General features: G+C 72.5%; 47 protein-coding genes, 1 tRNA gene and 1 pseudogene (2 of these 49 running past the window's edge). 21 read left to right on the top strand and 28 right to left on the bottom strand.

Going from position 1 to position 57,671, the window contains the following annotated elements; genetic code table 11:
* The 4 genes from glpX to xseA form a co-directional block, all read right to left on the bottom strand.
* Positions 1-65: the 5' portion of a class II fructose-bisphosphatase gene (glpX, locus tag BBK14_RS00700; RefSeq protein ID WP_241831014.1), read on the bottom strand. It extends 955 nt beyond the left edge of the window; 65 of the gene's 1,020 nt are visible here — the first part of the coding sequence; it begins with the start codon at positions 63-65; its stop codon lies beyond the left edge, outside the window.
* 498 nt (positions 66-563) lie between these two features.
* A complete protein-coding gene (locus tag BBK14_RS00695) occupies positions 564-1,163 on the bottom strand; it encodes a DUF4245 domain-containing protein (RefSeq protein WP_083390613.1) in 600 nt (199 codons plus the stop codon).
* Positions 1,164-1,891: 728 nt separating this feature from the next.
* Complete coding sequence (locus tag BBK14_RS00690) at positions 1,892-2,224, bottom strand: exodeoxyribonuclease VII small subunit (RefSeq protein WP_071059282.1); 333 nt, start codon at positions 2,222-2,224, stop codon at positions 1,892-1,894.
* A gap of 137 nt (positions 2,225-2,361) precedes the next feature.
* Positions 2,362-3,567 carry an exodeoxyribonuclease VII large subunit gene (gene xseA, locus BBK14_RS00685; RefSeq protein WP_020458495.1) on the bottom strand — a complete coding sequence of 402 codons (1,206 nt, stop codon included), beginning with the start codon at positions 3,565-3,567 and terminating at the stop codon, positions 2,362-2,364.
* A 124-nt stretch (positions 3,568-3,691) separates the two neighbouring features.
* Between xseA and BBK14_RS00680 the strand changes: the two genes are divergently transcribed.
* The 3 genes from BBK14_RS00680 (at position 3,692) to sthA (ending at position 8,768) form a co-directional block, all read left to right on the top strand.
* Complete coding sequence (locus BBK14_RS00680) at positions 3,692-4,654, top strand: 4-hydroxy-3-methylbut-2-enyl diphosphate reductase (protein ID WP_071059280.1); 963 nt, start codon at positions 3,692-3,694, stop codon at positions 4,652-4,654.
* A gap of 650 nt (positions 4,655-5,304) precedes the next feature.
* Positions 5,305-6,696 carry a class II fumarate hydratase gene (locus BBK14_RS00675; RefSeq protein ID WP_071059278.1) on the top strand — a complete coding sequence of 464 codons (1,392 nt, stop codon included), beginning with the start codon at positions 5,305-5,307 and terminating at the stop codon, positions 6,694-6,696.
* 653 nt (positions 6,697-7,349) lie between these two features.
* The gene (gene sthA, locus BBK14_RS00670; protein ID WP_071059276.1) at positions 7,350-8,768 is read left to right on the top strand and encodes a Si-specific NAD(P)(+) transhydrogenase; all 1,419 of its coding nucleotides are present in this window, start codon (positions 7,350-7,352) and stop codon (positions 8,766-8,768) included.
* 7 nt (positions 8,769-8,775) lie between these two features.
* On the opposite strand, the gene BBK14_RS00665 is transcribed toward sthA, so the two are convergent.
* Positions 8,776-9,870: a DUF3616 domain-containing protein gene (locus BBK14_RS00665; RefSeq protein ID WP_241831013.1), complete on the bottom strand. Its 1,095-nt coding sequence runs from the start codon at positions 9,868-9,870 to the stop codon at positions 8,776-8,778.
* A 925-nt stretch (positions 9,871-10,795) separates the two neighbouring features.
* The gene (locus BBK14_RS00660; protein ID WP_071059275.1) at positions 10,796-11,347 is read right to left on the bottom strand and encodes an NUDIX domain-containing protein; all 552 of its coding nucleotides are present in this window, start codon (positions 11,345-11,347) and stop codon (positions 10,796-10,798) included.
* A gap of 512 nt (positions 11,348-11,859) precedes the next feature.
* Here BBK14_RS00660 and BBK14_RS00655 point away from each other — a divergent pair.
* Entirely contained in the window at positions 11,860-12,441 is a 582-nt protein-coding gene (locus BBK14_RS00655) for a hypothetical protein (protein ID WP_071059273.1), read from the top strand.
* Positions 12,442-12,516: 75 nt separating this feature from the next.
* On the opposite strand, the gene BBK14_RS00650 is transcribed toward BBK14_RS00655, so the two are convergent.
* Positions 12,517-13,173 (bottom strand): adenylate kinase family protein, encoded by a 657-nt coding sequence (locus BBK14_RS00650; protein WP_018502151.1) that lies wholly within the window; start codon positions 13,171-13,173, stop codon positions 12,517-12,519.
* A 507-nt stretch (positions 13,174-13,680) separates the two neighbouring features.
* Between BBK14_RS00650 and BBK14_RS00645 the strand changes: the two genes are divergently transcribed.
* Positions 13,681-15,135: a hypothetical protein gene (locus BBK14_RS00645; RefSeq protein WP_071059271.1), complete on the top strand. Its 1,455-nt coding sequence runs from the start codon at positions 13,681-13,683 to the stop codon at positions 15,133-15,135.
* Positions 15,136-15,215: 80 nt separating this feature from the next.
* Here the strand turns inward: BBK14_RS00645 and BBK14_RS00640 are convergent, their stop codons facing one another.
* Together BBK14_RS00640 and BBK14_RS00635 are read right to left on the bottom strand one after the other, a co-directional pair.
* On the bottom strand, positions 15,216-15,953 hold the full coding sequence (locus tag BBK14_RS00640) for a maleylpyruvate isomerase N-terminal domain-containing protein (RefSeq protein ID WP_071059438.1): 738 nt from the start codon (positions 15,951-15,953) through the stop codon (positions 15,216-15,218).
* A 49-nt stretch (positions 15,954-16,002) separates the two neighbouring features.
* On the bottom strand, positions 16,003-16,563 hold the full coding sequence (locus BBK14_RS00635) for a hypothetical protein (RefSeq protein WP_071059270.1): 561 nt from the start codon (positions 16,561-16,563) through the stop codon (positions 16,003-16,005).
* A 165-nt stretch (positions 16,564-16,728) separates the two neighbouring features.
* On the opposite strand from BBK14_RS00635, the gene BBK14_RS00630 reads away from it, so the two are divergent.
* The 3 genes and pseudogenes from BBK14_RS00630 to BBK14_RS00620 all read left to right on the top strand — a co-directional run bounded on the left by BBK14_RS00630 (position 16,729) and on the right by BBK14_RS00620 (position 19,638).
* Positions 16,729-17,406, top strand: coding sequence for a JAB domain-containing protein (locus BBK14_RS00630; RefSeq protein WP_241831012.1), 678 nt, complete (start codon positions 16,729-16,731; stop codon positions 17,404-17,406).
* Between the two features lie 129 nt (positions 17,407-17,535).
* Positions 17,536-18,250, top strand: a pseudogene (locus tag BBK14_RS00625) (SigE family RNA polymerase sigma factor).
* On the top strand, positions 18,247-19,638 hold the full coding sequence (locus tag BBK14_RS00620) for a hypothetical protein (RefSeq protein ID WP_071059266.1): 1,392 nt from the start codon (positions 18,247-18,249) through the stop codon (positions 19,636-19,638). The pseudogene BBK14_RS00625 and the gene BBK14_RS00620 overlap by 4 nt, the downstream one beginning before the upstream one ends.
* On the opposite strand, the gene msrA is transcribed toward BBK14_RS00620, so the two are convergent.
* The 3 genes from msrA to BBK14_RS00605 form a co-directional block, all read right to left on the bottom strand.
* Complete coding sequence (gene msrA, locus BBK14_RS00615; protein ID WP_071059264.1) at positions 19,624-20,289, bottom strand: peptide-methionine (S)-S-oxide reductase MsrA; 666 nt, start codon at positions 20,287-20,289, stop codon at positions 19,624-19,626. The genes BBK14_RS00620 and msrA overlap by 15 nt on opposite strands.
* A gap of 413 nt (positions 20,290-20,702) precedes the next feature.
* Positions 20,703-21,995: a PhoH family protein gene (locus BBK14_RS00610; protein WP_071059262.1), complete on the bottom strand. Its 1,293-nt coding sequence runs from the start codon at positions 21,993-21,995 to the stop codon at positions 20,703-20,705.
* A gap of 694 nt (positions 21,996-22,689) precedes the next feature.
* A complete protein-coding gene (locus BBK14_RS00605; RefSeq protein ID WP_071059261.1) occupies positions 22,690-24,513 on the bottom strand; it encodes a phosphoenolpyruvate carboxykinase (GTP) in 1,824 nt (607 codons plus the stop codon).
* A 376-nt stretch (positions 24,514-24,889) separates the two neighbouring features.
* On the opposite strand from BBK14_RS00605, the gene trhA reads away from it, so the two are divergent.
* On the top strand, positions 24,890-25,507 hold the full coding sequence (trhA, locus tag BBK14_RS00600) for a PAQR family membrane homeostasis protein TrhA (RefSeq protein ID WP_071059437.1): 618 nt from the start codon (positions 24,890-24,892) through the stop codon (positions 25,505-25,507).
* A gap of 261 nt (positions 25,508-25,768) precedes the next feature.
* Here trhA and BBK14_RS00595 read toward each other — a convergent pair whose 3' ends face one another.
* Positions 25,769-26,299 carry a hypothetical protein gene (locus BBK14_RS00595; RefSeq protein WP_020458481.1) on the bottom strand — a complete coding sequence of 177 codons (531 nt, stop codon included), beginning with the start codon at positions 26,297-26,299 and terminating at the stop codon, positions 25,769-25,771.
* Positions 26,300-26,504: 205 nt separating this feature from the next.
* The gene (locus BBK14_RS00590) at positions 26,505-28,514 is read right to left on the bottom strand and encodes a thioredoxin domain-containing protein (RefSeq protein WP_071059259.1); all 2,010 of its coding nucleotides are present in this window, start codon (positions 28,512-28,514) and stop codon (positions 26,505-26,507) included.
* Between the two features lie 277 nt (positions 28,515-28,791).
* On the opposite strand from BBK14_RS00590, the gene BBK14_RS00585 reads away from it, so the two are divergent.
* Entirely contained in the window at positions 28,792-31,842 is a 3,051-nt protein-coding gene (locus tag BBK14_RS00585; RefSeq protein ID WP_071059436.1) for a leucine--tRNA ligase, read from the top strand.
* Positions 31,843-32,049: 207 nt separating this feature from the next.
* A complete protein-coding gene (gene arfB, locus BBK14_RS00580) occupies positions 32,050-32,481 on the top strand; it encodes an alternative ribosome rescue aminoacyl-tRNA hydrolase ArfB (protein WP_020458478.1) in 432 nt (143 codons plus the stop codon).
* Between the two features lie 71 nt (positions 32,482-32,552).
* Here arfB and BBK14_RS00575 read toward each other — a convergent pair whose 3' ends face one another.
* Positions 32,553-32,873, bottom strand: a complete 321-nt coding sequence (locus BBK14_RS00575) for a hypothetical protein (protein ID WP_071059257.1) — start codon at positions 32,871-32,873, stop codon at positions 32,553-32,555.
* 97 nt (positions 32,874-32,970) lie between these two features.
* Positions 32,971-33,867: a mycothiol conjugate amidase Mca gene (gene mca, locus BBK14_RS00570; RefSeq protein WP_071059255.1), complete on the bottom strand. Its 897-nt coding sequence runs from the start codon at positions 33,865-33,867 to the stop codon at positions 32,971-32,973.
* A 289-nt stretch (positions 33,868-34,156) separates the two neighbouring features.
* Here mca and BBK14_RS37970 point away from each other — a divergent pair, with 289 nt between their 5' ends.
* The 6 genes from BBK14_RS37970 (at position 34,157) to BBK14_RS00540 (ending at position 40,459) form a co-directional block, all read left to right on the top strand.
* Positions 34,157-34,378, top strand: a complete 222-nt coding sequence (locus tag BBK14_RS37970) for a hypothetical protein (RefSeq protein WP_157904188.1) — start codon at positions 34,157-34,159, stop codon at positions 34,376-34,378.
* 123 nt (positions 34,379-34,501) lie between these two features.
* Positions 34,502-34,987 carry a transcription elongation factor GreA gene (greA, locus tag BBK14_RS00560; protein WP_071059251.1) on the top strand — a complete coding sequence of 162 codons (486 nt, stop codon included), beginning with the start codon at positions 34,502-34,504 and terminating at the stop codon, positions 34,985-34,987.
* A gap of 114 nt (positions 34,988-35,101) precedes the next feature.
* Positions 35,102-36,613 carry a sigma 54-interacting transcriptional regulator gene (locus BBK14_RS00555; RefSeq protein WP_071059249.1) on the top strand — a complete coding sequence of 504 codons (1,512 nt, stop codon included), beginning with the start codon at positions 35,102-35,104 and terminating at the stop codon, positions 36,611-36,613.
* A gap of 103 nt (positions 36,614-36,716) precedes the next feature.
* The gene (locus tag BBK14_RS00550) at positions 36,717-38,714 is read left to right on the top strand and encodes a vWA domain-containing protein (RefSeq protein ID WP_071059247.1); all 1,998 of its coding nucleotides are present in this window, start codon (positions 36,717-36,719) and stop codon (positions 38,712-38,714) included.
* A gap of 77 nt (positions 38,715-38,791) precedes the next feature.
* Positions 38,792-39,907: a trypsin-like serine peptidase gene (locus tag BBK14_RS00545; protein ID WP_241831010.1), complete on the top strand. Its 1,116-nt coding sequence runs from the start codon at positions 38,792-38,794 to the stop codon at positions 39,905-39,907.
* Positions 39,908-39,949: 42 nt separating this feature from the next.
* The gene (locus tag BBK14_RS00540; RefSeq protein ID WP_241831009.1) at positions 39,950-40,459 is read left to right on the top strand and encodes a hypothetical protein; all 510 of its coding nucleotides are present in this window, start codon (positions 39,950-39,952) and stop codon (positions 40,457-40,459) included.
* On the opposite strand, the gene BBK14_RS00535 is transcribed toward BBK14_RS00540, so the two are convergent.
* Positions 40,434-41,372 carry an alpha/beta fold hydrolase gene (locus BBK14_RS00535; protein WP_071059239.1) on the bottom strand — a complete coding sequence of 313 codons (939 nt, stop codon included), beginning with the start codon at positions 41,370-41,372 and terminating at the stop codon, positions 40,434-40,436. The two genes, BBK14_RS00540 and BBK14_RS00535, sit on opposite strands and share 26 nt — an antisense overlap.
* A gap of 219 nt (positions 41,373-41,591) precedes the next feature.
* On the opposite strand from BBK14_RS00535, the gene BBK14_RS00530 reads away from it, so the two are divergent.
* Both BBK14_RS00530 and BBK14_RS00525 read left to right on the top strand, forming a co-directional pair.
* Positions 41,592-43,208 (top strand): MBOAT family O-acyltransferase, encoded by a 1,617-nt coding sequence (locus tag BBK14_RS00530; RefSeq protein ID WP_071059237.1) that lies wholly within the window; start codon positions 41,592-41,594, stop codon positions 43,206-43,208.
* A 276-nt stretch (positions 43,209-43,484) separates the two neighbouring features.
* The gene (locus BBK14_RS00525) at positions 43,485-44,618 is read left to right on the top strand and encodes an SGNH/GDSL hydrolase family protein (RefSeq protein ID WP_241831008.1); all 1,134 of its coding nucleotides are present in this window, start codon (positions 43,485-43,487) and stop codon (positions 44,616-44,618) included.
* A gap of 88 nt (positions 44,619-44,706) precedes the next feature.
* On the opposite strand, the gene BBK14_RS00520 is transcribed toward BBK14_RS00525, so the two are convergent.
* The gene (locus tag BBK14_RS00520) at positions 44,707-45,093 is read right to left on the bottom strand and encodes a hypothetical protein (protein WP_020458466.1); all 387 of its coding nucleotides are present in this window, start codon (positions 45,091-45,093) and stop codon (positions 44,707-44,709) included.
* Positions 45,094-45,202: 109 nt separating this feature from the next.
* Between BBK14_RS00520 and BBK14_RS00515 the strand changes: the two genes are divergently transcribed.
* Positions 45,203-45,430 (top strand): DUF4287 domain-containing protein, encoded by a 228-nt coding sequence (locus BBK14_RS00515; protein ID WP_071059233.1) that lies wholly within the window; start codon positions 45,203-45,205, stop codon positions 45,428-45,430.
* Between the two features lie 119 nt (positions 45,431-45,549).
* Entirely contained in the window at positions 45,550-45,957 is a 408-nt protein-coding gene (locus BBK14_RS00510; protein WP_071059231.1) for a PPOX class F420-dependent oxidoreductase, read from the top strand.
* A gap of 149 nt (positions 45,958-46,106) precedes the next feature.
* Here BBK14_RS00510 and BBK14_RS00505 read toward each other — a convergent pair whose 3' ends face one another.
* The 10 genes from BBK14_RS00505 to mazG all read right to left on the bottom strand — a co-directional run.
* Positions 46,107-46,904: a Bax inhibitor-1/YccA family protein gene (locus tag BBK14_RS00505; protein ID WP_071059229.1), complete on the bottom strand. Its 798-nt coding sequence runs from the start codon at positions 46,902-46,904 to the stop codon at positions 46,107-46,109.
* A gap of 354 nt (positions 46,905-47,258) precedes the next feature.
* A tRNA-Leu gene (locus tag BBK14_RS00500) sits at positions 47,259-47,333 on the bottom strand.
* Positions 47,334-49,117: 1,784 nt separating this feature from the next.
* The gene (locus BBK14_RS00495; protein WP_071059227.1) at positions 49,118-49,906 is read right to left on the bottom strand and encodes a uracil-DNA glycosylase; all 789 of its coding nucleotides are present in this window, start codon (positions 49,904-49,906) and stop codon (positions 49,118-49,120) included.
* Positions 49,903-50,859 carry a Ppx/GppA phosphatase family protein gene (locus BBK14_RS00490; RefSeq protein WP_071059225.1) on the bottom strand — a complete coding sequence of 319 codons (957 nt, stop codon included), beginning with the start codon at positions 50,857-50,859 and terminating at the stop codon, positions 49,903-49,905. Before BBK14_RS00490 ends, BBK14_RS00495 begins: the two co-directional genes overlap by 4 nt.
* Positions 50,856-51,485 carry a DUF501 domain-containing protein gene (locus BBK14_RS00485; protein WP_198541128.1) on the bottom strand — a complete coding sequence of 210 codons (630 nt, stop codon included), beginning with the start codon at positions 51,483-51,485 and terminating at the stop codon, positions 50,856-50,858. Before BBK14_RS00485 ends, BBK14_RS00490 begins: the two co-directional genes overlap by 4 nt.
* Positions 51,486-51,493: 8 nt before the next feature.
* Positions 51,494-51,898 carry an FtsB family cell division protein gene (locus BBK14_RS00480; RefSeq protein ID WP_071059223.1) on the bottom strand — a complete coding sequence of 135 codons (405 nt, stop codon included), beginning with the start codon at positions 51,896-51,898 and terminating at the stop codon, positions 51,494-51,496.
* Positions 51,899-51,905: 7 nt separating this feature from the next.
* Positions 51,906-53,189, bottom strand: coding sequence for a phosphopyruvate hydratase (eno, locus tag BBK14_RS00475; protein ID WP_071059434.1), 1,284 nt, complete (start codon positions 53,187-53,189; stop codon positions 51,906-51,908).
* Positions 53,190-53,504: 315 nt separating this feature from the next.
* Positions 53,505-55,460 carry a signal peptide peptidase SppA gene (gene sppA, locus BBK14_RS00470; RefSeq protein ID WP_071059221.1) on the bottom strand — a complete coding sequence of 652 codons (1,956 nt, stop codon included), beginning with the start codon at positions 55,458-55,460 and terminating at the stop codon, positions 53,505-53,507.
* 185 nt (positions 55,461-55,645) lie between these two features.
* A complete protein-coding gene (locus BBK14_RS00465; protein ID WP_071059219.1) occupies positions 55,646-56,005 on the bottom strand; it encodes an inorganic pyrophosphatase in 360 nt (119 codons plus the stop codon).
* A 454-nt stretch (positions 56,006-56,459) separates the two neighbouring features.
* Positions 56,460-57,671, bottom strand: partial view of a nucleoside triphosphate pyrophosphohydrolase gene (mazG, locus tag BBK14_RS00460; RefSeq protein ID WP_071059217.1) — the 3' portion only. It continues 108 nt past the right edge of the window; the window shows 1,212 of its 1,320 coding nt (coding positions 109-1,320); its start codon lies beyond the right edge, outside the window; its stop codon occupies positions 56,460-56,462.

Raw genomic sequence — 57,671 nt, 5'->3', positions numbered from 1 at the left:
GCGAGGTTCCTGTCGGGCGCCTGGCCCTGGACGGCGAGGGACTCGGGCACGGACGACTCGGGCACGGAAGGGGTCTCGGCAGCCACGGGAGGAGCGTAGTTCGACACGGCGTCACGCGCCGCCGGTAGCCGCCGAAGTACCAGCCCGCGACCGGGCCGCTACCGCCACGACCAGCCCTGCGACCAGCCTGTTTCCGGTCCGTGATGAGGCCGGCGGCTGGCTGCGGAGGCCGCGTCGCCGACGACCGGGCGGAAGCCCGGAAAATTCTTTGGACGGGCGCGCAACCTTCCCCGGAGGAACCGCGTCATACAGGTCGATACGGGTGGCCGTCACGCGGAGGGGGCGTGACGGCCACCCGAAGTCGTTTCTGTACCCGAGCCGTCCCAGCGCCCGGAGCCGTTCCAGGCCAGTGCATCCCGCCCGCGGGACGGCCGCGCCGGGAGCCCACCCCGAGCCGGCTCGCGATCGCGACATCGGCGGGGCCCGCAGCGGCTCGCCTGGCGTCGCAAACGCCGCCAATCCCCGTTCGGGTCCTGCTGGTGCCGCCCTGGTCCTGCTGCTGATCAGGCGGCGGGGCTGGCGACCGCGGCTGACGCTCCGGTGTCGAGCGGCCGGACGGCGGCGGCGAGCGTCTCGAGGTCGGCCCGGTCGGCTGCCCCGGGGCCGCCACCGTCGTCGACAATCGTCGTCACACCGTCGGCCACGCGCGTGATCGCCAGATGCCCGTCGCTGTCGCGTCGCTCGTCCCACTCCTCACCGGCGACGCTCACGGCCCCGGTGGTGGGTCGGTCACCGAGAATCGCCTGGACCGCGTCCGGGGCGTTGCTCTGGATGAACCGGGTGTAGGTCCGGTCGTCCGGCCGGTCGATGACGTACCCGATCGTGATCTGAGTGGTGTCTCCGTCGCTGGTCCCACCGGAGGGCAGCTTCATCCGGATCGACGTCGGCTTGAAGAAGTCGGGCAGGTCCTGGGGCGCCGAGGCCGGGTAGGGCGCCTGGCGCGCGTACGGCACCAGCGTGGACTCCGTGTCCACGACCTTCACCTCGGGATCCTCACCCCCGTGCGGCATCACGAAGACGTAGAACACCGCCACTCCCGCCAGCACCACGGCGAGGGAGAGCACCATGTCCCGGACTGTTTCCTGACCGCGTTGACGCGCCACGCCCTCATCTTCCGATCCGACGCCGCCCTGATCCGACGACGTCCGTACTCGACGTCCGCATGGGACGCCCACAGGGGACGTCCGTGACTCCATGTCCGCACTGGACGTCCGGGCCCGACGGCGTTCGGATCCGGCGGCCATCACCTGACGAACACCCGCTGGACACCCGCGGAACCGCAGAACCTCTGAACCGCGGAACCGCGGAACCCGACCCTACGGCCCCCCGAAGCCCTGGCGTCCCGCCCGGCCCCACCGAATGTGTGCCACCCACCGCACACCTGGCCCCCCTGAACGTGCTCAACCCCCACCACCGACGCACCCCCCACCAGAGTCCCGCTACCCAGCCCACCCCGAAGCCGCTCCCGCCCTCCGCCCCACCCAGCTCCCAACCGGGCTTCGGGGCCCGGGCCCCGAAGATGTGTGGCGGCTCGATCTTCAGGCCGCGAATGATTCGTGATGGTTTGGGGTTTTGGGGTTTTGGGGTTGGAGGTGCGGGCTGGGAGTCCCCGGTTCGTGGCCTGGCAGGCTCAGGCGCCCCGGGTCCCGGAGTCCGGGATCCCGGGGCAGGTGGAAGATCGACGATCTGGATGGCTCTGTGTCCTCCGCGCCCGGGAACGGGAGACCCGGCCCCGGGCTGACGGGGGTTCCGGGAAGACCACCGGCAGGTCGAGAACGACCAGCGAGGAGGAGCAGCGCGGCGCGATGCCAGGAGGTTCGGCCGGTGGGACTCAGGAAGGTTCGGCGGTCGGGGCGGGGGTGAGGCGGGCCCGGGCGCCGTCGAGGAGGCGCTGGCAGACGGCGGCGAGCTCCTCGCCGCGTTCCCAGAGCGCGAGGGACTCCTCCAGAGCGCATCCCCCGGCCTCCAACCTGCGGACGACGTCCTCCAGCTCCGCGCGAGCCGCCTCGAAGGTGAGACCRGGAGTGGTCCCCGGGGTGACACCCGTGGCGACCCCGGAGGTCGGTCCTGGCGCAGTACCCGCCGTAGTCCCTGGCGTGGTCTCCGGAACACCATCCGAACCGGGTCCGGTGGTGGGGCTCCGCTGACGGTCAAGATCGGTCATGTGCCTTCTCCTGTCCCGTTCGACGGCTGTCCCGCTCGACGGCCGTGAGCCCGCGCCCGGGCTCGAGAGCACCGAAAACGCTGAGAACACCGAGAGACGAGAACACTCGAGAGAACCGTTCGAGCGCCGCGTGGTGGTCACTCCGCCCTGGCGGCGAAGGTACCGCCCGCGACCCGGACGGTCAGCGGGTCGCCGGCCTCGATCTCGGCCGGTGAGCGGATCACCGCGCCGTCCGCGTTCTGGATCAGGGCGTAGCCGCGTTCCAGCGTGGCCGCCGGGGACAGCGCCCGCATGCGTGCCGCCGCGTGGACGAGGTCGCGCTCGGCGACGTCCACCGCGTGGGTGAGGCAGCGCAGCGAGCGCGAGCGCAGCGCCCCGACGGTCTGCTCGCGCCGGTCGATCTCGCGCAGCGGGGCTGCCAGGACGGGACGGGCCCGCAGGTCCGCCAGCCGGCGTCGTTCGAGGTCGAGGCGGTGCGCGAGGACCCTGCGGGCCCGGCTGCGCAGGGCCTCCACCAGCGCTGACTGCTCGGAGACGTCGGGGACCACACGCTTGGCGGCGTCGGTCGGCGTGGAGGCTCGGACGTCGGCCACAAAGTCGAGCAGGGGGGTGTCCTGCTCGTGTCCGATTGCCGACACGACAGGTGTCCGGGCGGCGACAACGGCGCGCAGCAGGGCCTCGTCCGAGAACGGTAGGAGATCTTCCAGGGAGCCCCCGCCGCGGGCGATGACGATCACCTCGACGGCGCGGTCGGCGTCCAGATCGGACAGCGCGTCGAGGATCTGGCTCACCGCGAGGGGACCCTGGACCGCCACTTCCCGTAGTTCGATGCGTACCGCGGGCCACCGGCGGCGGGCGTTCTCGATCACGTCGCGCTCGGCGGCGGATGCACGCCCGGTGATGAGGCCGACCGCCGTCGGGAGGAACGGGAGCCGCCGTTTGCGGCTCGCCGCGAAGAGTCCCTCGGCGGCGAGCGTGGCCTTCAGCCGCTCCAGCCGGGCCAGCAGCGCACCGGCCCCCAGAGGGCGAATCTCCACTACAGCAAGGGCCAACGTGCCCCGGCCGGGGTGGAAGCTGGGCTTGCCCCAGACCACCACCCGGGCCCCGTCGACGAGCCCGGGACCGACCGCGTCGCACACCGCCCGGGGGCAGGTGACCCGCAGGGAGACGTCCGCGACGGGGTCGCGCAGGGTGAGGAAGACCGTGTTCATGCCCGGCCGGCGGGAGATCTCGGTGACCTGACCTTCCACCCATACGCGACCGAGCCGGGAGATCCAGTCACCCAACGCCCGGGAGATCGTCCGCACCGGGAGCGGCTCATCCGGGGTCGAGGTCAGGGGCACCTGTCGAACCGTACGACCTCCCCCACGGGGGAAGGTCACCGGCGGGCCGGACGATGCTGCCCATCCGGTGATGCTCCGCTCGCCGCTCTTCCAGCCTCGCTGCTCCCGCGTAGACTGCTGCGACATGGGGCGGGTCTTGTTGGCCAAGCCGCGCGGCTACTGCGCGGGTGTCGATCGCGCGGTCCAAACCGTCGAGAAGGCACTCGATCTGTACGGGTCGCCGGTGTATGTACGCAAGCAGATCGTGCACAACGCTCACGTCGTCAAGACGCTGGAAGCGAAGGGCGCGATCTTTGTCGAAGAGACCGACGAGGTGCCTCACGGCGCCACGGTGGTGTTCTCGGCGCACGGCGTGGCACCGACGGTCCACGAGGAGGCTTCCTCGCGTCAGCTTCGCACCATTGACGCGACGTGCCCCCTCGTTACCAAGGTCCACTCCGAGGCTCGCCGGTTCGCCAAGGAGGATCTGGACATCCTCCTCATCGGTCATGAGGGCCACGAGGAGGTAGTAGGCACCACCGGCCAGGCGCCGGACCGTATCCATCTGGTCGACGGTCCTGAGGACGCCGCCGCTGTGAAGGTCCGGGACCCGAAGCGGGTCGCGTTCCTCTCGCAGACGACGCTCTCGGTCGACGAGACGCAGACAACGGTCAAGGCGCTTCGCGAGCGGTTCCCGCATCTGCAGGGGCCGCCGAGCGACGACATCTGCTACGCCACCCAGAACCGCCAGGTGGCCGTCAAGGAGATCGCCGAGAAGGTCGACCTGCTCATCGTGGTCGGCTCACCGAACTCCTCCAACTCGGTCCGGCTCGTCGAGGTCGCCCTCGACGCCGGTGCACCCAAGTCGTTCCTCGTGGACGACTGCGCCGAGGTGGATGAGGGCTGGCTCGACGGTGTCGAGACGGTTGGTGTGACGAGCGGGGCGTCCGTCCCCGAGGAACTCGTCACCGGGGTCATGGCGTGGCTGGCGGACCGCGGGTTCAACGACGTCGAGGAAGTCACCTCGGCGGACGAGCACCTGCTGTTCGCGCTCCCGCCGGAGCTGCGTCGCGACATGCGTGCCCGGGAGCGGGCCGCGGGCGCCTGACGCTCGCTCATCCTGAGCGCGCCGACGGCACCAGGCGGCACAGCACTCCAGCGGTACGTCACTCCAGCGATATCCACTCCGCCGACATTCATCCGGCGTCGGCGCCGCCGTCCAAGCCGCATCGCCGCATTCGGGCGGCCGCGGCCGGAGGCGTCGTCGGCGCCGGCACCAACGGGCCGTCCCAGCCAGCGCCGGAAATTCCGGTCGGTCGTGCTGCCGGCGGCCCCCTCACGCCTGGGTCACCGCGCGTGGTGTGAGGACCGTGTCCCATCGGGCGGCTGCGCCACCCGGTCGGATGATCGTCGACGCCCGTGCTGGTCACCGGCTTCGCTCGTAGCCCGGTCCACCCATCGTGTTTCTCTCCGTCCGGTGCCGCGCCAGCCTGGTGCGGCACCGGACGTTCGTCTGTGGTGGCCCGGTGACGGGTGCCGGCCGCCCGGCATGCCGCCCGCGCCGGCCCGTCTCGGGCGATGTGACGAGCGCCCGCCGGGGATGCCGGCCGAGGCGACGGATGCACCTGATGTCCTAGGGTCGGCAGTGGCCTGTCATCGCCAGCGCCGCGGGCGGTTCCGCGGCAAGCCGGATCGGCGGCAAGCCAGATCAAGGTCGACGGACATCTCGGGAGATCGGCGCATGAGCGAGCACGAGTCATGAGCGAGCAGGAATACCGCATCGAGCACGACAGCATGGGTGACGTGCGGGTGCCGGCCGCGGCGAAGTGGCGAGCGCAGACGCAGCGGGCGGTCGAGAACTTCCCCGTCTCCGGCCAGCGCATCTCGCGCGCCCACATCGCGGCGCTCGCGCGGATCAAGGCCGCGGCCGCGACCGTGAACGCCAAGCTCGGCGTTCTCGACGGTGACATCGCCGCGGCGATCGCCGAGGCCGCCGGCGAGGTGGCCCGGGGCGACTGGGACACCCAGTTCCCGCTCGACGTCTTCCAGACCGGCAGCGGCACGTCGTCCAACATGAACACCAACGAGGTGCTGGCGTCGCTCGCCTCGGAGCGGCTCGGCCGGGCCGTTCACCCGAACGACCACGTGAACGCCTCGCAGTCGTCGAACGACGTGTTCCCGTCCTCGATCCACGTGGCGGCGACCCAGGGGATCGTGCACGAGCTGATCCCCGCGCTCGATCACCTCGCCGTCTCACTGGAGCGGAAGGCGACCGAGTTCGCCGAGGTGGTCAAGTCGGGGCGCACCCACCTCATGGACGCCACGCCGGTGACCCTCGGCCAGGAGTTCGGCGGGTACGCGGCGGCCGTCCGGCTGGGTGTCGAGCGGCTCAACGGCGCGCTGCCCCGGATCGGCGAGCTGCCGCTGGGCGGCACCGCGGTCGGCACCGGCATCAACACGCCGCCGGGGTTCTCGGCGGCGGTCATCGAGGAGCTGGCGGCGAGCACCGGGCTCCCGCTCACCGAAGCCCGCAACCACTTCGAGGCCCAGGCCTCGCGGGACGGCCTCGTCGAGGCGTCCGGCGTGCTGCGGGTGATAGCGGTGTCGCTCTACAAGATCTCGAACGACCTGCGGTGGGCGTCCTCGGGCCCGCGGGCCGGGCTGGGCGAGATCAGGCTGCCGGACCTGCAGCCCGGGTCGTCGATCATGCCCGGCAAGGTGAACCCGGTCATCCCCGAGGCGGTCTGCCAGGTGGTGGCCCAGGTGGTCGGCAACGACGCGGCGGTGGCGTTCGGTGGCTCGGCCGGCAACTTCGAGCTCAACGTGATGCTGCCGGTCATCGCCCGCAACCTGCTCGAGTCGATCCACATCCTGTCGACGATCAGCCGTCTGTTCGCCGACCGCTGCATCGACGGCATCGTCGCGGACGTCGAGCGCTGCCGCCGCTACGCGGAGTCCTCGCCGTCGGTCGTGACGCCGCTCAACAAGTACATCGGCTACGAGGAGGCGGCCAAGGTCGCCAAGCAGTCGCTGGCCGAGGAGAAGACGATCCGCGAGGTCGTGATCGAGCGCGGGTACGTCCAGGCCGGCAAGCTCACCGAGGCCGAGCTGGACAGCGCGCTCGACGTCCTGTCGATGACGCACCCGTAGGACGGACCGGTAGCCGCACCCGTGGGCGGTCGCCCGCGGGTGCGCCTCCCACGGGTGCTCGGCTTTCGCCGCCGGCACCCTCGGGCGCGACTCGGCCCGTCGGTGCGCTCGATCAGGCGGAACGGGGGGGACGGGCCCGGGTGGGCCCGTAGCGGTGGGACAGGGAACGGACCCGGCTCCACGAACGTGCGGGAGCCGGGTCCCGATGCCGACGCCTGTTCCCCCGGCCACTGGCCGGGAGCACGCCATCCCCACGGCAGGTCGGCATACCCCGTCGCGAGAGCCGTGGAAGACCCCCCAGCCAGCCTCCACGACCCCCGCGACCCCCGATGCCCTGTCCAACGAGGCGGCTCGGCTTTCGTTACGGGCCGCACCACGGATTTCTGGGTTTCCTCCGGCCGGTGGGCGACCACGGGCCGGCACGGGGCCCGGGTGACCACGGGCCGGCACGGGCCGGGTGAGCACGGGTGGACCACGCCGTCCCCCCACGTCGGCGTGTGACGATGGGAACGCAAGCCATGACATGGCGCGACTGGTGTGACGTTCTGGGGACCTGGGCGAGAAAACGGCGTAACAACACCGACCGCCGGAGGTTCCGGGCCTCCTGGGCGGATAGCCTCGGCGCGACACGATAAATGACAGGGGGAAACGACGTGCACGAGGTCGATGTCCTTGTCATCGGTTCCGGGCCCGGCGGGCAGAAGGCTRCCATCGCCGCGGCCAAACTCGGGCGCAGCGTCGCGGTCGTCGACAAGCGGGACATGATCGGCGGGGTCTGCATCAACACGGGGACCATCCCGTCCAAGACGCTGCGCGAGGCCGTCATGTACCTGACGGGCCTGGCCCAGCGAGAGGTCTACGGCCAGAGCTACCGACTCAAGGACGAGATCACGGTCGCGGACCTCTCCGCACGGACGCAGCACGTGATCGGCCGCGAGATCGACGTGATCCGCAGCCAGCTCACCCGCAACCGGGTCCAGGTCCTCTCCGGGCTCGCGACCTTCCTCGACCCGAACACCGTGAGCGTCCGCGGGCCTGGCGGGGTCGAGGAACGACAGGTCCGCGCCAACAAGATCATCATTGCCACCGGCACCCGGCCGGCCCGGCCCGACTCGGTGGACTTCGACGGCCGCACGGTCGTCGACAGCGACCAGATCCTCGACATCGACCGGATCCCCGGCTCGATGGTCGTGGTCGGCGCCGGAGTGATCGGCATCGAGTACGCCTCGATGTTCGCGGCACTGGGCACAAAGGTCACCGTCGTCGAACGGCGCGACCGGATGCTGGACTTCTGTGACCTGGAGATCATCGAGGCGCTCAAGTACCAGCTGCGCGACCTCGCGGTGACCTTCCGGTTCCGCGAGTCCGTGGTCTCCGTCGAGCGCCACAACGGCGGCACCCTCACGACGCTGGAGAGCGGCAAGAAGATCCCCGCCGACACCGTCATGTACTCCGCCGGGCGGCAGGGGCTCACCGAGGTCCTCCAGTTGCAGAACGCCGGGCTCTCCGCGGACAACCGCGGCCGGATCCTGGTCGGCCCGGACTTCCGCACCGAGGTGGACCACATCTACGCCGTCGGTGACGTGATCGGTTTCCCGGCCCTGGCGGCGACGTCCATGGAGCAGGGGCGGCTGGCCGCCTACGCGGCGTGCGGCGAGCCGGCCACGGGGATGCGGGCCGAGCTGATGCCGATCGGCATCTACACGATCCCGGAGATCTCCTACGTCGGCAGCACCGAGGACGAGCTCACCGAGCGCGCGGTGCCCTTCGAGGTGGGCATCGCCCGCTACCGCGAGCTGGCCCGCGGCGCGATCCTGGGCGACTCCTACGGCATGCTCAAGCTCCTGGTGAGCCCGGAGGACGGCCGGCTGCTCGGCATCCACGTCTTCGGCACCGGGGCCACCGAGCTGGTCCACATCGGGCAGGCCGTGATGGGCTGCGGCGGAACGGTCAACTACCTGGTCGACACCGTCTTCAACTACCCGACCCTGGCGGAGTCCTACAAGGTCGCCGCGCTCGACGCGATGAACAAGATGCGGGCGGTGGCCCGCATCTCGGGCCGTCACCTGTGACGGCGGGCTAGCCGGCGGCGGGCGGCAGGGGCAGGACGTCCGCGATGATCTCGTGGCGGTGCCGGCGGCGGTGCGGAGCGGGGCTGTCGTAGACGACCAGCAGCGCCTGCCCGCCGGAACCACCCGGGTCGGGGATCAGGGTGATGCCCTCGGCGTGGTCCACTCCATCGCCGTAGGGGACGTCCATGATCTTCTCGATGACGGTGCCACGCACCACGACGGACGTCTCCGCCCGCACCGCGCCCCGCCAGGCGTGGATGCGGACCGGGCCGTCGAGATCCATCGTCGGCCCGGCAAGGACGAGCAGGTCGTCCCCGTAGGGGATCATGTCGCGCACCCCGAGGCCGCCCAGGTCGAGGAAGTGCTTGCGGTAGGGGCCGTCGTCGAGCGGGGCGAGCAGCAGGTCGGGGCCGTCGCTGCCGGCCAGCCGCAGCTCGATGACGACGGCCCAGCCGCGCAGCACGGGGCCCCGCAGGCCCAGGTAGATCCGCTCCCCCACGACGGCCAGTCCCTCGATGTCCAGGCCGTTGTCCTTGCTGGGGATCGTGAGGAAGGGTCCCAGGTGCGGGTCGTCGCGCAGCGCGCGGGTGAGCCGGGTGCTCTTACGTAGGCCCAGGGCCGCCGCCGACAACTTCCGGCCCGGGTTCGCCGGGTCCGGCGCCGATGCGGCCAGCACGGGCCCGTCGGGCGTCTCCACGACCGGTATCCGGCCAATGATGTGCCGGTTGGCGTTGTTGCTCACCTTGGCGAGCCGGGTGAGCGCCGCCTCGGTGGCGTGGTCGGGCCGCACCCGCTTGCGCGTCCTGGCGTGCGACCCGGTGAACCAGAGGTAGCCGCCTGCGAGGTCCAGGCCCTCGATGTCGATCTCCGGCACGACCCCGTCGGCGTCGGCCGGCTCGGGCAGCGCCAGGAAGTCGCCCACCTGGAAGCTCACGTGCCCGCCGTAGCAGTCGCCGTCCGCCGAGCGGGTCACCCGCTCGATCGTCACGGTCTCGTCGCCGCCCAGCCACAGGTGGCTGCCGTCGCAGCGCACCGTCGACAGTGACTCGGCGATGTCGAGCACCATGTGACCGTCGACGAACCGGATCGGAATCGTGTCCACGCCGCTCCCCTTCACCGGCACCCGGCACTCGGCCGCCGGCACCCGTTCCAGGAGCCTACGACCGCGCCCCGTCGTCAGCCGGACGTTGTCCCAGGCAGGACCGTCCGGCCGAACCCGGCGTCATCCCGAGGCGGGCTCGGAGAGCAGGGATCCACATTGAAGCCCGCCCCCCACCCCTCCACCGGCCGATGCGTGGCGGGGGCTGCGGGGTTACCGACCTGTGTGGGCGGGGCTGTGGTGTCGTCCTGCGCGGGTCGGTCACCTCGACGGTCCGCCCGGTCACCGGGTCATGGACGGCGGCCCTGGCGTGACCCGGACGCCCGGAGAGGAACCCACGGAAGCCAGCGGCGAGGGCATCGGCCCCGGCCACCCGGCGGCGACCGCCACCACACCGGGCCCACCCACCACACTGGTCGCCCCGTCCGGCCCGCTCGCCGAATCCGGTCCGCCCGGAGTGGCCGTGCTTGTCGAATCGCTTTCAGCTAAAGATCCATCAGTACTGCCCGGATATTTTTCCGATCGTCCCCTGACCCCGATCAGGGGACGGTCGGCGGGGTGCTCAACGGGTCGACTCCGTCGCCGTCCGCCCGAGGGGAATCGCGGGCGGCTGGCGCGGCGGGGGCCTCACCGGGAGCGGGCAGGACCGCCGTGGCAGGGGAAGGCACGAGGAGCAGGCGATGCAGCCGACCAGCGCCAGGGTCAGGGCCATCGACGACAGGGGTCGTCCCCCGCCGGCCGGTCCCGCGCGCTGCCACCAGATGTGTGTAGCGGCGGCCGGGACGCGGGAGAAGAGGGTGCGCGTATTGTTTCGCGGATTTCACCGGCCACAGCGACCAGGCCGGCCGACGCCGTGGCCGAGAAATAACCCGGACGCGGATCCGTCACATCACGGAACACATTGTCCGAGGTCATTCGGAGCGGTAGGTCAGACCTCGGCGCGGTTGGAGGCCAGCCGGAGCTTGTCGCCGAGCTTGCCGCGTACGTCGGCGAGGTTCACCCAGCGGCGGGAGATCCCCCGGCCCGACGGCTCGGGCAGCGTGCGGTCGTCGACGTGCAGCAGGAAAGTGGCCTCGTAGTGCACGTGCTCGGGCTCGCTGAGCGCGGGGACGGCGTCGATGGGGTGGGCCGTCACGTCAACGGGTAACACGCTCGCCGGGATCAGGCCGTTCGCCTCGATGTCGGCCTCCGTCGCGAGGTGGCGCAGCGCGGCGCCGAGCAGCGACTGGTCCTCGGGGTCGATGTGCCCGCCCGGCAGCCGCCAGTTCCTGGCGGGGCGCCGCCTGGTCTGCAGCACCCGCCAGTCGGGCGAGACCAGCACCGCGCTGCACGTGACATGGGCCGGAGTCGTGGAGCGGGTGACGACGGGCGGCCCATGCAGCGCAAGCACGATCAGGGAACGTAGTAGGTCCGTCTCGTCGGGGTTGGCCTCGATGTACCCCAGCGCAACACCGATCACCGCGTTGTTCGTGACCGCCACAAAAGGAACGTACAGGTGTAAGCCGCCCAAGGCACCCCCCAGATGGGGTGACACTTATCGGACCGGCTCCGTGCGCACTCCCTGACTCCAGGTATGGACAATGGGGGCACAGTGGGCTAAAACGCCATGACCAGCAGGCCTGACGATCAGTCGCCGGAATCGTGCGACCGCGCCGCGCGCCCAACCCGGGCGACCCCGCCCGCGGCGCCCGCCCGCGCCGGGCCCGAGGCGGCGGTGGTCCCGCCTCCGGGTGGCACGTAGTTCCCTGTCCCCCACTTGTCCCCCGCCCAATCCACCTGGTTCGCAGGGGATGCCGGGAGTTCCCCCGGGATGCGGGGAGTTCCGGGGGGCGGGGCGAGTTCGGCGGGATGCGGCGAGTCGTCGCGTTCGTGACACGATGAGACGGGTTCGGACGACGTGCCGCTAGGGTGTCCTCAGTCGATCTTGTGTAGATCCGCCGCATGACGGGCCGCGGCGGCACGGCGCGATCATGAGCACGGGGAGGACCGGGCATGCCGAAAATCGCCCTCACCCAGGTCGGGCCGCGGGTATGCCGGGGCAGACTGCTGGCGGTGGGGATGGCGGCCGTGGCCGCGGTCACCCTCGCCGGCTGCAACGGCTCCGACGGCGACCTGGACGTCCCGAAGCCCTCGGCGAGCCTGCCTACCAGCCTTCCGACCAGCCTGCCCAGCGGCCTGCCGACGTCCCTGCCGACCTCGCTGCCGACGGCGATCCCGACCGCGCTCCCGACGTCGCTGCCCGGCGTCGGTCGAGTCGACACGGCGACCGGGGCGGAGGCGCTGCGCGGCACGAACATCCCGCCCGACTTCCCGATCCCGCCCGGCGCCACCGTGAAGGTGGGGACGACCGCCGGCAGCCGTTCCACCTTCACGATGGAGGGCGTGGACAGCGACGCCGCCCGCGCCTTCTACCGCCAGGCGCTGCCGGCCGCCGGGTACGAGATCACCCGGGACGTCGGTGTCGCCGRCATCGCCAGCTCGATCGAGTTCCGGGGCAAGGGCGTGACCGGGACGATCGGGGCCGCCGGCGTCGGCTCCGCGAACGCGATCGCGGTCGTCTTCCAGAAGCAGTGACTCCACCGGCCCGGGGGATTACCGCCGGGCCGGCGGATCATCACCGGGCCAGAGTGGATCCGTCGGGCGAGTCGGTCACCGTGCCATCGCGCGCGGTGACGGCAGGGCGAACTGGTCGCGGATCTCCGCCTGCACCTCCAGAACGGAGCGCCGCGCGTCGACCACGGCGACCTGCTCCTTGCGCTGGAAGATCTCCATCACCGGCCGGGTCTTCGCGTGGTACTCCGAGAGCCGCACCGCAAGGGCCTCGGGGTTGTCGTCGGAGCGCGTCACCAGCGCGCCCCCACAGACGTCACAGGTGTCCTCGATCTGCGGCCGGCTCGCGATCAGGTTGTAGTCGAGACCACATCGCGAGCACAGCCGGCGGGCCAGCACCCGGCGCACCACCTCCTCGTCCGGCAGGTCGAGGTAGATGACGCCGTCTATGTCGTAGCTCTCCAGGAAGAACTCCGCCTGCCTGGCGTTGCGCGGGAACCCGTCGATGATGAACCCGTAGTTCCAGTCGTGCTCGGTGAGCCGGGTGCGGACCACCGACTCGACGAGGTCGTCGCCCACCAGGTGCCCGCTGGCCACGATCCGCCGCACCTGCGCGCCGATCTTGGTGTGGTTCTGCACGTTCCAGCGGAACACGTCGCCCACGCTGATGTGGACCAGGTCGAGCTCGTCGGCCATCAGCTTCGCCTGGGTCCCCTTCCCGCTGCCCTGCACGCCCATGATCACGAACTTGCGCACGGTGCCTCCCCGCGTGCTTCGACGGCCTGTGGTCGGGCGGCTCCCCACCCAGCCGACGACCCGTGCGGCGGGGAGCCCTGATCTGGCTGCCGATGGCGTGCCATGGGTACGAGCGTTCCTGGCTCCGGGCGTCTGTCTCCACGCGCTCACGCACCCCTGCTGCACGTACCCCTCAAGAATGATGCCGGACGGGCCTGCGCCTCCGCGTCCGCCGCGGGCACGTTCGGAGGGATTCCCGGCCGTCGCGGCGAGCGACATCCGCCACCCGCGGCAGCGGCCACCCCGCTCGCGGACGTCCGAACCCCACCCGCACCCTCAACCAAGAGTGACCAAACGGGTGCCCGCCAACTGGACCTTCCAGGATGACACCCCCATTAGGGGGAGGCCGGCTGCGACCGAACGCGGCTGAGACGTCAGGATGGAGAAACGCAGGATCGCGTGACGATTCGGGACGGGTGGGACGGCCGCAGCGCGGCGGGTGCTCCCGGATCACAGAAGGAGAATCGGGTGCCTGGGGTAATTCGCCGACTGCTCGGTGGCGGGCTCGCCGCCACCCTGCTCGCCGTGACCGTCGCGGCGTGTGACTCGAGCGGTGACGCGCCCGCCGCGCCCGCCGAGGTGGTGCTCGACCGCGCGGCCGAGACGACCGTCCCGTTCAGCGTGGACAACGCGGGCGAGGTCGTGCTCGACGTGACCACGTCCGCCCCGGGCGTCTCCTGGGGAACGGTCGGTTCCGAGTCCGCCGTGGTCTCCGTGTTCGTCGACGGCACCTACACGACGGACGTGGTGATCCCCGCGTCGTTCCCGATCCGGCGCGGCCTGGCCCTCGGCGCGCTCACCCCCGGGAAGCACAACCTGCGGCTGCTGTTCGCCGAGGACCGCTCCCCGCAGGGGTCGTCCACGGCGAAGCTGTCGGACTTCGCCTTCCGCACGATCGCGCCCGGTGACCCCCAGTACGCGGCGGCCCGCAACGCCCCGGTGCTCTACGGGCGCACGGCGGTCAACCCCGCGCTTCTGCCCGGGACACCGGCGACCGGCCCCTTCCAGAACGCCCTCACCGACGCCCCGCTCGTCGCCTTCTACTCCGAGGCCCCGACCGCGGTCTCCGGGCACCGCCTGTTCACCTACTCCATGATCTGGAGCAACGAGGACGGCGGGACGTCCACGCCCGCGCTGATGGCCCGCTGGGGCCGCACCACCGACATCGAGTGGACCTACCAGGTCGAGGTCGACGCCGCCGGCAACGCCGTCCCGGGCAGCGCCGTGATCCAGGCGCCCGAGCACGTCCAGGCCCCGTTCACCGGACGTCTCGAGGGCACCCACCCCGTCCTGCAGACCTGCACGCTGAACAACAACATGTGCGACCCGACGGACGGCAAGATGCGCTTCTCCCTCGCCCTGGGCGAGCCCCTGGACCAGGCGGACGAGGCCCGCGAGCGGGTCATGGACCGCAACCCGTGGACGTACTGGGTGATGGCCCAGGAGGTGAACCGCGAGGGCAAGGTGACCGAGGCCCCCGAGGCGTCGTCCACCGACCTGATCAGCGATCCCCGCAACTACCTGTACCTGGTCATCCGTAAGAGCACGCTGGGCCAGCCGAACACCGACGACGCCTGGGTCGGGCTGTCCGTGGGCGTCCGGCTCTCCGGCAACCCCAACACGTTCCGCTCCAGCGGGGTGTATCCGGCGTGGTCCATCCAGCGGGACTCCCCCGCGCAGACCGCGATCGCGCTCCCGCCGGGCACCGTCGCCGAGGACATCGCCTCCATCCAGGCGACCCGGCTGATCGGCGCGGGATACGACACCGGGGCACGCATCCAGGTCGACTCGATCGAGCAGGCGTTCTTCCTCGGCCCGGACGGCCTGCCGCAGAAGTCCTTCCTGTTCACCCCGGCCAAGGCCACGCTGACCGCCGCGGCCCCCACCGCCACGCTGTTCCGCCGGCCCACCGGCACTTCGTGAGCCGGCGGCGTTCCCGCCGGCGGATCCCTGAGGACACGCCGGCGGGAACGCCGCACCCGCGAGCACCGGGACGGCCTTGATCAGCCCGGCCGCAGCCCGGCCAGGATGGCGGCGTCGCCGTGGACGGCGAGGCCGTCCCCACGCGGACCGGGAGCGGCCGGATCGAGCCGCCCCCACAACGCGAGCAGGACGGGCCCGGCCGGCCCCCGCAGCGCGGCGTCCCCCTTGGCGTGCTCGGGCGTCACCGTGACGGCGGGGCCGTTCAGACGCACCAGCCACTCGCCGGGCAGGTCGGTGAGGTGCACATGCGCGGTGCCCTCGCCCGGCGGCGAGATCCCGGCCGCACGCGCCGCCGGCAGCAGCACCGTCAGCACCTCGTCCACGCCGTCCGCGGCCAGCTGCGGGACCAGCTCCGGCGGCGCACCGAACGCGGCGGCGGCGTCCCAGGCGTGCACCTGGAACTCGTTGGCCAGCCGGCGCGGCCAGAACCCGGCCACCTCGGGGGCGAACCCGGCGACGAACGTCCAGGCCGGCGCGCCCGGATCGACGTCACGAAGCACCGTGAGCGTTTCGGTGACCATCCGCCGGTAGTAGGCGGTGAGCTCGCCGGCCTCCGCGGGCGGGCGGGGCACCAGCTCGGGCGGATCGGTCGTTCCCCGCGGCAGGTGGCGCACCGTCGAGGCGAGCAACCGGGCGACGTGGGAGACCAGGCGGCGGCAGTCCCAGCCGGGACAACTCGGGACGGGTGCGTCGAGATCACGCGACGCGGCCGCCAGCAGGGCGTCGGCGTGGGCCTCGAACTGTGCTGGGTAGTCCATCAGCCGAAGTGTCGCAGCATCGAAGCCACGCCGCCCGAACCCGGCCGGCTCAGGCCGGAGGGACCACGAGGGCCGGTTCACCCAGGTCGGACGCCAGCCGAGCCCACAGGCCGTCCGCCGTGTCGAGGGCGGACGTCGTGCGCGTGAGCAGGGTGGGCGGCGGGACGGGCGTGCCGTCGAAGAGGTTGCCGCAGGCCCTGGCCGCGCCGGCGTAGGCCGCGGCGCCGTCGGACCAGGTCCGAGCCGCCGACTCCAGCGGCGCGGCCGGGATCTCGGCCGCGTCCCGGGCCGCCCGGTCCAGCACCTCACAGGCTGGCCGCAGCGAGATCCCGTCGTTCGCGCCGATGTGGGTGCGCACGTCGGTGGCCGCCCTGGCGACGTCCGTGCGCACCGCCGACGTGGACTGGTACCAGTCGGCCAGCTCGGCCTCGAGGTCGATGGTCGGGGGCGCGGCCGCGCCGGTCTCGGCGTCCGCGCCGTCACCACCGATCAGGAACCACACCCCGATCACCGCGACGAGCCCGACGGCGGCGAGCAGCGCCAGCCCGGTCCGCTGTTCCGGGCGGCTGAGTTCGTCCCACGTCCGGTGGTCGTTGTTACGGCGAGTCACATGTTCCCCCACGCGCCGAAGTGTGCAGGCACAGAACAGACGCGCAGGCGCCCCGCGACGTTGCGATACCCCCGGGGCGCCGCGACTGGCGGAACCCGTCGTACCCGCCGTCTACCGTGATACGACGCCGGGCACGGCGGGCCCGGCTCGTGATGTCACTCGCCCATGAACGGGGTAGCCATGCGGGTGAAGGATCTTCCGATACGGGAACGGCCACGCGAGCGGGCCCTGGCCGCGGGCGCCGAGGCACTCGCCGATCGCGAGCTGCTGGCGCTCCTGCTCGGGTCGGGCTCGCCCGGCTGTGACGCGGTCGATCTCGCCGGGCGGCTCATCGCCCGGCACGGCGGGCTGTACGAGCTCTCACGGGCCGACCCGCAGGAGCTGATCGCGCAGCCCGGGGTGGGGCCGGCGAAGGCGGCCCGGGTCTGCGCGGCCTTCCACCTGGGCCGGCGCGCCCGGCCCCCGGCGGCCGGCGCCACCGGGCTGACCAGCACGGCGGCACTGGCCGAGGCCGCCGCGCCGCTGCTGCGCGGCCTGCGCGGCGAGCGTGTCGTCGTGGTCGTCTGCGACGGCAACGCGGGCATCCTGCGGGCGCGGCTGCTCACGCAGGGCGCGTCCGGCCACAGCCCGCTGAGCATGCGCGACCTGCTCGGCTACGTGCTGCGCTGCGGGGGCTCGTCGTTCGGAGTGGCCCACAACCACCCCGACGGCAACCCCGAGCCGAGCGCGGACGACCGCCGCGTCACCACCCGGCTTCGGGAGTCGGCCGCGCTGCTGGGCCTGCGCTTCCTCGACCACGTGGTCATCACCGACGAGACGTGGCGCCGGGTGGTCGACGCCTGAGCCCGCGGGCGGGACCCGCACCCACACCCTCAAGGCGATCACCCGCGGCCACCGCGGGACCGAAGTAGGACGCTCTTCGCAGGTGACTGCCGACGAGTCTGGTTCGCGAGGCATCGCGGGATGGGCCGGATGCGTACGGAACAGGGCAACGGCGATATTTCTCAGGGAGACGAGGCCGTGCCTGCCGACGACGCCAGCTTTGAACACTTTGTCGCTGACTGCGCGGATCGACTGCTACTGAGCGCCGTGCTGCTCGTCAGCGGCGACTGGGCGGCGGGCGAGGACCTGCTGCAGGGTGCGTTCGAGCGCACCTACCGGCACAGGGGCCAGACGAACGACCCGAAGCCGGAGGCCTACGTCCGCCCGTGCCCTGGTCAACGCGGCCACGTCCCGCTGGCGCAGGCTACGGGCGCGGGTCAGCGAGGTACCGCTGCTCGTCAACGGGAAGTGGACCGCCGACCCGGCCGACTCCAGCGCCGCCGACCCGGCCGACCGGCTCGCCGCGAACGAGGCCCTCATCCGGGCGCTGGGGGCTCTTCCATCCCGGCAGCGGGCGGTGCTGGTGCTGCGCTATTTCGACGACCTGCCCGAGGCCGATGTCGCCGCCGTCCTCGGCTGCACCGTCGGCACCGTCCGCTCCCAGACCTCCCGAGGGTTGGCGAAGCTGCGCAACAGCCCCCAGTTGCGCGGCTTCGCCCCACCGGGCCGCGCACCCACGCCCCCCGTCGGCCCATTGGCCGACGTCCTGGCCAACGAGGGCGTGGACACCGCCACCGCCACCGATGAGCTCGCCGCGGCGGTCTGTCCCGCGCCGGCCCGCCGCGCTCCAGGGGAGGCACTGTGACCGTCGCCGGCCGCACCCCGCCCGACCCCACACCGACCAACCGCACACCGACCGCCGACGACCTGGCCGGAGATATCCGGGCGCTGCGCGGGCCGCTCGCCCGCCGCCGCGCCCCCGTCGAACCGGCCGCGTTCGCCGCCGGCGTCCGTGCCCAGGCCCGCCGCCGACGCACCCGGGGCCTCATCGGCGGCGTCGCGGGCCTGGTCATCCTGGTCGCCGTGGGCATCGCGACCTCCCCGCGCCTGCTCGGCGGTGGCTCCGCCGCCACCGTCGTCGCCTCGACCGACCCGTTGGAGGCCACCCCACCGATGTCCAGAACGCCCCACCCCCACGGCGGCTTCACCGTCGGCTGGCTGCCCACCCGGATGACCCACCGCGGCGACCTGGCGGCGCGGGTCTACGCCTCACCCGGTTCGGACGCACCGAACAACCTGGCCTTCGCCATCGACGGGCTCGGCGGCGACTTTCCCTCTCTGACTGAGGCGGCCGGGTTCTTCGGCCCGTTCACCTACATCAGCCAGTTCGCGCTGCCCGGCGCCACCGACCCGGCCGCGGTGGCCGAGTCAGGCTCCACCGCGCCTGCGGCGCCGGCCGCCGGCCTGATCTCGCCGGCGCTGGTCTGGGTGACCGTCACCTGGGATCCCTACACTGCGCCGAACGCCGCCGCCCAGTTGAGTGACGGCAACCTCCTCGGGCAGGTCGGGGCGGTCGACGTCACCCAGACGACCGTCGCCGGCCAGCCTGCCGACCACCGCTACCGCGCCGCCCTGCTGTGGACGGCGCCGGACGGCGCCCTGGTGGCGGTCGAAGGCGCGGGCCCCGGCCCGGTCGACCCGGCAGTCGTCGCCCGCGTCGCGGAGGGGCTCACACTCGTCGGGCAGCCGCCTCCGCCGGTGCCACCGGACGAAACGACGGCGGAGGCGATCCGCACCGCGTTCCACGACGCCTTCACCGCCGGCGTCCGTGACGACCGGTTCGCCGCCGCGGTGCAGGACGGCCCGGCACTGGCCTCACTGCGCGCCAAGGTGGCGGCCCGGTACCCCCGGTTCGCGGCCACCCTGTCGGTGCAGATCGATCAGATGCTCGTCGTCGCCCCGGGCACCGTCTCGGCGGGGCTGTGGGTCTCGTTCACCGACCCGACAGTGCCTCCTCAGGCCCTGCCTGGCGGCACGCAGCCCCTCGGGCGCCTTCGGCGAGGCGGTGCTCACCCCGGCGGGCTGGCAGGTCACCCGGGCCGCGTACTGCGACCTGGTCATGGGTCTCGGGAGTCCCGACCTGCGCTGCCCGCCCTGACCCTTCCGACACCGGCCACGGGTCTGGACACACTGGCCGCCAGCCGGTCGGAGCGCTTGGTCCAACCGGCTGGCGATCGCTCAGGACTCCGCTGACGCGAGGCCGACGGGGCAGCTGACTCCGGTTCCGCCCAGGCCGCAGTAGCCGTGGGGATTCTTGGCGTCCGACAGGTACTGCTGGTGGTACTCCTCGGCGTAGTAGAACGGGCCGGCGGGCGCGATCTCCGTGGTGATCTCCGGGTAGCCGGCGGCGGTGAGGACGCGCTGGAAAGCGTCCCGGCTCGCCTGCGCGGCCGCGGCCTGGTCCTCGCCGGTCGTGTAGACCGCCGACCGGTACTGGGTGCCGACGTCGTTGCCCTGGCGCATGCCCTGTGTCGGGTCGTGCGCCTCCCAGAAGACCCGCAGCAACTCGGCGAAGCTGACCTTCGCCGGGTCGAAGACGACGAGCACGGCCTCGGTGTGGCCGGTCAGGCCGGAGCAGGCCTCCTCGTAGGTCGGGTTGGGCGTGATCCCGCCCGCGTAGCCGACCGCGGTCGAGTACACCCCCGGGACCTGCCAGAACTTGCGCTCCGCACCCCAGAAACAGCCCATCCCGAACACCGCCGTACGCAGCCCCTCCGGGAAGGGGCCGAGCAAGGACGTGCCGAGGACGGTGTGACGGTCGGGGCCGGTGAAGATCGGCGTGCCGCGGCCGGGCAGGGCCTGGTCGGCAGTCGGGAGGGTCGTCTTGTGGCGACCGAAGAACATCGCGAACCACCTCCGGGAGTTCCGACAGACACAACCACCGCGGACTCCCCCAAGTTCCCGCCCCCCCCGCAGGCCCCAACCCCGTTCCCCGACGCCCTGCACCCCCAAGCATCCTGGCGCCCGGGCCGATATGGGCGGCTGTCTGTGGCGGGTGAGGGAGTCTATAGACTCACTCACCCGCCACGGTTCAGCGATGTCGCCGCGCACCCCGGGCCTGCCGTCGGGGCAGGCGTTCCCGGACACCCGGATTCCCTGAAGACCGACGCCCCCGGGCACCGCGGCGTGCCCGGGCAGCGACGGTCCCTGGGCGCCCCGATGTTCCGCGGGAGTGGACGTCCAGTGGATGTGGGTGGTTCGGGGAGGTGTTCGGGGTGGTTAGGCCAAACTGGGCCAGTTCGGCCGGTTGGGCCCGATCAGAGCACCAGGTCCTCGAGCATGGTTGTGACGAGGGCGGCGATCGGGGACCGCTCGGAGCGGGTCAGGGTGACGTGGGCGAACAGGGGGTGGCCCTTGAGTGTCTCGATGACCGAGGCGACTCCGTCATGACGGCCGACCCGCAGGTTGTCGCGCTGGGCGACGTCGTGGGTGAGGACGACCCGCGAGCCCTGGCCGAGCCGGGACAGGACCGTCAGCAGCACGCCCCGCTCAAGCGACTGTGCCTCGTCCACGATGACGAAGGCGTCGTGCAGCGAGCGGCCGCGGATGTGCGTGAGCGGGAGCACCTCGAGCATGCCCCGATCGACGATCTCCTCGATGACCTCGGGCGACACGAGCGCGCCGAGGGTGTCGAAGACGGCCTGCGCCCACGGTGCCATTTTCTCGTTCTCGCTGCCGGGCAGGTAGCCGAGGTCCTGGCCGCCGACGGCGTAGAGCGGGCGGAAGACGACGACCCGCCGGTGCAGCCGGCGTTCCATGACCGCCTCGAGGCCGGCGCACAGGGCGAGGGCGGACTTTCCCGTACCCGCGCGGCCACCGAGGGAGACGATGCCGACCTCGTGGTCGAGGAGCAGGTCGAGGGCCACCCGCTGCTCCGCGGAGCGGCCGTGCAGCCCGAAGGCGTCGCGGTCGCCGCGGACGAGCTGGATGGACTTGTCGGCGGTGACCCGGCCGAGTGCCGAGGCGCTCCCTCCGGGCGCGGTGAGCACGAGGCCGGTGTGGCAGGGCAGGTCGGCCGCCTCCGCGGCCTCGACGAGCTCCTTGGCGTAGAGCCGGTCGAGATCGTCCTGGCTGACGGTCAGCTCCGCCATCCCGCTCCAGCCGCTGTCGACCGGCGACAGTGCCTGGTACTCCTCCGCGGCGAGCCCGACCACGGATGCCTTCACACGCAGCGGCAGGTCCTTCGTGACCAGCACCACCTCGGCGCCTTCGCGCGCGAGGTTGAGGGCCACCGAGAGGATCCTGGAGTCGTTGTCGTCCACGCGGAACCCCGGTGGAAGCACGGACGAGTCGGTGTGGTTGAGTTCCACTCGGAGCGTTCCACCGGTCTCCAACGGCAGTGGCTGGTCCAGCCGGCCGTGGCGGATCCGGAGGTCGTCCAGGATGCGCAGTGCCTCCCGGGCGAACCAACCCAGCTCCGGGTGGTTTCGCTTACCTTCCAGCTCCCCTATGACGACCAGGGGGAGCACGACATTGTGCTCCGCGAACCGCAGCAGCGCGCCAGGATCAGAGAGCAGCACGCTTGTGTCGACGACATGCGTTCGTGGCACACGCCCACCCGCTTACTCGGAGGTATCCGGGACCGGGCCCCTGAGCAGGAGCCGGGTACCGGCCTCCTGACGTTGTCGCAGTTGCGGCACCGAGGGGCCTCCCGAGTGGCCGACCCGATGTCGGACCACGACTTGAGACGCTAGGGCTCTCACGTTAGCCGCCACCCCGCAAGATGGCGACCAACTTCTTACAACACGCTTCGCTTGTCTTTGTGTGCCCTTCGTGGTCCATGCTCGGCGAAGACTCGGTTCTAGTCACCCTCTGCGAATAATCTCACGGACCGAAACCGATCAGTTCTTCTCAGGTCGCGGCGCCGGCGGCGCTCGGACCTCCTGGCGCGGTGAGACTCTTCCCACCGCGGACCAGCCTCGACGGCACGGGGCCCGTCCCGCGCACCCCGCCCTCGGCTACCCCGCGCCGGCACGGGCCGCGGGCCGCTCTCCCCGCAATGCCGTCCCCGCAATGCCGTCCCCGCAATGCCGTCCCCGCGACGTGGCCGTCCCCGAAACGCCGAACCGGCGCCCGCGAATGATCGCGGACGCCGGTTCGACGCCCCGGGGAGGGACACCGGCCGCGGTGCGGTCGGTCTCCTCCGGTCGTCAGCCGTCCAGACGCCTGGCCCTCGAGGCCGTTCAGCCCTCGAGAAGCCCGGCCCGCGCCGAGCTCAGCCCGCGCGAGCTGGCTGGCTGGCCGTCAGCCGTTGAGGCGCTTGGTGAGGGCCTCGTGCTCCGCCCACAGCTGGGCCGGCAGGCGGTCGCCGAAGGTGTTGTAGTGCTCCGGGATCAGCTCCGCCTCCTGCCGCCACACCTCGGTGTCGACGGAGAGCAGCGTCTCCAGGTCGGCCTCGGAGACGTCCAGGCCCTCGGTGGGGAGCTCGCCCGGGGCCGGGAGGATGCCCAGCGGGGTCTCCGTGCCCTTCGCCTCGCCGTCGAGCCGGCTCGCGACCCAGGCCAGCACGCGGCTGTTCTCGCCGAACCCTGGCCAGAGGTAACGGCCCTCGGGGCTCTTGCGGAACCAGTTCACGTAGTAGATCCGCGGCAGCTTGTCCGGGTCGGCCTTGTTGCCGATCTCCAGCCAGTGGGCGAAGTAGTCGGCCATGTTGTAGCCGCAGAACGGCAGCATCGCGAACGGGTCCCGTCGCAGCTTGCCGATCGCCCCGGCCGCGGCGGCGGTGGTCTCGGAGGAGACGATCGAGCCGAAGAACACCCCGCGCTGCCAGTCCGGCGCCTCGGTCACCAGCGGGACGGCCGTCGCGCGGCGGCCGCCGAACAGGATCGCCGAGATGGGAACGCCGGCCGGGTTCTCCCACTCGGGCGCCATGGTCGGGCACTGGCTCGCCGGCACGGTGAACCGGGCGTTCGGGTGCGCGGCCGGTTCGGTCGAGTCGGGCGTCCAGTCCCGGCCCTTCCAGTCGATGAGGTGCGCGGGCTTGTCCGGAGTGAGGCCCTCCCACCAGACGTCACCGTCGTCGGTCCGCGCGACGTTGGTGAAGACCGCGTTCCCCCACAGGGTCTTGACCGCGTTCGGGTTGGTCTCCTCGCCGGTGCCCGGCGCCACCCCGAACAGACCCGCCTCCGGGTTGACGGCGTAGAGCCGGCCGTCGTCACCGAAGCGCATCCAGGCGATGTCGTCGCCGACCGTCTCGGCCTTCCAGCCGGGCAGCGTCGGGATCAGCATCGCGAGGTTGGTCTTGCCGCATGCCGACGGGAACGCGGCGGCGATGAAGTGGACCTTGCCGGCCGGCGAGGTCAGCTTGAGGATCAGCATGTGCTCGGCCAGCCACCCCTGGTCACGCGCCATGACCGAGGCGATGCGCAGGGCGTAGCACTTCTTGCCGAGCAGCGCGTTGCCGCCGTAACCGGAGCCGTACGACCAGATCTCGCGGGTCTCCGGGAAGTGCGTGATGTACTTCGTCGAATTACACGGCCACGGGACGTCCGTCGCGCCCGGCTCCAGGGGCGCGCCCAGTGAGTGAACCGCCGGGACGAAGAAGCCGTCGTCACCGAGCTGGTCCAGCGCGGGAGTTCCCATACGGGTCATCGTGCGCATGGAGATGACGACGTAGGGCGAGTCCGTGATTTCGACGCCGAGCGCCGAGATGTGCGAACCGAGCGGACCCATGCAGAACGGGACGACATACATCGTCCGTCCCCGCATGCATCCGGAGAAGAGCTCACCCAGCTTCGTGCGCATTTCGGCCGGATCAAGCCAGTTGTTCGTCGGGCCGGCATCCTCGGCCTTTTCCGAACAAATGTAGGTCCGGTCCTCCACACGCGCCACGTCGCTGGGGTCCGAAGCGGCGTAGAAGCTGTTCGGGCGTTTCTCGCCGTCAAGCTGGACGAGAGTGCCCTTGTCGATGAGCAGTGATGTCAGCCGATCGAACTCGGATTCCGAGCCGTCGCACCATTCAATACGGTCCGGCTGGGTGAGTTCGGCGATCTCACGCACCCAGGCGAGCAGCCTGGCGTGCTTGGTGGGGGCGGCATCCAGCCCGGGAATCTGTGCCGCGGTCGTCACAGCTCACACCTCCGGTCGAGTTGAACCTGTCGCGTTCTCGTCCCGTGTGCGAGTGCCGTGAGCCAGGTGCCGCGTTCGCACCCGAACACCACCAGACACCCAGGTACAAACCTGTGGGAAACGGGGCAGTTCGAGGCCGCGTTCAGGATCATTAGACTGTACCGCTCTTTCGGTGCAGAGTCGCGCGGTAGGCAGTACGCGGAAACGTAGGATCCATCACGCACCGGGACGGACTGACCGCCGCTGGTCGGCTCCGCTTCGTGACCCCGATGCCGACCCGATATCGTTCTGCCCCGTGGCCTCCCCCGCACGGCAGACCGTCGGCTCCGACGACGCGACCCCGAACTCCCATCCGCGTGACCTGGTGCGACCGCGCATGCGGGGGTGGCTACACGCCGGAGCATTCCCCGTGAGCCTCGCACTCGGCGTCATTGCGGTGGCACTGGCCACGACACTGAGGGCCCGCCTCGGGGTGGCCGTTTACGCGATCAGCATTGCCGCACTGTTCGGAACCAGTGCCCTCTATCACCGAAAAATGTGGTCGACCTCACGCGCCCGCTCGCTGATGAAGCGCCTCGACCACTCTATGATCTTCATTTTCATCGCCGGCACCTACACCCCATTCGCCCTCATCGCGATGCCGGAGCACACCGCACGCATCGTGCTGGCCGTCGTCTGGGGCGGCGCGGCGCTGGGCGTGCTGGTGCGCATGCTGTGGCTGCACTCGCCACGCTTCCTGATCGTCCCGCTCTACATCGCGCTGGGCTGGGTCGCCGTCTTCGTCATACCCGAGCTGATGCACCAGGCCGGCGTGGCCGCGATGGTCCTGCTACTGGTGGGCGGCGCCTGCTACAGCCTCGGCGCGCTGGTGTACGCCACCCGCCGACCTGACCCGGCGCCCAGCACCTTCGGGTACCACGAGGTGTTCCACGCATTCACCCTCGTCGCCGCCGGCTGTCACTACATAGCACTGATGATCGCCATGCTCGGCTGACTCCCGGCACACCCGCACGTGTTTTTGACGCGGCGGTGACCGCGGCCCCGCCGCCCGCCACCGAAGACCGTGCCCGGATCCACCACGGGCGGTCACCGGACCGGTCACCCGGCCGGGCCAACGGTCCGGCCCCTTGGCCCGGCCGACCGGGATACGAAATGCCGAATCACCCGGGACGGGTGACCGGTGGCCGCCGGCGGATTCACCCTCGGCCGGTCGGACCCCCCGTCCAAGATTCGACGGCAGACAGTCAGGACGGGACTAGATTCCCGGTCCTTCCGACCGGATCTGCTCTACCTTTTCCATCGCTTCGCGCAACCGGGCGAGCCAGGTGTCGGCGTTCTCCCCCACCAGCCGCACGCACCAGGCAAGGGCCTCGCTCCGGCTGCGCGCCACCCCGGAATCGACCAGGGTGTCGAGAACCTGCCGTTCAGGCTGGCGCAGCCGGGTCATCACCGGAACGGACACGGTGGTGAACAACTCCGTACTACCTCCGAGTGACACCCCCCAGGACACGCTGCGGCCGTAGCGCAGTTCCGCCTCCCGGGCCATGCCGATTCGCGCGTCCCGGGTCTCCTCGCGGAATCCGCGGATTCGGCCGACCCGGTCCGCGTCCGACGGCGGCAGCGCGCCGACCACGGTGATCTCGTCCCGGTCGACGGTGACCTTCGGTGGCCCGGTGAACCAGCCGTCGGGTACTCGGCGGGCGAACCACGCGGCGACGTCATCGGCCGGGACGGGCTCGGGCCGTTCGCCTCCCCGTCCGCCCCCACGCCCGCGAAGACCGGCCATGACAGACCCCTCACCTGGTCGGATGGCACGCCCGGTCGGGCGGCACGGTGGCCCCGCCCGGGCCGGCCGCTCACGCCGCGCCCGGCCCGCGCCGCCGATTACATGCTTACACAGCCAATCGTGACAGTGCGCGGGCCGTCCGGACCAGGCACGTTCGGCCTCAGCGAACAAACCGGCCCGTGCCAGTCGGGTCAGGCTGATCGAGTCAGGCTGGAAGCCGCACTCCCAGCCGCGCGCGGACCTCCTCCGGGGTCCGCGCCGGGAGCTCGCAGACGAAGTCCCGGCAGATGTAGACGGCCGGCTCGTCCCGGCCCGCGGTCAGCGGGCCCTCGGTGACGACGACCGCGCCGGGAGCGGTACCGAGCCTGGCCAGACGCTCCAGATCCGGCCGGCCGACCACCGCGACCTCGGCCGGCCCGGCCAGCAGGGCCTCCGCGACGGCACCCGCCCAGCCGGCGAAACGGGCGTCCCGGCTCAACAGCGGGGTGAGCTGCTCGACGGTCGCCCGCGCGCTGTCCCGGTGATCGGCGGAGCCGGTGAGCGCCGCGTAGGTCAGCAGGGCGCCGGCGACGGCCGCCTGGCCCGAGGGGGTCGCCGAGTCGGAGGCGTCCCGCGGCCGGCGCAGCAGCGCCTCGGCGTCGTCCGCGGTGTCGAAGTAGCCGCCGTCCGGCGCCGCGAACCGCGCCCGGACCACATCGAGCAACTCGCCGGCGAGCGCGAGCCAGCCCGCGGTGCCTGTCACCTGGTGCAGCGTGAGGAAGCCCTCGGCGACACACCCGTAGTCCTCCAGCACACCGGCGTTGGGGCCGCGCCGGCCGTCCCGGCTGGTCCGCCACAGCCGGCCCTCGTGCAGGTGGACGTCCCGCAGCAGCTCGGCGGCGCGCTCGGCGGCCCCCACCCAGGACGGCTCGCCCAGCAGCGCGCCCGCCTCGGCGAGCGCCCCGATGACCAGACCGTTCCAGGCCGCGACGATCTTGTCGTCCCGGGCCGGCTGTGGGCGGGTGGCGCGCGCGGCGGCCAGCGCCGCCCGGACCCGGGCGAACCTGGCGGGGTCCTCCGGGTCGGCCTGCAGCATCAGCACGGACGTCCCGTGCTCGAACGACCCCTCCGCGGTGACCCCCAGGACCCGCGCGGCCAGGGCACCGTCGTCGGGGCCGAGCACGTCCACCAGCTGGGCGGGCGTCCACGAGTAGCTCGCGCCCTCCTCGGGATGGCCGCCGGGGCTGCCCGCCGGCACGGCGTCGGCGTCGAGCGCCGAGGCGAAGCCCCCCTCGGGGGTACGCAGGTCGGCGAGCAGGAAGGCCGCGGTCTCGCGCACCACCCGCTCGGCCAGCGGCAGGCCCGTGGCCCGCCACAGATGCAGGTAGACCCGCAGCAGCTGGGCGTTGTCGTACAGCATCTTCTCGAAGTGCGGGACGGTCCACGACTCGTCCACGCTGTAGCGGGCGAAGCCGCCGCCGAGCTGGTCGTACATCCCGCCGCGCGCCATCCGCTCGCAGGTCTCGCGCACCATTCCCAGGGCCCGGCCGTCCCCGGTGCGGGCCCAGCTCCGCAGCAGCATCTCGGCGACCATCGACGGTGGGAACTTCGGCGCCCCGCCGAACCCGCCGTGCACGGAGTCGAACCGGTCGGCCAGCCCGGCGACCGCCCGGTCGAGAAGGTCGGCCGTGATCTGTGTTGTGGCCCCACCGCCGGACGCCGCTCCACCGGGCGCCACCGCCTCCGCCAGCTGGCGGGCGATGTCCGCCCCGGACTGCTCGACCTCCGCCCGGCGCGCCGTCCACGCGTCCACGATGGCCGCCATGACCTGGGGGAACGACGCGCTGCCCCGCATCGGCCGGGGTGGGAAGTAGGTGCCGGCGAAGAACGGCTCGGCGGCCGGGGTGAGGAACACCGTCATCGGCCAGCCGCCGTGCCCGGTGAGCGCGACCGTGACGTCCATGTACACCGAGTCGACGTCGGGGCGCTCCTCCCGGTCGACCTTGATGTTGACGAAGTGCTGGTTCATGTACGCGGCGATCTCGGGGTCCTCGAAGGACTCGTGCGCCATGACGTGGCACCAGTGGCAGGCCGCGTAGCCCACGGAGAGCAACACCGGCACCCCGCGGGTGGTGGCCTCGGCGAACGCCTCGGGCCCCCAGGGCCACCAGTCGACCGGGTTGTCGGCGTGCTGCAGCAGGTAGGGGGACGTCTGCTCCGCGAGCTTGTTGGGCACCGCACCACCATGCCATCGCCACGGCCGGGACATCGGCCGCGCCAGGGCGATCAGGGCCCCTCCGGCCCACAGTCTCGCGACAGCCGTGCGCGGGAGGAGGGGGGCCGTGGCCGAACCGATACGCTGGAGGCCGAAGGTGATCCCCGCTGTTCACTCGCTCCGGTTCACGACCGCCTCGACCGCCACGACCTCGCTGGGCCCGCGGACGGCCGTCGTCGGCAGGGCGCGCGAACGCGGGCGGGTCAACAGTGATCGAAGCCCTGGGATGCGACCTGCCATGAGCGAGACGACCGAGCGCGGCCCCGCCGCGGTGCCCGCGGGAACCGCGGCCGGTGACGGCGACCTGCCCCACCGGTACGACTCCCGGCTGGCCGCCGAGATCGAGCGGCACTGGCAGCAGCGGTGGCTGCGGGAGGGCACCTTCGAGTCGCCGAACCCGACGGGCCCGCTGTCCGAGGGCTTCGAGGCGGTCCGCGGCCGTGACCCGTTCTACGTCCTCGACATGTTCCCGTACCCGAGCGGAACCGGCCTGCATGTGGGCCACCCGCTGGGCTACATCGGCTCGGACGTCTTCGCCCGCTTCCTGCGAATGACCGGGCGCCATGTCCTGCACACCTTCGGCTACGACGCCTTCGGACTGCCGGCCGAGCAGTACGCCATCAACACCGGCCAGCACCCCCGGGTGACGACCGAGGCGAACATCGCGAACATGCGCCGCCAGCTCTCCCGGCTGGGGCTGGGCCACGACACCCGCCGCGAGATCGCCACCACCGACACCGCGTACTACCGGTGGACACAGTGGATCTTCCTGAAGATCTTCGACAGCTGGTACGACGAGGCCGCCGGGCGGGCCCGTCCGATCAGCGAGCTGGTCGAGGAGCTCGACGCCGGGCACCGCGCCGCGACCGGGCCCGGCACGGCCGAGGCGAACCCGCGGCAGGCGGCCTGGTCGGAGCTGACCGCGACGGAGCGCCGCCGGGTCGTCGACGCGCACCGGMTGACCTACATCTCCGAGGAGCTGGTCAACTGGTGCCCGGGGCTGGGCACGGTGCTGGCCAACGAGGAGGTCACGCCCGAGGGTCGCAGCGACATCGGGAACTATCCGGTCTACCGCCGTCCGCTGCGCCAGTGGATGATGCGGATCACCGCCTACGCGGACCGGCTGATGTCCGACCTGGACCTGGTCGACTGGCCGGATTCCATCAAGCACATGCAGCGGAACTGGATCGGCCCGAGCGACGGCGCGACCGTCCGCTTCTCCACGGTCACCGGCGCGGGCGACACTGCCGGCGCGGGCGGGGTGGATGCCCCGGTCGGGCCGGCGCCGATCGACGTCGAGGTGTACACCACCCGGCCCGACACCCTGCCGGGTGCGACCTTCCTCGTCCTGGCGCCGGAGCACCCGCTGGTCGACGCCCTGACCGCCACCTCGTGGCCGGCCGGCACCCCGGCGGGCTGGCGCTTCGCGCAGGAACGCCCTGCCGGTGTCACCGACGGGGAGTGGACGCCCCAGGCGGCCGTCGACGCCTACCGGGCGTTCGCCGCCCGGCGCAGCGACCGCCAGCGCGGCGGCACGGAGATCGACCGCACCGGCGTGTTCACCGGGACGTACGTCCGCAACCCGGTCGGCGGCGGCGTGATCCCGGTCTTCCTGGCGGACTACGTCCTGCTCGGCTACGGCACCGGCGCGATCATGGCGGTGCCCGCGCACGACGAGCGTGACTTCTCCTTCGCCCGGGAGTTCGGCCTGCCCATTCCCGCGGTCCTGGAGCCCGACGAGGCGTGGCTGGCCGAGCGCGGCCTGGCCGCCGGGGCTCCGGCGTCGTCCTGGCCGGAGGCGTTCAGCGGCGAGGGCTCGTATCTGGCCGGCGCCACGGACCGGCCCGTGCTGGCCGGCCTGTCCAAGGCCGACGCGATCAAGACGACGATCAGCTGGCTGGAGGACGACGGCCGCGGCCGGGCGACCCGCTCCTACCGGCTGAGGGACTGGCTGTTCTCCCGCCAGCGCTACTGGGGTGAGCCGTTCCCGATCGTCTTCGACGACGACGGCATGCCCCGCGCCGTACCCGAGGACCAGCTGCCGGTCGAGCTCCCGGAGATGACCGACTTCCGGCCGAAGGCGATGGCCGACGACGACGAGAGCGAGCCCGTCCCCCCGCTGGCCCGGGCCAGCGAGTGGACCACGGTCACCCTCGACCTGGGCGACGGCCCGCGCAGCTACCGCCGCGAGCTGAACACGATGCCGCAGTGGGCCGGCTCCTGCTGGTACTACCTGCGCTACCTGGACCCGACGAACTCCGAGCGCTTCGTCGACCCCGCCGTCGAGCGCTACTGGATGCACTCCGAGCGCGGCCCGGCCGGCGACGGCGGCGTCGACCTGTACGTGGGCGGCGTCGAGCACGCCGTGCTGCACCTGCTCTACGCCCGGTTCTGGCACAAGGTGCTGTACGACCTGGGCCTGGTCTCGACCAGGGAGCCGTTCAAGCGGCTCTACAACCAGGGCTACATCCAGGCGGACGCGTTCACCGACGAGCGCGGCATGTACGTCGCGGCGGCCGAGGTCGTCCAGGGTGCCGACGGGTCGTTCAGCCACGAGGGCGCCCCGGTCAACCGGCGCTCCGGGAAGATGGGCAAGAGCCTCAAGAACAGCGTCAGCCCCGACGAGATGTACGACAGCTACGGGGCCGACACGCTGCGCGTGTACGAGATGGCGATGGGCCCGCTGGACGCCCACCGCCCGTGGCGCACCGACGACATCGTCGGCTCCTACCGGTTCCTGCAGCGGCTGTGGCGCAACATCATCGACGAGGGCACCGGGGAGCCACGRGTCCGTGCCGCCGCGCTCGACGACGAGACCGCGCAGGCCCTGCACCGGACGATCCTGGCCGTCCGCGCCGACTACGCCGAGCTGCGCTTCAACACCGCGGTCGCCCGGCTCATCGAGCTGACGAACCTGGCCAGCAAGCGCTTCGGCGCCGGGCTCGACGGCCCGCCGCGGGAGCTGGCCGAGGCGTTGGTGCTGATGGCCGCGCCGCTGGCGCCGCACATCGCCGAGGAGCTGTGGACGCGGCTGGGGCACACCGGCTCGGTCTGCGCCGTGCCCTTCCCCGAGGGGGACGAGTCGCTGGCGGCGGCCGCGACGGTGCGGCTACCGGTGCAGGTCAACGGCAAGGTGCGCTTCACGATCGACGTCCCGGCCGACGCGGACGAGGCGGCCGTGCGCGCGGTCCTGGAGGCACATGCGGACTACACCCGGCACACCTCCGGGCGCACCATCAAGCGCCTTATCGTGGTCCCCGGCCGGATCGTGAACATCGCCCTGGGCTGAGCCGGCCGGCCGGGCCGACTGAGCCCACCGGCCGACTGAGCCCACCGGCCGACTGACCCAACCGGCCGACTGACCCAACCGGCCGGTAGGCCCAACCGGTGGGGCCGGCCGGGAGAAACGCCCGGCACGGCCCGCCGGTAGGCGATCTCCGGCGGTGGTTCCGAAACGCCCGGGACGCCAACCGCCGCCGGCTGGCACGATGGACGGGTGCTGCCGAGCGTCCTGGTGATCCGGCCGGGCTTCGGAATCCCGGCCGGCGAGCTGGCGTGGCGCTATTCGCGATCCGCCGGGCCCGGCGGCCAGTCGGTGAACACCTCCGACTCCCGGGTCGAACTGTCGTTCGACCTGGCCCGGTCGGGCTCCGTCCCGGAGCAGATGCGGGAGCGGGCGTTGTCCCGCCTTGACGGGCGGCTGGTGGACGGCGTGCTCACGCTCGCCGCCTCCGAGCACCGCTCCCAGCTCCGCAACCGGGAGGCCGCGCTCGCCCGGCTGGCCAGCACCCTCCGGGAGGCCACCGCGCCGCCGCCCCGGCCGCGCCAGGCGACCCGCCCCACCCGCGGCTCGGTCGAGCGCCGGCTGGCCGGCAAGAAGCGCCGCTCCACGATCAAACGTGCCCGCCGCGACCGCCCGGACGACTGAACACCCAGACACCCAGGCAGCAGCACTGGTACCGAGAGCAGCACCCGGCGACCGAGCGGCCGGGCCGCAGGTCAGGCCGGGTCCGGGTCCTTCTCCGCGCCGGTCGCCGTGCCACCGGTCGCGGCGCCGCCTGCCGCCGCACTGCTCACCGCCGCACTGCCTGCCGCCGGTTCGGAGGCCGGCGCCGAATCTTCGGCCGCGGCCCGGCCCCGCTCGCGCGCCTCCGAGCCGAACTCGCCGCTGGCGACGTTCGCCCGCATCCGGCGCAGGCTGCCCGAGAGGAACGTGAACAACGCGACCGAGGCGAGGATCAGCGCGAAGACCACGAGAGCGCCACCGGTACCCGTGCCGATCTCCGCGGCGAGCCGCGTTCCGCCGGATGTGTCACCCACCGACCGGCACCTCCTGTTCACTGTCCGCTGTCCGCTGTCCGATGTCGATGTCCGGTGCGTCTGCCCGTTCCGCGACCCTACGCCGCGCCACCGACAGTCAGCGGATCMCGTTGAACAGATCGTCCTCGGGGAGGACCCCGACCTCGATCAGCGACCGGGCGAGCTGGTAGTCCTCGGTGGGCCACGCCTGGCGCTGCAGTGCCAGCGGCACCTGGAACCACGGCCCGCTCGGGTCGACCTGGGTGGCGTGCGCGAGCAGGGCGCGGTCGCGCACCTCGAACCAGTCGGCGCAGGGCACCCGGGTGGTGAGCCGGCCGGTGTCCTCGGCGCGGTCGATCCACTCGTCGAGCCGCTTGGCATAGGGCGACTCCAGCCCGGCGGCCAGCATTCCCTCGTGCAGGGCGAGGATCCGGTCCTTGTGGAACGTGAGGTGGTAGTAGAGCTTCAGCGGCTGCCACGGCCCCAGGCCGACGTCAGCGCCGACCTCGGGGTAGCGCGCCGGGTCACCGGCCGCCTCGAACGCCTCCACGCTGATCCGGTGCGTCATGATGTGGTCGGGGTGCGGGTAGCCGCCGTTCTCGTCGTAGGTCGTGACGACCTGCGGGCGGAACTCGCGGATCAGCCGGACCAGCGGCCGGGACGCGGCGGCCAGCTCCAGCGTGGCGAAGCTCCCTTCCGGCAGCGGCGGCGGCGGGTCACCTTCGGGCAGCCCCGAGTCGAGGAACCCCAGCCACTCCTGGCGCACGCCCAGGATCTGCCGCGCCCGCTCCATCTCCTCCCGGCGGACCTCGGTCATCCGGGCCAGCACCTCGGGAGAGTCCATTGCCGGGTTGAGGACGCTGCCCGCCTCGCCCCCGGTACACGTGACCACCAGGACCTCGAGGCCCTCGTGTGCGTAGCGGGCCATCGTCGCCGCGCCCTTGCTGGACTCGTCGTCGGGATGCGCGTGGACGGCCATGAGCCGCAGACCACGCTCCTGTTCGTCCGGGAACATGCGACCATTGTGGCTGACGGCCGGACGGGCCCAGCCCAGGCCGACACGGCGACAGCCGGGTGCACGGCGAGCGCCTGACGCGGGCCGGCGAGCGCCTCGCACCGGCCGCCGGGTACCCGGGCTACCGGCCGGTAGCGCCGCAGGGGCAGGCGTTCGGCCAGGCACACGGCCGGCGTTCGGGCGGGTCGCCGGGGTGCCATGCGGTCACCCCGACAGGGTGGGCACGGAAGCCACCCGGTCACCCGGCGAGACCCAGTTCACTTTCGATCTGGAAAAGTCACCGAGAGCCGTGGCAGAATACACCGTCCGCGCACGCTCCGAAGACAGCGAGGTCGCCGGCCGGCACGCCGACATCGTCGTCGGCCCGGCCTCGAGCGAGCCACCGGTCAACGGCCGCGCCGGCCCGTCGCACGGACGGCCGCGCGCGCCGGGAGAACCGACGTCGAGGACGGCCGGAACACCCGCTCGGCTCGGCCTCGTGCCGACCGCCGTGGCGTCGGCCGCGCGCTGACCTCACGAGGTCGGAACGGGGTCGTCGGAACAACGGTGTCGCCGAAACAGAGTCGGACAAACCGGCAACCATGATTCCCTCCAGTAAAGTAAGAACTTTGGTATCCCTCGAGGAGCGTGACGCGTGACGCAGCAGACCTGGCTCACTCAGGAGGCCTACGACCGACTTCGCTCCGAGCTCGACTACCTCACGGGCACCTGGCGGACGGAGATCGCCGCGAAGATCGAGGCCGCGCGGGAGGAAGGCGACCTGAAGGAGAACGGTGGCTACCACGCGGCCAAGGAGGAGCAGGGCAAGCAGGAGGCCCGCATCCGCCAGCTGATGGACCTGCTCCGCGACGCGCGCGTCGGCCAGGCGTCGTCCTCGAAGTCCGGCGAGGCCGGGCCCGGCACGATCGTCGAGATCCGCTTCCCCGGGGAGAAGGAGACCGAGCGGTTCCTGATCGGCTCACGCGAGGACCACAGCGCGAGCATCGAGGTGTTCTCCCCCGCCTCCCCGCTGGGCGGCGCGGTCACCGGACACAAGGCCGGAGACACGGTGAAGTACACGCTTCCCAACGGCCGGCCGGCCACCGTGGAGATCGTCTCGGTCGCGCCGTACGCGTCCTGAGGGCGTCGCCCTACGTGTTCTGAGGACGTCTCGGGCGAGCGGTGCGGAGTACGCCATAAGCGGACGGCCTCCCACTCCGCTGCGCGCGGGCCGGCGTGGACGTACCGTCGGCTGGTGGCAGATCCGCCGGCTCCGCACAGTCCGTCCACGCCTCCGACGAACCCGATCACCGTCGGCTCGACGGCCCGGAAGACGACCGACGCCCCCGGGTCCGGAACTCCGCCGACCGAGATCACCCTGGCTGACCTGCGCAGATCAGGGCACCGGCAGCGCTCGGTGCGCGCCGAGCTGCGCGGCAACCTCCTCGCCAGGATGCGGGCCGACGAGACCCGTTTCCCGGGCATCGTCGGTTTCGACGACACCGTCCTGCCGCAGGTCGAACGGGCGCTGCTGGCCGGGCACGACATCGTCTTCCTCGGCGAGCGCGGGCAGGGCAAGACCCGTCTGATCCGCACACTCGTCGGCCTGCTCGACGAGTGGTCGCCGGCCGTCGCCGGCTGCGAGATCAACGACCACCCCTACGCGCCGGTGTGCGGCCGGTGCCGCCTGCTGCTCGCCGAGGTGGGCGAGCGGCTGCCCATCGCCTGGCGGCACCGCTCGGAGCGCTTCGGCGAGAAACTCGCGACCCCCGACACCAGCGTCGGCGACCTGATCGGCGACGTGGACCCGGTGAAGGTCGCCGAGGGCCGCACCCTCGGCGACCCGGAGACCGTCCACTACGGGCTGGTCCCGCGGACCAACCGCGGCATCTTCAGCATCAACGAGCTGCCCGACCTGGCCGAGCGCATCCAGGTCTCGCTGCTCAACGTGCTTGAGGAGCGCGACATCCAGGTCCGCGGCTACATGCTGCGGCTGCCGCTGGACATCCTGCTGGTCGCCTCGGCGAACCCGGAGGACTACACCAACCGTGGCCGGATCATCACGCCGCTGAAGGACCGCTTCGGCGCCGAGGTCCGCACGCACTACCCGCTGCGCCTGGACGACGAGCTGCGGCTCATCCGGCAGGAGGCCGTGGTCTCCTGGGCCGACTCGCCGCTGGGCCGGCCCGAGCTGCCCGACCACCTCATCGAGGTGGTCGCCCGGTTCACCCGGGCAGTGCGCGACGCGCCGCAGGTGGACCAACGCTCGGGTGTGTCGGCCCGGCTCGCGGTGGCGGCGGCGGAGACGGTGGCCGCCTCGGCCGTCCGCCGGGCGGCGCTGACCGGCGAGGACACCGCCACCGCGCGGGTCGTCGACCTGGCCGCGATCGTCCCGGCGGTACGGGGCAAGGTCGAGTTCGACCAGCTCGAGGAGGGCCGCGAGGACGAGGTCCTGGCCCTGCTGCTGCGCCGCGCGATCGCGGAGACCTTCCGGGCGAAGCTGGCCGGCACCGACCTCTCCGGCCTGCAGCAGCGCTTCGAGCGCGACGGCGCGGTCGAGACGGGCGATCTCGTCCCGGCCGCCGAGCTGCTGCGCCGGATCGGTCCCGTCCCAGGCCTGGCGGCGATCCTCAACCGCCTCGACATCGACGGCGCGGAGTCGCCGGGGCTGGCCGCGGCCGCCCTGGAGCTGGCGATGGAGGGCCTGCACCTCAACCGCCGGCTCGCCAAGGAGGAACTGCCCGGCCGGACGGTCTACGGGGGCTGACCGCCGGCGCCGGGCCCCGCACCACTCCGCCAATCCGCGACGCCACCGGCGCGACGCCGGACGCGGCCGCGGCCGCACGGCACAGGCCACCCAGGAGGAACCGGTGAGTTCCGGACAGTTCCGCTACGGCCCATGGGACGGCGGGCCGGACCCGCTGGCCTCCCCGTTCTCCGCGACCGACGCCATGGACGAGATGTCCCGGCAGATCCTCGAGGGGCGCACGCCCCGGGAGGCCCTGGAAAGCCTGCTGCGCCGGGGCATGCCGAACCGCCGCGGCCTGGACGACCTGCGCCGCGCGATCGAGCGCCGGCGCCGCGAGGCCCGCTCGCGCGGCCGGCTGGACGGCACCCTCGAGGAGGTCCGCCGGCTGCTCGACACCGCGGTCGGGCAGGAGCGGGCCGCGCTGTTCCCCGACCCGGCGGACGAGGCGCGGATGCGCGAGGCGGAGCTGGACGCGCTGCCGTCCGACCCGGCCCGGGCCGTGCGCGAGCTGGCCGACTACGACTGGCGCTCGCCGCAGGCCCGCGAGACCTACGAGCAGATCTCCGACCTGCTGCGCCGCGAGGTCCTCGACGCGCAGTTCCGCGGCATGAAGCAGGCGCTGCAGGGCGCCTCGTCCGAGGACATGGCCCGCGTGCGCGAGATGGTCCGCGAGCTCAACGAGCTGCTGGAGGCGGACGCCCGGGGTGAGGACGCCCAGGGCCGCTTCGACGAGTTCATGCGCCGCAACGGCGAGTTCTTCCCGGAGAACCCGCGCAACCTCGACGAGCTCGTCGACGTGCTCGCCCGCCGGGCCGCGGCGGCGGCGCGCCTGCTCGCCGGGCTGACCCCCCAGCAGCGCCAGGAGCTCGCCGACCTGATGTCCACCGCGATGGAGGACATGGGCCTGGCCACCGAGATGTCCCGGCTGTCGCAGGCGCTGCGGTCGGCCCGGCCGGGCCTGGACTGGGGCGGACGCTCGCGCGGGCGCGGCCGGGGTCGGTTCTCCGACGCGATGACCGGCGAGGAGCCGCTCGGCCTCGGCGACGCGACCAGCGCGCTCGAGGAGCTGGCGGAGCTCGACGACCTCGCGGCCTCACTCAGCCAGGACTACCCGGGCGCGTCCCTGGACGACGTCGACCCGGAGGCCGTCGAGCGCGCGCTCGGCCGTTCGGCCGTCGACGACCTGCGCAACCTGCAGCAGATCGAGCGGGAGCTCGAGCGGCAGGGGTTCGTCACCCGCCGCGCCGGAGCGCTGGAGCTCACGCCGCGGGCCGTCCGGCGCATCGGGGAGTCGGCGCTCGCGCGGATCTTCCGCGAGGTGGCGGCACGCGGGCGCGGCGACCACAGCCTCACCGACGCCGGCTCGGCCGGTGACCTGCTCGGGACGTCCCGGCGCTGGCAGTTCGGTGACACCCAGCCCATCGACGTCGTCCGCACGGTGCGCAACGCGGTGCTGCGCGGCGGGCCGCCGGGGCGGGGCCGGCGGATCCGGCTGGCGGTCGACGACTTCGAGGTCGCCGAGACGGAGCGGCGCACCAGCGCGGCCGTCTGCCTGCTCGTGGACCTCTCCTACTCGATGGCGCTGCGCGGCACCTGGGGGGTGGCGAAGTCGACCGCGCTCGCACTGCACACCCTGGTGGCCACCCGGTTCCCGCAGGACAAGGTGCACATCGTCGGCTTCTCCGACTACGCCCGCGAGCTGCGCCCGGTCGAGCTCGCCGGGCTCGACTCGGAGATGGTCCAGGGCACGAACCTGCAGCACGCGCTGCTCATCGCCGGACGGCTGCTGCGCCGCTACCCGGACTCCGAGCCGGTGATCATGGTGGTGACGGACGGCGAGCCCACAGCCCACCTGCAGCGCAACGGCACGCCGTCCTTCTCCTGGCCGCCGCTGCCCGAGACACTGGAGCTGACGCTCGCCGAGGTCGACCGGCTGACCCGCCGCGGCGTCACGATCAACGTCTTCATGCTGGACGACGAGCCCCGCCTGGTGCGCTTCGTCGAGGAGATGGCCCGCCGCAACGGCGGGCGGGTGCTCTCCCCGGACCCGTCCGCGCTGGGCAGCTACGTCATCCGGGACTACCTGCGCTCCCGCGGCTCACGGCGCGTCGCCCGCTGAGCCCCGGGTCGGCCGGCGAACCACCCGACCCAACATGAGCACCATGAGTTATCAACCTGCTACCGTGCGCACTCGTGGTGGCAGAGCGCGGACGCGGCGACGGACTCGGAACCCCCCGGCGCCGGCGGTGGGTCGCCGCGGCCGCGGTGGCGGCGGCACTGTGCTCGGTCGCCCCGACCGTCCCGACGCTGGCGGCCGCCGCCGCCGGTGACCTCCCGGCCGGCGGTGCCACCGAAGCCGTCCCGCCCGCGCCCTTCTCGGACCTGCCCGGCCCCTTCGCCGGCCCGTACTCCGAACCGCTCGGACGTCCCTACGCCGAGCCGATGTCGGCGCCGGTCGCGGCGAGCCCCTACGAGCAGTCCCGGATCGAGCGGTACTGGTCCGCCGACCGGCGCGCCCGGGCGCAGACGGCGGACGCGGCCGAGCGCGGCGACCGGCCGGCCCCGTCCGCACTGGAAGGGGCCGCCACGGCCGGCGAGGCCCAGCGCGACGCCACGCCGCCGCCGCCGAGCACCGGCGCCCCCTACGTCTACGGCGGGCTGGCGACGAAGACGGTCGGCCGGCTGTTCACCACGCTGCGCGGTGTCGACTACGCCTGCTCGGCGACGGTCGTGTCCAGCCCGGGCCGCGACCTGGCCGTGACCGCGGGCCACTGCCTGCACCAGGGCACGGGCGACCAGTTCGCGACGAACGTCGTCTTCATGCCCGGATACTCCGAGGGACGGATGCCGTACGGGCTGTGGACAGCCCGCCGGATCACTGTCACCCCGGGCTGGGGCCTGGACGGGGACTTCGACTACGACACCGGGTTCGTCCTGTTCAACGCGCGCGGGGGCCGTCACGTCGAGGACGTCGTCGGCGCCCAGCGCATCGCCTTCAACCAGCCCCGCACCTTCGCGCAGTACGCGTTCGGATACCCGCGGCTGGCGCCCTACGACGGCAACCGGCTGGTCTACTGCGCCGGGGCTCCCTCCCCCGACCCGTACGGGACGGTGTCGCTCGGGCTGAACTGCGACATGACCGGTGGCGCCAGCGGCGGACCGCTGATCATCGGGCTCGGCCGGGCCGGGCCCGGGGCCGGCTGGGTCGACAGCGTGGTCAGCTACGCCTACGTCGGCGAGTCGCAGACCATCTACGGCACCTACTTCGGGCGGGCGATCGAGCTGCTGTACTACCAGGCGATGGAGCTCTGACCGCCGCGGCGGGACCCCGAAGGTGGACCCGAAGGTGGAGTCGTGCCGCCCCACGGCGGGCGCCCCGCCGGCGCTGGATACGGTCTCGACATGCCGCACTCGGGCAGCTTCGGGCTCTTCCTCACCCTCCACGTGCTCTCGGCCGTCCTGCTCGTCGGGCCGCTCTGCGTCACGACCGCCGCGGCTCCCGGGCTGGTGCGGACGGGCCCGGCCGGCCTGCCCAGGATGCGCGCCGCCGTGCGGACGACCAGGTACTACCCGCCCGCGACCATCCTGATCGTTCTTTTCGGGCTGGTGATCGTGCGGCAGGGGTCGTTCGGCAGCGTCCGCGGGTTCGGCGACCCGTGGCTGGCGGCGTCGATCGTGCTGTGGCTCGCGGCGGTCTCGATCACGATGACCGTGGTCGCGCGGAACCTGCAGAAGGCCGTCCACGAGATCGAACGCGGCGGTGACGCGCGCCGCCAGCTCCCGATGATCACCATCGGGGCCGCGGCCGCCGTCACCTGCTGGGTCGTGGTGATCGCGCTCATGGTGGTGAAACCGGGGTCCTGACCATGCTGTCCGGGGCCCGCGTGCGCGCCGCATCCGCGCGCACGGTCTCGCCGTGGTGCGTGACGTCCTCCAGCCGGTCCAGCAGCCGGCTCCAGATCTGTCTGGGCAGGTCGTGCCCCATCCCGTCAATCTCCATCAGCTCCGCGGACGGGATCGCGGCCGCGGTCAGCCGTCCACCGCGGACGGGGATCAGCGGATCGAGCGTGCCGTGTACGACGAGGGCCGGCACCCGCAGCGCGCGCAGCGCCTCGGTGCGGTCCGGCGCCACCAGGACGGCGGCGAGCTGCCGGGCGACCCCCGCGGGGTTCTGCCGCCGCTCCCAGAGCACCGCCGAGCGGGTGCGCAGCCATTCGACGTCGAGCACGAACTCCGGCGAGCCGATGACCCGGGCGGACTCCTCGGCGGCGAGGACGAACTCCGCCAGGTTGGTCGGGCTGGGGCGCAGCAGCAGGTCGACCGCCTCGTCCGTCGGCTTCACGGTGGGATCGCCGGGGTGTGACATCACCGAGGTGATGCTGCGCACCCGCTCGGGGCTGGTCAGCGCGAGGATCTGCGCCACCATCCCGCCCAGCGAGAGGCCCAGGACGTGGGCGGAGTCGAGCCCGAGGACGTCCATCAGGCCCAGCGTGTCGGCGGCCAGGTCCTCGAGCCGGTAGGGCGCGAGCTCCGTCTCGCCGTTCACGATGGCCAGCAGGTCGGGCTCGCCGTGCCAGTCGAGGTGAGTGGAGTGGCCGACGTCCCGGTTGTCGAAGACGATCACCCGGTAGCCGCGCCGGACCATGCTCGCGAGCAGCTCGGGATGCCAACCGACGAGATGCTGTCCCATCCCGCTCACGAGTACCAACGGCAGTCCGTCCGGATCACCGTGCACCTCGACGGCCAGCTCGAGGCCGTTGACGGGAACGATTCTCATGCCCGGGACGGTAGCGACCACCCGGCCGTTTCGTCAGTGCACGGCCGCGAATCGGCTTCATGTCACCCGCGTCACACAGGGGTGATCCACGTGCCCTCGGGGTGACCCACCTCCCGCCCCGGGCCGGCCGGTGGCCCGTCGGGGAGCGCCGCACCGCCGCATCAACTACTTTCAGTAGTTGACTGTACTCTTTCCGTAGCAGACGCCGGGCGGTTGCGCGTGGTATTCCCAACGATCGAGTTCGCCGCGTTCCTGGTGGTCGTCATGGCCGTCTCCTGGCTGCTCATGCCGGTCCCACTGCTGTGGAAACCGTTCATCCTGGGCGCCTCCTACTTCTTCTACGCCTACGCGGACGCCCGGTTCGTGCTGCTCATCGTCGCCTCCACCCTGATCAACCAGGCCGCGGCGGTCGCCATCCACCGCTTCCGGGACAGGCGAATCCTGATCGCCGCCATCGCCTGCGACCTCGGACTGCTGGGCTGGTTCAAGTACTACGGTTTCTTCGCGCTGTCCGTCGACCGGGCCCTGCAGGATGTCGGGCTGCCCGCACCGCTGCCGCTGCTGCAGGTCGCGCTGCCGATCGGAATCTCGTTCTTCACGTTCCAGGCGCTGTCCTACGTGATCGACGTGTGGCGGGGCGACATCCGCCCGGTGTCACTGATCGACTTCGCCGTCTACGAGGCGTTCTTCCCGCACCTCGTCGCCGGGCCGATCGTGCGGGCCAGCGAGTTCACCCCCCAGCTCACCGCGCCGCGGGACCCGCGCCAGGTACAGGCGACCAGGGCGGTCTTCCTCATCGCGGGCGGACTGGTGAAGAAGGTCGTCCTCGCGGACCTGCTCGCCACCCGCATCGTCGACCCGGTCTTCGACGCACCGGGACAGCACTCCTCCGGCGAGATCGCGGTGGCGGTCTACGGCTACGCCGTACAGATCTACTGCGACTTCTCCGCCTACTCGGACATCGCGATCGGCGTGGCCCTGCTGCTCGGCTTCCGCTTCCCCGACAACTTCGACCGCCCCTACACGGCCACCAGCCTCCAGGACTTCTGGCGCCGATGGCACATGACGCTGTCCCGGTGGCTGCGCGACTACGTCTACCTCCCGCTGGGCGGAAACCGCGCGGGCCGCCGCCGGACGTACGTCAACCTGATGATCACCATGGTCCTCGGTGGACTCTGGCACGGCGCCGCGTGGACGTTCGTCGTCTGGGGCGCCCTGCACGGCGGCGGACTCGCCGCCGAACGCGCCTGGCGCGCCCGCCGCGACGGCCGACCGCGCCCGGTGGACGGATTCGGCGGCGGCGGTACCGGTGACGTCGGCGGCGGTGGGGTCGGTGGAGTCGGTGGAGTCGGTAGGCCGATGGTGCCCGCGCCGGCCCGGTCCCTGGAGGTGCCGGTGGGCGCCCTGGCGGACCGGTCGGGCCCCACCGGCGCGGCCGTCGCGGTCGGCGGCGCCGCCCCGGTCGCGGTCACCGTCCCGATGCACGGCCGGCGGCACACGTCACAGGCCTGGCTCGGACGTCTCGTTGTGTTCCACTTCGTCTGCGCGGCCTGGGTGCTGTTCCGGTCACCCGACCTCGCGACAGCCGGCGAGATCTTCCATCGCCTGCTCACCGCCGGCGGACCATCGCCCCTGGTGACGAACACCGTGCTGGTCGCCATAGCGGTCGGCCTCGGCACGGCCGCCGTCCCCCGGCCCTGGTGGATCCGGGCACAGCAGGCCTTCGCCGCCCGCCCACTGACCGTGCAGATCATCATGGTGGTCGCGTTCCTGCTGGTCATCTACACCTTCGTCGGTCAACAGGACGTCGCGCCGTTCATCTATTTCCGGTTCTGACGAAGCCCGCGCCCGCGCGTCATCCGCCTGCCGCACCCCGCACGCCGCACATCGGACGCACCAGGCGCACGGCCTGCACCGACAGTGATCATCACTTAAGGTAACCACCTGAGCACATAGAACTCGACAGTCTCGGGGGAGGCCATGACGCAGCGCGACGAGCCCGCGGCATCGGCGCCAACCGCGCCGGCTCCCCGCCGGGATGGCGACCGGCCGCCGACGGCCGCGCCCGGTGCACCGGCGCAGCCCGGCGTATTGGCTCCACGGACCCGTCCGATGACGCCGGAGGCCAGGTCACCGAGCGCGCCGACCGCTCCGGCGGCGCCCCCCACGGCTCCCCCTCCCTCCCCGCGCGCGAAGCCGCCCACGCCCGCGGAGCCCGCCAAACCCACGGAGCCCGCCACGCCGGCCGTGTCGGCCCGGCGGGCGCTGCTGTTCGTCGTGGCCTGCCTGGCCCTGCTGGCGGTCCTGCGCTCGGCCGCGATGGTGCACGCCGGTGAGGGGATGCCGCCCGGCACCACCCGGGACCTGGTGCTGGGCGTGGCCCGTCCGTTGGACGAGGTCACCTCGGCGCTGCGGCTCAACCAGCCCGACCGGCTGCTGACGAAGGCCTTCGGGCACCCCGACCCGACCGTGGGCAAGGCCGACGACTCCGAGCTCGCCGCCGCGGCCGCGCTCGCCGAGCCCGACGCCAACACCGGCACCGGCACCGGCACCGGCCAGGTCAAAGACCGAAGCCGGGACGGCGACGCGGCGGACGCGCTGCGCACCCCCACCCCCGCCGACCCGCTGCGAGTGCTGGTCACGGGTGACTCGTTGACCGAGTCGCTGGGACCGACGATCACAAAGACGGCACCGCCGGCGATCCGCGCCGAGACCGACACCCGATTCGGCACCGGCCTCGTCCGCCCGGACTTCTTCGACTGGGCCACCCACGCCCGTCACCAGGTCGCCGAGCGCGACCCCGAGGCGGTGGTGGTGGCGATGGGCGGCAACGACGGCCAGGGCATCACCCAGCCGGACGGCACGATCCTCCCGGCCGGCTCACCGCAGTGGGAGGCCGAGTACCGCCGCCGGGCGATCGTGCTGATGCGCATCTGGTCGGACGGCGGAACCCGCCGGGTGTACTGGCTCGGCCTGCCTCCCGCCCGCTCGACCACACTGAACGGGTACTTCGCACGGATGAACGAGGCGACCCGCGCGGCCGCCGACCGGGTTCCCGGGGCGCGCTTCCTGGACCTGCGGCCGACCCTGTCGGACGGCGGCGCCTACACCGACTATCTGACGGACGGCGGCGGCCACTCGGTGCTCATCCGCACCCGTGACGGCGTCCACCTGACCCTCGACGGCGCACGGCTGGCAGCGGGCCCGGTCCTGCACACACTCAGCGGAGACTGGCACCTGAGCTGACACCGGGCACCACAACGCACGGTCGGGACCAGCAGACCGGAACCAGCACAGCCGGGACCAGGCACGGCCGGGGTCGGCGGCGCCGGGGTCAGCGCGGCCGGAAGCCGAAACCCGGGCCGTCGAGATCGTTGCGGGCGGTGCTCACCGCGGTGAGCGCGCGGCCCATCAGATCGGCCTTCCGGCCCGGCGCGGCGGACCGGTCGGCCGAGGTGACGGCGTCGAGGAAGTCGTCCGCGAGGACGATGAGCTGGTCGGGCAGGGCGTGATCCGCCACCCGCGGCGGGCGGACGCCGAGCGGAGCGCCGCTGCCGGCCTGCCGGCCGAGCATGGCCAGCTCGTCGATCAGCGTGCGGAGCCGGGCGGCGCGCGTCTCCCCGGTGGGGATCCGCACGTCCCAGGAGGAGCCCGTCCAGCTCCGCACGCGGGAGAGCAGGAGGTTCGTCTGCCGGGACAGCTCGCGGACCGAATCCGACATCCGGGCAGGATACCCGACGATGGCACTCTCGGGTCTTGCTCAGACGTGTGGTATGAGGCACGCTCGCTTCATGGTCCGTTGACGTCGGGTTCAACCTCTGGAGGCGCGCATGTCGCAGTACCGCTCCCCGCAGATCCACCAGGGACTCATCGACCGCATGCCGAAGGCGACCGGACACGACGTCGGGCACTGGCTCGCCCGCCTGCACGACGGGCCTGGGCTGCTGCGCTTCTCGGAACGAGTGGGCTGGCTGCGGKACGCGCACAGCCTGCCGCACCGGTACGCGGCGGCCGTGGTGCACGAAGCCGACCTGCGTCGGCGCGCGATCCGCGTCTGATCGATGATCCCGGCCGGCGGCCGGGCGCGGGCCGGGCTGCCGGCCCGACCCGACCGCCGGCAGGATCGGTCCGGCGGGGCTGTCCGGCGGGCGCGGGCTCGCTGGACCAGAATGGCGGCGTGGATCTCGCCGCCGCCCGGGCCTTCGTCCTGGAGCATCATCGTGCCGTCCTGGGTACCACCCGCCGTGACGGCACCCCGCAGCTGTCTCCCGTGCTGGTCGGCGTGGAGGGCGACGCGCTGGTGATCAGCACCCGCGTCACCGCGCTGAAGGTCACGAACATCGAACGGGATCCGCGGGTGCACCTGTGTGTGCTCCCCGACGGCTTCTTCGGGCCGTGGGTGCAGATCAGCGGCACGGCCGAGATCATCCGGCTACCCGACGCCCTTGACGGGCTGGTCGCCTACTACCGCCAGATCTCGGGGGAGCACCCGGACTGGGATGACTACCGTGCCGCGATGGTGCGCGAGCAGCGCTGCCTGATCAGGGTCACGCCGACCACCGCGGGCCCGGACCGCTCCGGCTGAGGCCACCACCATGCACCGTTGCGGATCAGTGATCATTAGTGCTCACCAGCTCCGCAGCCGTCCCTTGCGGGGCGGCGGTCCCGGTCTGACCGGCCGGAGCCGTGCCGAGTTCCCGCTTCACGGCCACCTGCCCGCCGGGGCGTACGGGGCTACTGGCGGAGCTTGGAAAGCAGGCGCAGCAGCTCCAGGTACACCCACACGAAGCCGATCAGCAGACCGAACGCGGCCCGCCAGGCCTCCTCGCGAGGCGCGCCGGAGGCGACCGCCCGCTCGATGTAGTCGAAGTCGAGGATGAACTGCAGGCTGGCCACCGCGAGCACCGCGATGCTGAACAGGATGCCCAGCGGCGACGCGTCGTTGATCACGGGCAGGTGACTGCCGGACACGGCCCTGATGACGAGGTCGGTGACGCCAAGCAGCACCACGCCCAGTAGAGCGCCCGTGACGATCCGCGCCATACGGGGGGTGGCTCGGAGCCGCCGGCTGCGGTAGGCGACCAGCATGGCGATGAACACCAGCGCGGTGCCGAGCAGCGCCTGGAGCACGATGCCCGAGAACGCGGACTCGTAGAACCGCGAGACCCCGCCGACGAGCAGGCCCTCCAGCACGGCGAAGACCACCACGAGCGGCGGGCTGATCCGGCTGCGGAGCGAGATGACGAAGCTCAGCGCGAGCGCCGCGACGCCGGCCCCGAGCGCGATGCCCGGCGAGTCGGGCGAGAGGTACCAGCCGAAACCCGCGCCGACCAGCATCACCGCGAACACGCCGAGCGTGTGCATGACGACGTCGTCGAAGGTCAGCCTGTCGTGCACCGGGGTGGGCGGCAGGCCACCCGGCCACGGAGCAGGGCCGCCCTGCGGCCAGGGACCGGCCGGCGGGACCGGCGAACGGCTCTGACCGAAGCCCGACCGGGTGAACGCCGGGTTGGATGAACGCAGCTCTGCCATCGGGCCTGGACCTCCCCAGCGAGTCGCGGACGGGCCACCTGCCGCACGCGATCGCACAGTACAACGGCCACCGGATGACGACCGTTCCGCACCCGGTGCGCAACGTGATCCCGTCGGCAGGCCGGAGACGATCAGCCGATCGCCGGGTGGCGCAGCCCGGGGGCCTCGCCCATCGATCAGCAACAGAAGGGGCGAAAGGGACAGGAATGGACGCAATGCGCGTCCCAGTGGGAATCAGACCGTACGGAGGCGCCCTTCAGGCGAAGGGGGGCAAGACTGATCAGAGCCTGTCGACCGCCGCGCCTCGTAATCCCCCATGGGGGATTACGAGGCGCGGCGGTCGACATTGATGGGTGCCGGTGGTCGGAGTCGAACCGACACTCGAGCTGTTTTTAGGACAGCCTCCTCTACCTGTTGGGATACACCGGCTCGTTCACATCGCTGATGTTTCTACCACGCTACGTAGGGTCTGGGAATGACACATCGCAGGAAAAGTCGTGCGGAGAGGCCGGCACGGACGAATTCGTGACTCTTTGTGACGACGGTGACGCGGACGCCGCTCTCCCGCGGCGTGCGGTCACTCCACGGTTCGAATCCGGGAGGGGGCGGGGACGGCCACGGGCTCACCCATGACGCTCCCCCAGCCCCCCTCGGGCCCGTCTCCGGCCCGCCCCCCGCCGCACGCGCGAAGATCAAGAATACCGAATGTCCCGGTCCTTCCGACCCCCGCCCACGGACGGACGACGCTCCGCCCACCGGGGCCGGGCCGGAGCCAGGCTGGTGCCCGGCGGTCCGGCGCCACGCGTTCCCGCCGGCAGGCCGCCCACCGGCACCCGCCGTCCCGGCCGACCGGCGGGCCGGCAATCCCAGTCGTGGCGGTCGATCCCGCCAGGCGACCGCGGCCGCGCCCTCGCGCGCGAGGGCGCGGCCGCGGAGGCCGCCCGAGCGTCGGTTGCGGCGTGCGACCTGTCCACCGCCGGCCCGGCGACTCCGTGCCGAGCGCGAGCGCCGCCGCCGGGCCCGGCGGCGAGGATGACAGCGGGGCGTGTTCGAGGAGGGCCCTCCGGTGCGGCAGCGGCGGGTCGGACCGGTCCGACCCACCGGGCGAACCAGCCGGCCGGCTAGGTGGTGCGACAAAGCGCCCACCCGGGCGCGAAAGACGTCGCGCGCCGGGCGCCGGCGCGGCCCGGCGGCACCGTCCCAAACGATTCGAGTCGTTATCAGCGATGCGGCGAGGGAATCCGCACCCACGGCAGCCGCGTGAACGGCCACCGGCGCTCACGGCGCCAATCGGAATTCGGTACCAGTGCCGAGCAGAATCCTCCGGCATGCCCTCGATGTTGTTCTGCCGACACCGACCGGGGACGGCGGACCTATTTCGAAGGCCATTCAGCGGGCACCGGGAAGGCGGTCTCGGCTCCGACTCCGTCGAGGACGGCCCGCGGACGCGCGGACCAGGCCCGGCGGCCCCGACCCGGCCGGCCGTCTCCGGGTCGCCGGCCCTCCCCCGGCGTCTCCGCCGGGCCGCCCACCGGTGCCTGCGCGGTCCGCCGTTCCGGGGTGACGCTGGCCACACAGTGGCATCCCAACAGGCACCTGGAGGACACCTTCCGCATGGGATCGGAAGCGCAAAGCGACATCACGAGCGACCTGGACCCGGGGCCACCCGTCCTGGGCGAAGGGGGCCACGCGACCACCGCCGGACGCCACTCCCGGGCCGGACGGCCCGACCCGGCCCACCACGACGGCCGGCGGGTTCGCCGGTCGGTATCCCCGCAGACAATGAGATCCGCGGTAAACCACCTTCTCGACGAGGAAAAATGCGGCTGCCACGGGCAGACACGCCAAGCCTCGAAGACCACACCGAGCCTTCGCCGCACGACCCGTCCGTTAGTCTGATAGGCGGTCGCGGCGTGATCTGGCCCACTGTCCCCGCATACGGGAAGTCGTGCTCCCGCCGGATACGGTAATGGGCGTTTCCGCAAGACTCGACCTTCACCGTGGTTTCGGTCACCTGGCCGCGCGGCGATTCGCGGCCCCACGCAACGCGCCCCACCGAGGACGACCCGGGCTCCCGTCCGGGCGGCCCGGGACGTCACCGGAGCGAGCCGGGCGCCGGACGATTGCACGCCGGAGCCTCCCCGGAGCCGGCGCGCGGGACCACCGTCAGCTCGCGGGACCACCATCAGCTCCGCGGGGCCACGATGCCGCCATCAGCCCTTTTGGGCCACCGGATCGGCCACGGCGGCGGCGAGGACGGCGTCGAGCATCGGCTCGGTCAGCCGGCCGGTGAACGTGTTCTGCTGGCTCGGGTGGTAGCACCCGAGGACCCGCACCGGACCCGCGTCCGCCGTGACGCCGTGGCCGAACGGAACGCGCCGCGCCGGCGTCGGATAGCCGGCCCGCGCGAGCGCCGGCCACAGCGCGGACCAGGCGAATCCGCCCAGCACGACGATCGACCGCAGGGCCGGTCGCAGCAGTTCGAGCTCCCGGACCAGCCAGGGCCGGCAGGTGTCCCGCTCGGTGGGGGTGGGCTTGTTCGCCGGCGGCGCGCACCGGACGACGGCGACCACGCGCGCGCCGGTCATCCGCTGGCCGTCGCCGGCGGAGACGGAGGTCCCGAGGGCGGCCAGGCCGGCCCGGTGCAGCGCGGCGAACAGCCAGTCCCCGCTGCGGTCGCCGGTGAAGATCCGGCCTGTCCGGTTGCCGCCGTGCGCGGCCGGGGCGAGGCCGACAATCAACGTCCGCGCGTCGGCCGGCCCGAACGACGGCACCGGCCGTCCCCAGTAGGGTTGGTCGGCGAACGCGGCCCGGCGGACAGCGGCCACCTCCTCGCGCCATTCGACCAGCCGCGGGCAGGCCCGGCAGACCGAAATCCGCGCGTCAAGCTCGTCGCAGTCCGGCGCCGTCCCGGCGAGGGTCGCCACCTCCGGCCYGGAACGGGCGACGGGCGTGCCCGGGACGGCCGGGTCTCCGGGCCAGCCCGAGCCCGGCAGATTCACCGAGCCCCGGACTCGACCACTCCGCCCAGCGAGAGTGCGATGCCGTCGAGGATGTCCCGCTCGCTCGCGATCACCATGGAGGTTCCGGACCGCTCCATGAGGGTCCGCAGCACCAGTGCGCCGGCGGCGATGACGTCCACCCGCCCGGGGTGCATCACCGGCAGCGCGGCGCGCTGGGCGTGGGTCATCCCGAGCAGGCTCGCGGTGACGGCGGCCACGTCGGCGGCCGAGGTGACCATCAGGTGGATGCGGTCGGGATCGTAGGTGGGCAGGTCGGCCGCCAGTGCCGCGACGGTGGTCACCGTCCCGGCGACACCGACCAGGGTGGCGGCGGTGGTGATGGGCACGGTGCGCTCGGCCAGGTCGAACGCCGCGTGGACGTCGGCGACGATCGCGGCGATCTGCTCCGGTGCCGGCGGATCGGAGTGCAGGTGGCGTTCCGCCATGCGGACGCAGCCCACGTTGACCGAAATCGACTCCCGCACGCCCTCGGCGCCGCCGAGCACCAGCTCGGTCGAGCCGCCGCCGATGTCGGCCAGCAGGATCGGAGTCGCGACCCCGTCGAGATCGCCGATCGCGCCGGCGAAGGAGAGCGCAGCCTCCTCGCCACCGCTGATCACCTCGGGGTCGACACCCAGGATCGCGCGGACGCCGTCCACCAGCTCGGCACGGTTGCGCGCGTCACGGGTGGCGCTGGTGGCGACCATCCGGACGCGGGTCGCGCCGAGCCGGGTGATCTCGTCGGAGTAGTCGCGCAGCGCGGTGAACGTCCGGGCCAGCGCCTCGGGCGCCAGCTCACCGGTGCGGTCGACGCCGGCGCCGAGCCGGACGATCTCCATCCGGCGGGTCAGCTCGCGCAGCCGCCCACCGGAGCCGGCCGCCCCCTCGTCGAGCTCGGCCACGAGCAGTCGGATGGAGTTGGTGCCACAGTCGATCGCGGCCACGCGGGTCATCCGGCGGTCTCCTCTCGTCCCTGGCCGACGCGTGCCGCATGGCCGCGCGAGCCCCCCGGTTCCCCCGCACAGGATGCGCCGTCCGGCTCGACGCACGGCCCGCGGGCCCCCCAGTCGGCGAGCTGAGCGAGAGCCTCGTCACCGAACGGGTTGACTCCCGGGCCGGCGGCCAGGCTGTGGGCGACCAGCACGTGCAGGCACTTGACCCGGTCGGGCATCCCACCGGCGCTCGGGTTCCCGGGCAGGGTTCCGTGGGCGTCGCGGCGCGCCAGGTAGTCGCGGTGGGCGGCGCGGTAGGCGGCGGCGAGCCCGGGATCGGTCCCCAGCCGCGCGGTCATCTCCCGCATGAGGCCGGAGCCCTCCAGCCGCGAGATCGCCGCCGCCGCCCGCGGGCAGGTCAGGTAGAACAGCGTCGGGAACGGCGTGCCGTCCTCGAGCCGCGGGGCTGTCTCCACGACGTCCGGCAGCCCGCACGAACAGCGGTGCGCGACGTCGAGCACGGCCCGCGGCGGACGGCCGAGCTGGCGGTGCACGACGGCGAGCTCACCGCCCGCACCGTCCGTCCGGCCGGCGCCGTCTACAGCGCCCGCACCGTGTACACCATCCGCACCGTCTACACCGCCCACGCCGCCGCTCACGAGGGCGGCGCCGGAGTCGGAGTAGCCGGCGGTTCGTCCAGCTGTGACCACAGCCGGCCGTACCAGGACTGGTCGCCGGAGCCACCGGCCGCGTCTGCTCCGGGCTCCGCCGTCGGATGCGGCGCGGTGGGCATCAGGTACGACTTCTCCCCGGGCAGGACGAAGTGCAGCCGGCGGCGCGCCTCGTCCGCCACCCACAAGGGGTCGTCATAACGGGCCACCTCCGCGCGCAGGTCGTCGACTCTGGTCTGGCGCTGCGCGTTCGCCCGCGTGAGCTCGGAGATCTTCGCCTGCTGCTGCAGGTACAGCCGCAACGGATAGGCCAGGGTCAACACCAGGACGCAGATGACGACGGCCAGCAGCGTGGCCCTCGTCGTCAGCGCGGTACGCCGGACGGGCATGGTCGGCTCAGCCGGTGGTCGTCCGCCGCGGGAACGCGCCGGCTCCCGCGTACCGGGCGGCGTCGTCCAGCTCCTCCTCGATGCGCAGCAGCTGGTTGTACTTCGCCACCCGCTCGCTGCGCGCCGGGGCGCCGGTCTTGATCTGGCCGCAGTCGACGGCCACGGCCAGGTCGGCGATCGTGGTGTCCTCGGTCTCGCCGGAGCGGTGCGACATCATGCAGCGGTAGCCGCTGCGGTGCGCGAGGTTCACCGCGTCCAGGGTCTCGGTCAGGGTGCCGATCTGGTTCACCTTCACCAGCAGCGCGTTCGCCGCCCCCTCGGCGATGCCGCGGGCCAGCCGCTCCGGGTTGGTGACGAACAGGTCGTCGCCGACGAGCTGAACGCGGGCACCGAGCCGGGTGGTGATGCTCGTCCAGCCGGCCCAGTCGTCCTCGGCGAGCGGGTCCTCGATGGAGACGATCGGGTAGGAGTCGACCAGGTCCGCGTAGTAGTCGATCATCTGCTCGGCCGACCGGCCGCTGCCCTCGAAGGTGTAGGAGCCGTCGGCGAAGAACTCGGTGGAGGCGACGTCGAGCGCCAGCGCGATGTCGTCGCCGAGCCCGAAGCCGGCCTTGTCGATCGCCTCGGCGATCAGGTCGAGCGCCTCCCGGTTCGTCGGCAGGCTCGGGGCGAAGCCACCCTCGTCGCCGACGCCGGTGGCCAGGCCACGGCCCCTGAGCACGCTCTTGAGCGCCTGGTAGATCTCGGCACCCCAGCGCAGCGACTCCGCGAACGTGCCCGCGCCGATCGGCGCGATCATGAACTCCTGGATGTCGACGTTGGTGTCGGCGTGCGCCCCGCCGTTGAGGATGTTCATCATCGGCACCGGCAGCAGGTGGGCGCTCGGGCCGCCCAGGTACCGGAACAGCGGCAGGCCGCTGGAGGCCGCGGCGGCCTTGGCGACGGCGAGGCTGACCCCGAGCAGCGCGTTCGCGCCGAGGGCGGACTTGCCGGGCGTGCCGTCCAGGTCGATCAGGGTCGCGTCGAGCAGACGCTGCTCGGTGGCCTCCAGCTCCATGATGGCGGGGCCGATCCGGCCGATGACCGCCTCGACGGCCTTCGTGACGCCCTTGCCGCCGTAGCGGTCACCGCCGTCGCGCAGCTCCACGGCCTCGAAGGCACCGGTGCTGGCACCGCTCGGGACAGCGGCGCGGCCGAGGGTGCCGTCCTCCAGGACGACCTCGACCTCGACGGTGGGGTTGCCTCGGGAGTCGAGGATCTCACGGGCTCCGACAGCCTCGATGGACGGCACGGGCACGACCTTTCGATGGAGACGCGACCGGGGCACCGGCGCGGGACGGCATCTGCTGGCGGACAGAAACGACCGCTGGCGGACGGACGGGCACCGGGGATCCGCCGCGGCAGCCCGGCGGGCGCGGACCCGGGGCACGGGGACGAGCGGCGCCGTCCGGACGAACCGGTCGGTGCGAGACTACCGCCGCCCGCGCGCCACCGCGTCGCCTCCCGGTCGCGCCACGCGGGGACGTCCCGCCACCATCGTGACACCCCGATCACGCTCCGGGGTCGCGCAACCAGTGCGCGTTCTGCCCGGCCGGGCCCCGCGGGACTAACGGATCTCGCCGACCGGCGGCATCACCAGGGGGCCGGCACCCGGCAGGCCCGCCCGGGCCAGGCCAGCCCCCAGGAGCCGCTCGCCGACGAGCAGCGCGCCGCGCAGCCCGAGGCCGGCGAGCCCGGCGCCCAGCCCGGGTGCCAGCGCGGACGCCGCGGCCGGCTCCTCGCTGGACTTCGGCGCGCGCAGCCGGTCGAACACCGACGGCTTCGGCGTGAGCCGCACCCTGGGCGTCTCCCCCGCCGGCAGGCCGGCCCGGGCCCAGGCGAGGTCGATCGCGTGGGCCAGCCCGCCCAGCTCGTCCACCAGGCCGTGACGGTGGGCGTCGGCGCCCGTCCAGACCCGGCCGCGGGCGAGCTCGTGGGCGTCGCCGTGCGACATGCGGCGTGCCTGGGCGACCTTGTCCACGAAGTCGGCGTAGACGCGGTCGAGGAACTCGTCCAGCTTCGCCCGCTCGGCCTGGGTGAACGGCTGGCGTGGGGACATCATCAGCGCGTTCTCACCGGCGGCGACGGCGCCGAAGCCGATGCCGACCTTGTCGAACAGGTCGCGCACGACCTGCTTGCCGCCGAAGACACCGATGGACCCGGTCAGCGTTCCCGGGTTCGCGACGATCACGTCCCCCGCGAGCGCGACGAAGTACCCGCCCGACGCGGCCACCGAGCCCATCGAGACCACTACTGGACGGCCTGTGGATCGGAACCGTTCGATCTCCCGACGGACCACGTCCGAGGCCACATAGGAGCCTCCAGGGCTCTCCACCCGAAAGACCGCGGCGGCCACAGAAGGATCACGTGCGGCGGCGCGGAACGCTGCCGTGACGGCGTCGGCGGCCAACACCGGCCCCGAGAAGGGCATCGTGGCTCCGCCGAGGACCACCGGCCCGGTGCCGTGCACGAGCGCCACCACCGACGTGTGCGGATCGATCTCCGGCGGCACCACGTCCGCGCCCGCCCGCGACGGGCCCGCCGCGCCGGCCGGTCTCTCGTCCCCGGGACCACCGGCCGTTCCCGTGCGGGAACGGCCGGACTCGCGCAGGAAGATCGTCGCCGGCAGCGACGAGGCGAACGACCCGGCGCGGCGCACCGGCGACTCGGCCTTGCGGACGGCCGCCCGCCGGTAGGCGGAGACGTACCTCAGAACCGGTTCGACCGTCTCCCCGGCGTCATCGCCCGGGTCCCGGCCGGCCAGCGCGCGGGCTCGCTCCCGGGCGTACTCGTAGATCTCGTCGCGGTAGCCGATGCGGTCGACGAGGCCGACGGAGAGCGCCACGTGGCCGGCCAGCGGCGCGATATCGATCATGCGCCGGACCTGGTCGGCCGACAGGCCCCGGCTCTGCGCGATCCCGGCGACGATCTGCTCGGCGCTGGAGTCGACGATGCGGGCCAGCGCCTCCCGGTGGGCGGGGGTGAAGTCCCGCTCCACCAGCGTGTTCACCGCGTTCTTGTACTCGTGGCGCTGGCCGATCTCAACGGTGACACCGAGCCGGTCGAGCGCGTCGCGCACGAACGGGGTCTCCATCGCGACGCCGGTCAGGCCCAGGTCACCGGGCGGCGCGAGCCAGATCTCGTCGAACGCGCAGGCCAGGTAGTAGGCGACGGTGCCGCCGCCGAACTCGCCGAAGGTGTCCGCGTAGGCGTAGGCGGCCCCGCCGGAGGCCCGGAACTCGGCGACGGCGTCCCGGATCTCCTGCACCCGCGCCAGCGGCATCCCGCAGGCGGCGACGTGCGCCACGACGACGCTCGCGCGCTCGTCCCGAGCCGCTCGGCGCAGCCCGTCGACGATCTCCCGCAGGCCGGTCCGCCGGTGCGAGACCGCCGCCGTCAGCGGGTCCGTGGGCACGCCCTCGACCGGATCGGACGTCAGGTCGAGCTCGAGCACGATCGGGGCGTTGCGCCGCCGCGCGATCCGCTGGACGTCGGCGACCACCTGTCTGGGCGTTCCAACCATGCTCCGAGGCTAGACGCAAGGCCGGGTAATTCGGCGGGGCTGGTCGGGCGCGGCTGTTGTCCTGTCCCGGTAGATGCTTGCCACTGACGTCCCAGGTGATGGTTGACGGCGATCCTGCTCGGCCTTGTCGTGGCGCGGTCTCTGCGACCCGGGCTCATCCCGTCAGACAGGTGTTTCGGCGGTCCTCAGTCGGTCTCCGTGGACCGCAGCACGAGCATGCCGCCGATCTCCAAGACATCGTCCAGCAGACGTCGCACACCTTCGATCTCGTCGGCGGTGCAGTCGATCAGCACCTTGATCTCCACATCGCGTTTGACGGGATCTGCCGTCACGAAGAACCCCACGACGCCAGTGCAGGCGGCGCTGCCACAGAAGACATCCACACCGTCACTGTCCGCGGCCACGGTGCCTTCCAGGTAGCCGTAGTCGACGGGATACACGGCCTGCGGCACTCGTGGATGCCTGCTTCCGGCCGGACGGTCCACTACCAGGCGCGAGGTAGCCACCAGCTCGCCGAGGATGCCAAAGAGGTGTTTCTCAGACATGATCGCCGTCTTCCAAAGATCGCGAAAACCGGGTCAGGTTGATGCTGAGTCTCTCGGCTGGATACGTGGCGATGCGGGCTGGCGACGCGTCGGCGTCGGCGGACCACCAGTCAGCCGATCCAGAGGATGAAGGCCCACCGCCTCCACACCACCAACGTTTCCTAGATCGACTGTCAACCATGACGGCGGCACCGCGGAACACCATGATCACTTGCGGGACGCGGGACGCGGGACGCGGCCGAGGCTCGGGGGGGGTCGTGTCACCGGGAGGCAGGGGTGCGCGGCGGAGCACCGGGAATCCCGGAGAAGGCCGGAGGTGGAAAATATTCATGCCTACCAGGCCTGTATGCACGACGCTGAGGAACCGCGGCGGTTGAGTGACAGCCAGGACTCACCCATCCGCCACGCATCGCCGGACGGCGGTATCTGGCCTGCGTAGTTCCTCGACGCCCGGTCAGGCCTCGCGCACCGGCCCGCCCGCGGCGCCCCGCTCCAGCGGGGGAGGGCTCGCGGCTGCCCACAGGTCTCGCCAGCTGTCGGCGGCCAGCCCACCGGGCTCCTCGCCGCGGGCGAGGGCGGCGTGCTCGGCCCGGGCCAGTGTGTCCCGGAACAGCCGGGCCCGTGCGCGCAGCGCGGTCTCCGGGTCGACCCCCTGCTCCCCGGCCAGCACGACCGCGGCGAACAGCAGGTCCCCGACCCGCTCCTCGGCGGTGGTGCCCGCCTCGGCGCCAGGACCGTCACCCTGACCGGCGGACGCCCGATCTCCGGGGCCGGCAGTCCCGACCTCCCGGGCCAGCTCCGCGACGAGGCCGGGCAGGCCGGGCAGGCCGGCCCCGGCCGCCCCGGCGCCGCTGCCGGCCGGGTGGCGGGGAAGGGCCAGCTCCGGCGGGAGCCCGAGCTTCGCGGCCCGCCGTAGCAGCTTGGCGGCCAGGAAGAGCGCCGGCGCGGAGAGCGGCACGCCCTCCGTCACCGACTTCCGGCCCTTCTCCTCGGCCTTGATCGCATCCCAGTTGGTGACGACGTCGTCCGCACCGGAGACGGCGACGTCACCGAACACGTGCGGGTGGCGGCGGATCAGTTTGGCGGTCAGCCCGGCCGCGACGTCGTCGACGTCCCAGCCCGCCCCGCCGGACTCGGCGGCGACCCGCGCGTGGAAGAGCACCTGCATCAGGACGTCGCCCAGCTCCTCGCGCAGCTCCGCGAGGTCCCCGTCCTCGATGGCCTGGTAGGCCTCGTAAGCCTCCTCGAGCAGGTAGGGGGCCAGCGAGACGTGGTTCTGCTCGGCGTCCCAGGGGCAGCCGCCGGGCGAGCGCAGCCGGTCCATGACCGCGACCGCGTCGAGCAGCGCCGACCCGGGCAGCTCGCGGGTGGCGACGAGCAGTTCGACGACGGCCCCCGGCTCCGCCGAGTGGTCCTGGTCGGTGAGGGCGGCGCGCAGCGCGCGGTCGGCGGCTGTCGGCGAGACCGGGTCGAGCAGCCACGCGACATGGGTGCCCGGTCCGGCCACCGCCCGCAGCTCGGCAACCGGATCAGCCTCCGCCCGGCTTGACGGCACCACACCGGCCTCGGCCGGCAGCCCCGCGCCGGGTTCGGACGGCGGAGCGGGGCGCAGCACCGAGACGTCGACGCCGGCCTCGCGCAGCGCCGCGGCCTGGGGATGCTCCGG

Origin of the sequence: Parafrankia soli (assembly GCF_001854695.1) — a bacterium.
Taxonomy (GTDB): Bacteria; Actinomycetota; Actinomycetes; order Frankiales; family Frankiaceae; genus Parafrankia; species Parafrankia soli.
This window is presented reverse-complemented; position numbering and strand designations above follow the sequence as displayed.

Bases quoted from the DNA above. Each gene is read 5' to 3' on its own strand.
- BBK14_RS00465 (WP_071059219.1), bottom strand. From the start codon at position 56,005: ATGTCTGAGAAACACCTCTTTGGCATCCTCGGCGAGCTGGTGGCTACC.
- msrA (WP_071059264.1), bottom strand. From the start codon at position 20,289: ATGTTCTTCGGTCGCCACAAGACGACCCTCCCGACTGCCGACCAGGCC.
- BBK14_RS00490 (WP_071059225.1), bottom strand. From the start codon at position 50,859: ATGACCCGCGTGGCCGCGATCGACTGTGGCACCAACTCCATCCGACTG.
- BBK14_RS00630 (WP_241831012.1), top strand. From the start codon at position 16,729: ATGAACGGGGTAGCCATGCGGGTGAAGGATCTTCCGATACGGGAACGG.
- BBK14_RS00480 (WP_071059223.1), bottom strand. From the start codon at position 51,898: ATGCCCGTCCGGCGTACCGCGCTGACGACGAGGGCCACGCTGCTGGCC.
- sppA (WP_071059221.1), bottom strand. From the start codon at position 55,460: ATGGTTGGAACGCCCAGACAGGTGGTCGCCGACGTCCAGCGGATCGCG.
- BBK14_RS00640 (WP_071059438.1), bottom strand. From the start codon at position 15,953: ATGGACTACCCAGCACAGTTCGAGGCCCACGCCGACGCCCTGCTGGCG.
- BBK14_RS00535 (WP_071059239.1), bottom strand. From the start codon at position 41,372: ATGAGAATCGTTCCCGTCAACGGCCTCGAGCTGGCCGTCGAGGTGCAC.
- BBK14_RS00675 (WP_071059278.1), top strand. From the start codon at position 5,305: ATGAGCGAGCAGGAATACCGCATCGAGCACGACAGCATGGGTGACGTG.
- BBK14_RS00595 (WP_020458481.1), bottom strand. From the start codon at position 26,299: ATGGCCGGTCTTCGCGGGCGTGGGGGCGGACGGGGAGGCGAACGGCCC.
- BBK14_RS00520 (WP_020458466.1), bottom strand. From the start codon at position 45,093: ATGTCGGATTCGGTCCGCGAGCTGTCCCGGCAGACGAACCTCCTGCTC.
- BBK14_RS00680 (WP_071059280.1), top strand. From the start codon at position 3,692: ATGGGGCGGGTCTTGTTGGCCAAGCCGCGCGGCTACTGCGCGGGTGTC.
- BBK14_RS00505 (WP_071059229.1), bottom strand. From the start codon at position 46,904: ATGGCAGAGCTGCGTTCATCCAACCCGGCGTTCACCCGGTCGGGCTTC.
- BBK14_RS00525 (WP_241831008.1), top strand. From the start codon at position 43,485: ATGACGCCGGAGGCCAGGTCACCGAGCGCGCCGACCGCTCCGGCGGCG.
- trhA (WP_071059437.1), top strand. From the start codon at position 24,890: ATGCGGGGGTGGCTACACGCCGGAGCATTCCCCGTGAGCCTCGCACTC.